This window comes from Bacteroidota bacterium (assembly GCA_016722565.1).
Taxonomy (GTDB): Bacteria; Bacteroidota; Bacteroidia; order 2-12-FULL-35-15; family 2-12-FULL-35-15; genus 2-12-FULL-35-15.
On record JADKIU010000004.1, the window covers coordinates 288,358 to 346,028 of the forward strand.

The window sequence follows — 57,671 nt, forward strand, 5'->3', positions numbered from 1 at the left end:
AAATGATTTAGTGAAGTTGCATGATGGAACTAGACCCTACTGGCCAAGTTCTCCGAGTATTGGTTGGGGGCATAAAGAAAGTTTGTTAGAAGGAGATTCACATTACTGGGGCGTTTGGTGGGGAATGGAGCCTTTTGAAAATTATGAAAAAAAGGTAGGGCGTTTTGTTAGTGAATATGGGTTTCAAGGAATGCCTTCCATGAACACGATGTATAAGTATGGAGCGTTCAAAACTAAACAAAAAGGGTTGATTCATGAGGACGAATATGTTTCCGACTTTTATGGACATAGAATAGATTCGACAATTTTTAAAGCTCACCAGAAACATCCTTCCGGTTATCAAACAATTGCCGAATACATGAAACGCAGTTACAAGGTGCCGCATAAACTCGAAGATTATATTTATGTTTCACAAGTCCTTCAGGCAGAAGGAATGAGAATAGCCATAGAAGCACACCGCAGGGCAAAACCTTATTGCATGGGAACATTGTATTGGCAGATGAACGATTGTTGGCCAGTGACATCCTGGAGTTCTTTGGATTATTATAATAATTGGAAAGCATCTTTTTATCACGTAAAGCGTTCCTATAAAGATGTGATTATTTCTGTGGAAGAAAAACAAGACAGCTGTAATATTTTTGTTGTTTCAGATCTTACAAAAAATGAAAATGGAGAATTGACCATGGAGTTGTTCGATCTGAAAGGCAAGCTGCTCTTTTCAAAAACCACTCACGGAGTTATTACTGCAAATTCTTCCGTAGTTTTTTGCCGTTTTGATAAATCGCTAATCAAAAATTACAATATCAATGATCTAGTGTTGAAATGCAGTTTGAAAAGTACAGATAATTATATTTCTGATGCTTATTGTACACATTATTTTACTTCAGTTAAAAACCTCAACCTGCAAAAACCAAACATCTCTGTCACTTTTGATTATTGTGAACAAGTGCAATGTTTTACATTGGAAACAGATGTAGTTGCAAAAAATGTTTTTAATTTCATTGAGGGAGAATCTGTAAATTTGAGTGATAATTATTTTGACCTGCTCCCGGGTGAACGAAAAAACATTTATTTGCCAAGAATGAGTGGAGTTAAAAATTTTAAAAAGAAGATTGTTGTTAAATCTTTGATTGATACTTATTAGTATGAAGAAAATTATTCTGCCATTTTTATTCCTGTTTATTCAGAGCGTAGCTCAGGAACCTATCTATACACAATACGTAGACCCGATGATTGGAACAAGCGCTCATGGTCATACATTTCCGGGTGCAACTGTTCCATTTGGAATGGTGCAACTTTCTCCAGATACCCGCATTGATGGAAGTTGGGATGGCTGCAGCGGATATCATTATAGCGATTCCATTATTTATGGATTTTCACATACCCATTTGAGCGGGACAGGATGCAGTGATTATGGTGATATCATGTTGATGCCAATGATGGGCGTTCCAAGTTTTGATAACAAACTATATTCCTCGAAATTTTCTCATAAAAATGAAAAATCGACCGCTGGTGCTTATTCAGTAAAATTAGAGGATGATAACATTGATGTGGAATTGACGGCAACAACCCGGGTGGGTTTTCATAAGTATACGTTTAATAAAGATGGAGATGCGAGTATCATTTTAGATTTGCTTCACCGCGATAAGATGTTAGAAGGATTTATTAAAGTGATTGACAATACTACAGTTGAAGGAATGAGGAGAAGTGAAGCATGGGCGAAAAGTCAATTAGTGTTTTACCGAATTTCATTTTCAAAACCTTTTGATAGTAAACAAGTTATTAGCGGTGACAATTATGATTTAAATGCAAATTTTAATTTTAAAGTAAAAAAGGAGAATCTATTTTAGTTAAAGTCGCTATTTCACCTGTTAGTACCGAAGGTGCAAAAAAGAACATGGAAACGGAGCTCATGGGTTGGGATTTTGAAAAGACGAAAAAAGAAGCACAAGCATCTTGGAACAAAGAATTAAGTAAAATTGAAGTAACATCAACGGATAAAGACAAATTAAAAATATTTTACACCGCATTGTATCACACCATGATTCAACCAAACGTTGCTATGGATGTGGATGGTATGTATCGAGGGAGAGATAATAAAACGCATAAAGCCGAAGGGTTTACGTATTATTCTGTATTCTCTTTGTGGGATACTTTCCGAGCAGCACATCCTTTGTATACCATTATTGATCAAAAACGAACAGCTGATTTTATTAATACCTTTTTAGCACAGTATGAACAAGGAGGTCGATTGCCGGTATGGGAACTTGCCAGCAACGAAACCGATTGTATGATTGGTTATCATTCGGTAAGTGTGATTGCGGATGCGATGGTGAAGGGGATTAAAGGATTTGATTATGAAAAAGCATTTGAAGCAAGTAAACATAGTGCGATGTTGGATCATTTAGGTTTAAAAGCGTATAAACAGAATGGATTTATTGCAATGGAAGATGAACATGAAAGTGTTTCCAAAACATTGGAATATGCCTATGACGATTGGTGCATAGCTCAGATGGCTTTGGTATTGAATAAGGAGGTGGATTATCAATACTTTGTGAAACGTTCGCAAAATTGGAAAAATGTATTTGACACAGAAACCGGGTTCATGCGTCCTAAAAAGAATGGCGGGTGGTTAACGCCTTTTGAGCCTCGAGAAGTGAACAATAATTTTACGGAAGGGAATTCTTGGCAATATTCATTTTTTGTTCCTCAGGATGTTAATGGATTGATTGATATGATGGGTGGGTCAGATAAATTTGAAAAAAAGTTGGATGAATTATTTTCAACTGTCAGCCAAACAACGGGTAGAGAGCAAGCCGATATAACAGGATTAGTTGGTCAGTATGCACATGGGAATGAACCCAGTCATCACATGGCATATTTATACAATTATCTAAAGGTGCCTTCTAAGGCGGAAAATAGAATTCACCAACTATTGCTAGAATTTTACAAATCTGCTCCAGATGGCTTAATTGGGAATGAGGATTGTGGACAAATGAGTGCTTGGTATGTTATGAGTTCAATGGGTATTTATCAAGTCACCCCAGGGTCAATAAAATTTCAAATTGGTGCACCTTTGTTTGATTCAGTACAAATTAATTTAGAAAATGGGAATCATTATTTTATTACTGCTAAAAATCTATCAAACAAAAATTATTTTGTTCAATCCCTAACATCAAAAGGAATTTTATTGCCCAAAGGGGATATTTTTTCTTCCATAATGGATGGTCATAATTTAGAATTTGTGATGGGTGAAAAGGCAAATGATATGTGGATAGAAAAAGCGTCACCTCGTTTTTATTCGCCTCCAACACACTACGAAAAAATTGTTCCAAGCCCAACTATTAAAGCAAATTCTCGAGTATTTGATGATAAAATGAATGTTGAAATTAATTCTAGTTATAAGGTTTATTATGCGCTTTTACCTGATGAAAAATCACCTTTACGATTTCAGCTCTATGATAAAACATTTCCAATAACAGAATTACAAATTATTTATGCCTTTGCTGACGGTGGAACTTCAAAAAGCGATACCATTTCAGGTAGTTTCTTCAAACGTCCGAATCATTGGAAAATAGACATTCATTCGAAATACAATCCGCAATACACAGCTGGTGGTGACGAAGGAATAATAGATGGTTTGCGTGGAGATGTAAATTGGAGAAAAGGGGAATGGCAAGGCTATCAAGCACAAGACTTTGAATGTGTTATAGATTTGGGTCAAAACAAAAAGCTTAGTTCTTTTGAAGCCGGATTCTTGCAGGATTCCAGATCTTGGATTTTAATGCCTGTTAAAGTCGAGTTTTATGCTTCTTCAGATAATAAAACGTTTGTTTTAATCGGCTCGGAAACACATACTATTGATCCGAAAGACGAGGTAAATCAAATTAAACAGTTTGTTTTGTCCAATCAAAATGTAAAAGCGCGCTATATTAAGTTGAAAGCCTATAATTTCGGGAAACTCCCTGTATGGCATATGGGTGCCGGTGGTGATGCTTTTATCTTCGTGGATGAAATAACCATCAAATAAATTCCCACTTCATTAAACCTTTTCAATAGGTTGTTGTTAAAATAATAGTTAACATTGTAAACTATTAGCAATTTTAACTATTTTTGCAACATGTCGGAACAATTGAATCAATGTATGCCCCTTGGAAAGTACATGGGGGTGCTTACTAAAATTTATTTTGGAGCGCTCAGCAAAAAACTCGAGCATTTGGGTGTGGATCGACATTTCTCTACACTTATTGCTATTGATAAAACAAAAGAAAAATGTACGCAACAATATTTGTCGGATTTACTCAATTTCGACAAAGTGTCCATGGTGCGTATGTTGGATTATTTAGTTGATAAGAAAATGATAGTTCGCACTGTTAATCCGAATGATCGAAGGGAACATATTATTGCTCTAACTCCAAAAGCAATAAAAATTATGCCTGAAATACACAAAGGAATTGCCGAAATGAATGCGATTGCTTTTAAAGGTGTGAACAAGAGTGATCGTGAAATATTTTATTCCTGCCTGACTACAATCTTAAAAAATATTGAATATCTTCCTGCGAATGAGGTGGATATAAAACTCAAAAAAAAGAAATAAAATGAGAATCAAAAATCTTATTATAATCGTGTTGATTGTTGGTGTTTTACTGACAGTAAAATTTTATGTTTTCCTTCTAACTCTTCGAACACGAAGTTCAAAAGGAGGGAGAAAGAAGGAGGAGGAGGACCCAGTAATGTTTCTGCAATAGTCATCAAACCCGAAATGCTGAGTAATGAAGTATATGCGTCCGGAACAATCATGGCCAACGAAGAAGTGGAGCTGCGTCCTGAACTTTCCGGTAAAATAACACAATTGAATTTTACAGAAGGAACAAAAGTGACCAAAGGGCAATTGTTAGTGAAAATAAACGATGCCGATCTTCAAGCAACATTTTAAAAAGTTGCAATTGCAGCATAAGTTGGCAGAAGAAAAATTGAATCGCCAAAAACAGTTGCTTGCCATAAATGGAATTAGTCAAGAAGAATTTGATATCCAACAAAATCAATACGATGTGATAAAAGCAGAAATGGACGTGGCGACTGCACAGATTGCAAAAACAGAAATTCGTGCTCCGTTTGATGGTGTTGTGGGTTTGAAGAGCGTCAGTGAAGGTGCTTATGTTTCTCCTACAACAATTATTGCTAGTATTCAACAAATCAATCCAGCAAAAATTGATTTTTCTGTTTCGGAAAGATATGCTTCTGTTGTAAAAAAAAGGAGATAAGATTATCGTTCACAATAGAAGGAAATAATGAGCAATTAACGGCTCAGGTATTCGCTTTGGAACCTAAAATTGATTTGGCTACCCGCACACTGCATGTTAGAGCAATTTGTTCGAATGCAAAAGGTGAAATTTATCCAGGTGCTTTTGCTCGCGTTCAATTGGCCTTGAACGGCATTGATTCTGCAATGATGGTTCCTACAGAAGCGGTTATTCCTGATTTGAAAGGAAAGAAAGTATATCGAATAAAAAATGGTACTGCGGAAGTGGTAAAAGTGATTACTGGTTTGCGTACCGATCAGAAAATACAAATTACTGAAGGGTTATCAATTGGTGATACCGTTATTGTAAGGGGAATCATGTCGTTGAGACCTGGCGCAGCAGTTAAAGTAACCGAATTAAAATAGGAGTAGGAATGAATATTTCATCAATTAGTATTAACAGACCTGTACTTGCAATTGTGATGTCCATCATCATTGTTTTGTTTGGCGGTATTGGCTACAGTTATTTAGGGGTGCGTGAATATCCTTCTATCGATCCTCCGATTATTACTGTTAAAACCAATTATGCCGGAGCGAATGCAGATGTTATTGAATCACAAATTACCGAGCCGCTCGAAAAAGTATTGAATGGTATCGAAGGAGTGAGAACCATCTCTTCCGCCAGCAACCAAGGTTCTAGCACCATTACTGTAGAGTTTAATTTGGAATCCAATATCGAAGCTGCTGCAAATGATGTGCGCGATAAAGTATCTCAAGCGGTACGTCAGTTGCCGCAAGATATTGATGGCTTGCCAACGGTTACCAAATCGGATGCGAATTCAGATGCTATTTTATCGATGACCATTCAAAGTGATTCCATCAATCAATTAGAGTTAAGTGCCTTTGTGGAGAATGTGGTTGCAGAACGTTTGCAAACAATTCCCGGTGTTAGTACGGTTCAAATCTGGGGACAAAAAAGATATGCCATGCGGATGTGGATGAATCCGGATAAATTGGCGGCTTATGGTTTAACACCGTTGGATGTAAAGCAGGCCCTCGACAAAGAAAATGTAGAATTACCTTCCGGAAAAGTTGCAGGGAATACAACTGAGTTAACAGTAAAAACACTTGGAAAATTAAAAGATGAAGAGCTTTTAATAATATGATTATCCGTTCGGATGGCAATCAGGTGATACGTTTTAAAGATATTGGCTATGCTGTACTTGGTCCCAGAAAATGAAGAAACAATTTTGCGACAATCAGGTGTTCCAATGATTGGATTAGGCGTTGTTCCTCAGCCAGGTGCAAACTATATTGCTATTGCTGATGAATTTTATAAACGTTTGGATCAGATTAAAAAAGATTTGCCAAGAGTTTTTCAAATTGGTATCGCCCTGGACAATACTAAATTTGTAAAGCGTTCGATTCTCGAAGTAAAAGAAACATTGTTGATTGCGATTGTTCTCGTTATCTTAATTATCTATTTATTCTTCAGAGATTGGTTAGTTGCCTTCCGTCCACTCATTGATATTCCTGTATCGTTGATTGGTGCCTTTTTTATTATGTATCTGATGGATTATTCCATTAACGTGTTAACATTACTTGCTATTGTTCTAGCAACAGGACTTGTTGTGGATGATGGAATTGTTGTGACCGAAAATATTTATAAAAAATAGAAGGTGGAATGAATCCGGTTGAAGCTGCGCATAAAGGTTCAAAAGAAATTTTTTTTGCAGTTATTTCTACGTCCATTACGTTGGCTGCAGTGTTTATGCCGGTGATATTTTTAGAAGGATTTGTTGGACGATTGTTTAGGGAATTTGGTGTTGTCATTGCCGGAGCCGTTTTGATATCTGCATTTGTATCCCTCACTCTTACGCCCATGTTAAATGCATACATGGTTCGTAAAAAACCGAAGAAGAGTAAGTTTTATGAAATGACAGAACCATTTTTTGAAAAAATGGTAAGCAGTTATGATAATTCTCTTGGACGTTTTATGAAAAAGCGATGGATTGCATGGATTATTATTGCAGGTAGTTTTGGTATTATTTATACAGTAGGTAGTGAAGTGCAATCTGAATTAGCACCCTTGGAAGATCGCAGTTGGTTCCGTGTTTCTATAACCGCCCCAGAAGGTGCTTCTTATGAATATACGGATGCCTATGTTCAAAAATTTTCTGATTTTATCAATGATTCTATTCAGGAAAAAAGAATTTGCTTAACAGTCACTGCTCCCGGTTTCAGTGGTTCGGGTGCTGTTAATACCGGTTTTGTGCGACTGGCCTTAACAGAGCCGAATGAACGAAAGCGAACCCAGCAGCAAATTGCCGATTATATTACTAAATCAACAAAAGCATTCCCGGAAGCAAAAGCATTTGTGATTCAAGAACAAACCATTTCTTCAGGAGGATCCAGAGGAGGTTTGCCTGTTCAATTTGTTTTACAAGCACCAAATTTTCAAAAGTTGAAAGAAAAACTGCCGTTGTTTTTGGAAGAAGCCAATAAGAGTAAAGTTTTTCAAACCGTGGATGTAAATTTAAAATTCAATAAGCCGGAGTTAAACATTACAATTGATCGGGAAAAAGCAAAAACGATGGGAATCTCTGTAAGTGATATTGCTCAAACGTTACAGTTGGCGTTGAGCGGACAACGCTTCAGTTATTTCAATATGGATGGGAAACAATATCAGGTAATCGGGCAGTTTGAAAGAGCAAAACGTGATGATCCATTGGATTTGAAATCGATGTATGCAAGAAATGCAAAAGGTGAAATGATTCAGTTGGATAATGTTGTGACAATTGTCGAGCAAAGCAGTCCGCCTCAGTTATATCATTACAACCGTTACCAATCTGCAACCGTATCTGCAGGATTAGCTCCCGGAAAAACAATTGGTGATGGAATAAACGAGATGGAATCAATCTCAAAAAAAATATTGGACGATTCTTTTTCTACTTCATTAACTGGTCCTTCACGTGATTTTTCAGAAAGTTCATCCAATGTTATGTTTGCATTTATTCTTGCATTAATAATTATTTATTTGGTTTTGGCGGCTCAGTTCGAAAGTTTTATTGACCCATTAACCATTATGATTACTGTTCCTTTGGCTTTGTGTGGTGCATTGTTGTCCCTTTGGTATTTTAATGAAACGTTAAATATATTTAGTCAAATCGGAATTATTATGTTGATTGGATTGGTGACGAAAAATGGAATCTTAATTGTTGAATTTGCGAATCAATTGAAAGAACAAGGTCGTTCGGTAAAAGAGGCCATTCAGGAAGCTGCAGCGGCTCGTTTACGTCCAATTCTTATGACAAGTATTGCCACTGCATTGGGAGCAATGCCAATTGCTTTGTCGCTAGGTGCAGGAGCAAAAAGTCGAACCGCCATGGGAATTGTTATTGTAGGCGGAATTTTATTTTCATTGGTCTTAACCTTATATGTAATTCCTGCTATTTATTCATATTTTTCAAAAGAACATAAACATGCAAAAAAGTAAATATCTCCTCTTTGTATTTAGTTTTTTTAGTTGATGACGATTTTTGGGCAAGAACAATTAACATTGGAACAGGCAATTTATATTGGCTTGAAAAATAATTATGAAATCAATATTGTAAGAAACAATGCAGTAATTGCTTCCAATGAAAATACCTTGGGCAATAAAGGTCGATCTGCAAGCATCTACCGGCTTAGCGAATAACGCAACGAAGCAAGAGTTTTCCAGTGGTTTGGTTGTTGATAAGAGTGGTGTACAATCCAATAACATCAATGCTGGTGTTTATTTAACATGGACCATCTTTGATGGATTTAAAATGTTTGCTTCGCACAAACGTTTAAATGAATTGGAGTCGATGGGGCTTTTGTCATCAAAAATTCTGATTGAAAATACGTTATCGCAAATTATTGTTACCTATTATAATGTTGTTCGACAAAAGCAACTGATTAAAGGGTTGCAAGAGAATATAAAAATCTCAGAAATACGTTACGAAATTGCTCAAACGAAATTAAATATTGGCTCAGGGTCTAAATTGGATGTGTTGCAGGCGAAAGTAGACATGAATGCACAGTTATCTAATTTATACAAACAACAAACAACGTTGGCAGAGTTAAAAGTATATTTAAATCAAATATTTGCAAGAAATGCAGAGTTGGAATTTGATGTAACAGAGGAAATTCCTGTTGAATTTAAATTGAAATACGAAGAGTTAAAAATGAAATGCACAGAACAATACTGATATTCTTTTTGCACAACGGAATGTTGCATTGTCTAATCAATTACTAAAAGAAACAAAATCACAATTACTTCCAAAGCTAAACTTCAATGCCAATTATTTATTCTCTCGCTCCGAAAATCAAGCTGGCTTTTCATTGTTAAATCAGAATCTTGGGCTAAATTTAGGCGTAACAGCTACTTGGAATATTTTTAATGGATTCAACACGAACAATCAAATAAAAAATGCTAAGCTGAGGATGGAAAATGCGGATTATGAATACAGAACAGCAAAACTACAGGTGGAGCATCGGTTGTTTGTTCAATTTCGAAAATATCAAGAGGACCAAAAATTGTTGGCATTAGAGTCTGAAAATGTGATGTTGGTAAAAGAAGCTGTAACAATTGCACTGGAACGTTTTCGAATTGGTTCAAGTAATGCATTGGAATTGAAAGAAATTCAAAAAAGCTATGATGATGCGCTTACACGATTATCAGATGCGATGTACAATGCAAAGGTGTCAGAAACCAACTTGATGAAGTTGAATGGGAAACTTATAAAATAGTTTTGTTAAATCGACTCTTTTCTTATCCTTTTTGATTAATTCGCATAATTCATTATCTTGTTGTCCTAAACAGCAAATAATTGAAAAAAAGCTACTCCCTCTTTTTTTATCTTTTTCTGCTTCTTTTTGAGCCTATTTTTGCTCAAAATCAAAAGGAAATTGATTCTCTCGAAATAGTCATACCGACTATTAAAGACGATTCAGCAAAGTTGGATGCCATCAATGATTATTGTCGTTATATCGTTGATATTAATCCACATAAATCCATTGATTATGCCAAGAAAGCTTTGCAATTGGCAACCGAAAAAGAATTTCCACTTTACCAAGCAGTTGCAAATATTAATATAGGCAATGGCTATTATAATCTGGCCGATTATAAAACGTGCTTGGATTATTACATTAAGGGTTTAGCAATTCAAGAACGAATTAAGAATAAAAAAGGAATATTGTCATGTTCTGGTGCTATTGGAAATGTTTATATCGGTTTAGGTAAGCCGGATGAAGCATTGAAATATTTTCAAAGAGCCTTAAAGATAGCCTATGAAACGGGTAATAAAAATGGAATTGCCTCCTGCTTGATTTCTATTGGAACCATTTATAGTGATAAAAAAGAGCATAAAAAGTCGTTGGATTATTATTTTGAATCGCTCGAACTGTTTCAGCAAGTTAACAATGAAGATGCTATTGCCACTAACTTGAACAACATTGCCGACTCCTATCTTGAATTAAAAGATTATCCGAAGTCGCTTATCTACATTATAAAAGCAAAAGAGTTATATGAAAAAATCGGTAATGTATATGGACAATCATTAGTGCTCAATAATATTGGTGATTATTATAGTAAAATTGGAAATGAAGAAAAAGCGCTTGAATATTATAAATTAGGTTTAGAAAAGGGCAAGTTGATTACAGCCAATGATCATATTATTCAATCTTATAAAGGGATTTCAAAGTCGTATAAAAAATCGGGCGACTATAAGCAAGCCTTAATTTATCATGAGCTTTTCCAAGAACTGAACGATTCCATCTATAATGTAGAAAGTAGCAACCAGATTGCAGAGATGCAAGCCCGTTTTGATTCAGAAAGAGATGCTCAGGAAATCGCCATTTTAACAAAGGATAAGAAAATTCAAGAGGATGAATTAAATCGTCAGTCGTTGATAACTCGTTCAATTATTGGATTAGGAGGGTTATTGTTGGTGCTAACAATTGTTTTAATCCGTGGAAATAGTCAAAAGAAAAAAGCCAATAAAGAGTTGGATCAAAAAAATCAGAAAATTGAATTGGCTTACAATATTATTGAGGATCAACACAAAGATATTAAGGATAGTATTAATTATGCGAAAAGAATTCAGGAGGCGATTCTCCCACCTGATGCCATTATTAAACAATTGCTTCCTCAATCTTTTATTTTGTATATGCCCAAAGATGTTGTGAGCGGAGATTTTTATTGGGTGGAATCCTGGGGTGGAAAAGTATTCTTTGCTGCCGTTGATTGCACCGGACATGGCGTTCAGGGCCTTAATGAGGTATTGTTGGCTATAATCTTTAGGGAAGTCTGTCAATGAATTTGGTTTATCTCGTTCTAGTCTGGTGCTCAATTCTTTAAGCAAAGATTGGAAAACATTGCGACAAACAGGAAGTGATTCGGAAGTAAAAGATGGAATGGATCTAGCGGTTTGTGCACTCGATCCTAAAACATTAATGCTGGAATATGCCGGAGCATTCAATCCGCTATATATTGTTCGTGATGGTAAAATCATGGAAACCCCTTCTGATAAGATACCTATCGGTAGCTATTTGAATGGCGACTTTAAAAATTATACCAATCATGAAATCCAATTACAAAAAGGGGATACCATTTATATTTTTACGGATGGGTATGCCGATCAATTTGGTGGCGAAAAGGGAAAAAAATTTAAATATAAGTCGTTGCAGCAGTTGTTGCTCTCATTTGAAGGTAAACCAATGGAAGAGCAAAAAAATACACTTCAAACAACGATACAAACCTGGAAAGGAAATTTGGAGCAGGTTGATGATATCTTAGTTATAGGAGTAAGAGTGTAAATTCTATTTTTTCATTTTAATACGGTCGTATTCCTCCTGATTTACCGTTTTATCTCTGTAATCATTGGCTTTCAATTTACCAAATCGATAGTTGAGTGCCAATACAAAGTAATGGGTTTGCTCACGTGATATATAATTTACATCATAGCCCTCCACATTACTCGAACCTCTGTTGTAGGCGGTAGTTAAAATATCGTTGGCAATCACTCGGAGTGTTAGTTTGTCTTTGAAAAATGTTTTCTTAATATTTGCCGATAAATTATAAAAGGGTTCGAATGTAAAGATGCCATCCACGCCTGCTGATGTATATTCAAAGGTCACTTCTAATGAAAAGAATTTCTTTACCCGAAACTCATCATACAAATACATGTAGAACATTGGTTTTGAATTATTGATGACACTCCCGCCACTGTTATAGGAGAATGAATTTACCAAGTATCCGAAATAATTATAAGTGGTCCACCAACTTAACTCGTATGGAATCGTAATTCCGGCTGAATAGGTTTCAGAAAAATTTAAATTTTTTGTTGTTGCAATAAATGCATCGCTACCATCATTTAATTTATCTACCACTAAATTCATTGCACCATTTGTACGGGAATAGCTAAATGTTAAGGACGCTTCCTTCATGTAAATGAGTGATGCTTCAACCGAATGTGTGTAAGCAGGCAAGAGGTAAGGATTCCCTCTAAAAGAAGATAACGAATCAATATAATTTATAAATGGATCCATATCTTGGAAACTCGGTCGGTTGATTCTGCTGGAATAAGTAATGCTCGTGTTTAGATCTTTTGTAAAGTCATAGCCAAAGTATGCGCTTGGGAATAAATTGACGTATTCTCGATCAATCACTTGTGTGTTCGTGGTTTTAGAAAATCCTTCCGACTTTGTGTATTCTGCTCTAAGGCCTATCCGTGCACTTACCTTGTTTTTACTATAACGCAGTTGGGTATATCCTGCGAGGATGTTTTCATTGTAATTGAATCCATTTACATAGCTGGTGTCAGAGATCCATTCACCTGAGGAAGAATAATTTTCAAAATTGATTTTACTGTTATTGGTAATGTAGGAATCCTTTAAACCGGTTTCTAATTTCCATTTTTTATTGAAAGATTTATTCAAATCCATTTGTCCGGTAAAAATTTGGATATTATTTAAACCCGTACTTCTTTTCATTTGAATGTTTGGGTAAATTCCGGTTGAGAGCTGTTGCGTAATATCATCTAGGCTTTTAGAGATGAAATTTCCGTATTGTGCTGTAGCAGAGAATTCACTATTCAGAGAATCTAATTTTTTTGTGAAATTGATGTTGGCGGTATTATTTATTGTTAGTGGTTTCTGGGTGGTGTTTGTTTGAATTGCCAATTCAGGGATGTCATTTTTATAGATGTCATTGATATTGCTGATTTTATTTTTATTTTGGGAGTAAAAGCCATTGTATTGAATGCTAATTGACTTTGCAGAGTCGATATGATAGGTGATTCCGGCTCTGTAGTTATTTGAATTTGTTTGATTGTTAATGGTTTCAATTTTGTTTTTCATAACTGTAAAAGTGCTGTCGTTACTTTTGATAGAACGAAAGTATTCATCGGAACTCCAGTCTTTTCCATGAGGGAATCCGTAGCTGATAAATGTAGACCACTTTTTACGTTTGTAATTGAAGCGCAAACCTGAATAAGTAAATAGATTTTTGCCATAAAGGGTGTTGTGTATCAAGTTTCCGTTGTATCCTTCCAGGTTATTCTTTTTTGTAATAATATTAATGACAGCCTTCCCGCTGGCATCATATTTAGCGGATGGATTGGAAATAATTTCAATCTCTTTTATTTCAGTAGATGAAATTGTTTTTAAAATGTCAGCAGATGCAATGAGTTGACCATCCAAATAAATGATTGCATTTCCTTTTCCAAAAACAGCAACATTATCATTATTGTCAATCATAACGGTGGGCGATTTTTTTAATACATCCAGTATGGTTCCCGCATTGCTCAATACCGAGTTTTCAACATTTACCTTAACTCTTTCACCATCACGCTCAAAGAGTGGCAGCTTGGATACTACTTCCACTTCTTTAAGATTTGTATTCGTTTTTAGTTGAACGACTCCAATATCAATGAGTGTATCTGTTTCATTTTTGTTAATGGATTGGAAATAGTCTTCAAATCCCAAGGAAGTAATTTTGAGAAGGGTTGTGCTTTCTGAAATGCCTGTTATTTTAAATTGTCCGGATAGAAATACATCCCCTTTAATAATGGAGGAATCCTTAACCGAAAGAAGGATGATGTTCCCAAGTTCAATTGGTTGTTGGTTAGCGTCTGTTACCGTTCCCTGTATAGAAAAGTTTTGCGCGAGGCTGAACTGGAAGCTGAAACACACTAAAAGTGTGAGAAATTTAAGTTTAGTCATACAGTCCTATAACGGTGTGATTTTAAAAAGATACAGCAAATGACAATTATTTCTCAATCACCACAAAATTAAATTTGATTTTTGCTTCCGTTTCGATGCTTTTACCGAGTTCGTATGATTCATCTTCATCATTTTCATCCGATTGATGCAACCAGATTACTTGTACAGCATTTCCTGAAGCATGTAATTGAGCAATCTTTTTTACAATGGTGGTAAGGTATTTAACTGAAACAGAATGGAAATAATCAACGTTGACTTCTAAAACCGTAGTGATATGTGGATTTTGGAGGTATTTTGCCAGCCATTCATTGATTGGCTTATAAAAATCAAATGCATCAGAAGAATAGGATCGTCCTCCGATAAATAATTTTCCTGTTTTTGAATTAAAATTAATCTCAGGCGTTTTTTCTGTGCCGATTACAATAAGCTGTTCCATCCTGTAAAGATAACGATGGCAATTAATAAAAACAATAGTTTATTGTTTTTTGGTATTCAAGGGTTCGGAGCTATGGAGGTTTCTAGAGGTTTTATTTTGATAGGATAATTTTTCTACGAGTAATTCCACTTTTTAAAAAGATTTCTATCAGATAGGAGCCAGATGAAAAGCCCACTAAATCTACTTCGAAATCTGTCGAATCGATTTCGTTTTTGGAATAAACGATGCGTCCTGTATTATCCATCAAAACAATGGATTGAATGATCTCACCTGTAGTATTTCGGATAATGAATTTGTCAACTGTAGGATTTGGAAAAGCAAGTAACTCGTTGTTCTTCTTTTCTGATTCCTCTATTCCAACACCCGAAGGGCAGCTGACAATAAATTGTCCCATCATGCCATCGTCTTCATGTGGAAGCATGTGGCAATGGTACATATAGGTTGCCATTGAATCACAAAATGTTTCAAATTTGGTAATAAATTTCACCGTTTGCATAGCCGGAACCAATACCACATCTTTTCTTCCAAGCATATTTGCCGGAGGTGCAGCTCCATTTATTTCAGTAATATAAAATTGCACGTCATGAATATGAAACGGGTGTGCAATCGGTGATTGGTTGTTTAATGTCCATACTTCAATGTTGTTTAACGGAATAGTGTAGTTAACGGTATTCATATCAAAGCTCGTACTGTTAATTAAAAAGGGGCCTTGAATTGCCGTTGGCCCCATGGTGGTTGATGTGAATGTAAGCGTTTTAAATGCTACAGCACTTGCTGTTGGCCATGGACTATTGGCGATTAATGTACTTGGGATAGTTGTAATGGGTGCTGCTGTTTGTGCAATTACGTTAATCGTCATCAGTTGAAAATCATTCCCGTTCAATACATTTGTGGCGTATCCCGGAATGATTTGTCCGGGTCCCATTCCCGGCTGTAATGCCCCGTAAGTAGCGTTAGGTAGTTCAGATGCGAAACTCAAAATATCAATACTTTGTCCTTCTTTTCCAATTAAATCTACAAGTATTTCTGCTCTTTCACCCGGAGCTAAGCGAAGTCGGGTTAATAAAACAGGTGCATCTAATAATCCTCCATCGGTTGTGATTTGATAAAATGGTAAGTCACCTTCCAGTCCGATGTTGTAAACTCGTTCGGAAGAAGCATTTAAAATTCTGAAACGAACAATTTGAGCGGGGGTGGGCAGGTAAGCATCAAGTGTCCCATTCACGAGCATCACACTATCATAAGCATTATCAATTTCAATTTCTTTGGTTGGACCAAAACATTTTGATTGAAGTACAAGTGGGAAATCATCCACCGCATATCTTCTCGGAAGGTTTAATGCGGCCTCCAATGTATCGCGAACGATAATCATTCCTGCCGCTCCAAGTGTTGCGTGTGCATTTGTCATCATGTGTAAATGTGGATGGTACCAAAATGTTGCTGCATGGTCTCGTACCTTAAACATCGGATTCCAAGTGGATGCAGGAGGAATAACGATGTGCGGGCCGCCATCATTCATTGCAGAAACATGTAAACCATGCCAGTGAATCGTAGTAGTATCCATTAGTTGGTTGTTTACTTGAATACTGATGGAGTCCCCTTGGTTGAGCAAAAGCGTAGGGCCAAGATAATTGGCATTTATCCCGTATGTATTTGTTGTAAAGCCTGTATAAAAGACTTTAGATGTATCGTAGATATTCAAATTGAAATTTGTTCCGGACAATGTATCTGGTATTGCTAAAAGGTTTTGTGCGGTACCTAATTTTGCAGTTAATGCAAGCACGATTAAAATATGAATGATTTTTTTCATTTTGATTGAAGTTAACAAAGTAGAATGATGGTCAAAGATAAGTTGGCATCGGGCTTATTTCTGCAACATTTGTTACACAAATGAAAGTTAGAATGAGTATAGGTAAGAACTAAAAAAGCCTCTCATCTCTGAGAGGCTTCTTGTACCCGGGATCGGACTTGAACCGATACGTCCGCAATGGACACAGGATTTTAAGTCCTGCGTGTCTACCAATTCCACCACCTGGGCATTCTGCGTGGCTACCATCCCGATAGCTATCGGGACCACCATCTGGACACTCTACTGAGCATAGCACTCAGTACTCTAAAAAAATACCCTCTCAATCAACTAAGGAGAGGGTTTCCTTTGGAGCGAAAGACGGGGTTCGAACCCGCGACCTCGACCTTGGCAAGGTCGCGCTCTACCAACTGAGCTACTTTCGCATGTTATTTCAATCTATAATCCATAAAAAACGAGCTTTTCTGGATAAAACCCCAATTTCTTGGATTGGGATTGCAAAAGTAAGTATTTTTTTAATTCTGCAAAATATTTCCACTAAAATCAATCGATTTTAATTTTAAAGAGTTTATAGGCCAAATGCTCATAAAACGTATATTTATGGTGAAATTTTGAAGTTATGGCAAAAATGAACAAAGTAATGGCAGGATATCATATGTTAATGATTCTGTCGCAGGTAGACGGTGATTTTGATACCGCTGAGGGTAAAGTTATTGTGAAATACTTAAAAGATGCGTTTCCGTTCCGTGTTGATTTGGATAGTGAAATGGCAGTTTTAAGTGCATTGCCCAAGGAAGACTACTTTATGCATTTTAATAACGCCATGAACGATTTCTATGAAGATTCTATTCCTCAAGAACGTGTTGATTTTTTGAATTTTGCCGTGAAAATGGTAAAAGCCGATAAAAAAATTACTGCTGAAGAAAATAAATACCTGAAAGAATTATTTTTTGCCTGGGAATCAGAGTACGAAGGAGCTTAGTGAAATGCTGATTTATAAGTTGGAGTTATAATCTTTTTAATATAAATAGTTCTCCATTCATCATTTAATTTATCCCCCAATCATCTTTTTTATTTCGTTTAACTTCATCAATGCTTCTACTGGAGTTAATGTATTAATATCCGTTTTTTGAAGTTCGTCTTTGATGTTTTCTAAAACAGGATCATTGAGTTGGAAAAAACTCAATTGCATCTTTTCATTTGTTGGTGGTGGACTTTGGATTGTAGACTGAAAACCCTCTTGCTTCTTGGTTCTTGGTTCTTGTTTTTTATTTCCGCTTTCTCGCTGGCTCTCTAGTCCGGCAAGTACTTCATTCGCTCTGTCCAATACCTTTTTCGGCATCCCGGCCATTTTTGCTACATGTATACCAAAGCTATGTTCACTTCCTCCGGCAACCAACTTGCGCATGAATAAAATTTTATTCCCTATTTCTTTCACAGAAACATTGTAGTTTTTTATGCGAGGAAAGGTATTCGTCATCTCATTTAACTCGTGATAATGGGTTGCAAACAATGTTTTTGCTTTCGCTGTTGGATTTTCGTGAATAAATTCTGCAATTGCCCAAGCAATGGAAATGCCATCGTAGGTAGAGGTTCCTCTGCCAATTTCATCGAGTAGGATTAAACTCTTATTGGATAAATTATTTAAGATGCTTGCCGTTTCATTCATCTCCACCATAAACGTTGATTCACCGGATGAAATATTGTCCGATGCACCAACCCGGGTAAATATTTTATCTACCAAACCTAAATTCGCATGTTTGGCAGGAACAAAACTGCCCATTTGTGCCATCAAAACAATTAATGCCGTTTGACGCAACAATGCGGATTTACCACTCATATTTGGACCCGTAATCATAATTAATTGTTGAGTCGTATTGTCGAGGTAAACATCATTGGTAATATATTCTTCACCAATAGGTAATTGTTTTTCTATTACGGGATGACGACCATCTTTGATGTCTAATACATCATTTTCGAAAATATGTGGACGCACATAATTGTTTTTTTGAGCAATGTTTGCAAACGAGAGCAAGCAATCAATACGAGCAATCAATGAGGCATTTAATTGGATAATGGAAATGTAATCCATTAACTCAATTACTAAATCGTTGAAGAGTTTTAATTCAAGTGCTTGGATTTTTTCTTCAGCCCCTAATATTTTTTCTTCATAAATTTTTAATTCCGGTGTGATGTAGCGCTCCGCTCCGGTTAGTGTTTGCTTTCGCATCCAATCTCCGGGTACTTTATCTTTATGGGTATTGGTTACTTCTAAATAATAGCCGTACACATTGTTGAAGCCTACTTTTAATGAAGTAATTCCCGTCTTCTCACTTTCACGTTGTTGAATTTGTAATAAAAAATCTTTTCCCGAGCCCGAAATGTTTCGCAATTCATCCAACTCCGCATTTACGCCCTCTGCAATCACATTCCCTTTTGCAATTAAATAGGGTGGGTCGCTGGTAATTTCTTTTTCAATTCGATCTACTACATTTTTGCAGGCATTTAATTGTCCTGCAATTTTTTCTAAAGAGGTGTTTCCTGATTTGCTGCAAATGCTTTTAATTGGCTCAATTGCAGCAAGTGCTCGTTTTAATTGTACTACTTCTTTTGGTGAAATGCGTGCGGTTGCAACTTTTGAAATGATGCGTTCGATATCTCCGATTAATTCGATTTGTGCAATGATTTGTTCGCTTACCTCACTGGTCGATAAAAAATAATCCACCACATCCAATCGTTCTTCAATAGGTGCTTTATCTTTTAGAGGTAATGCCAGCCAACGTTTCAACATACGCGAACCCATCGGTGAAATGGTCGCATCAATCACATCAATCAAAGTGGTTGCATTGTAATTGTGGGAGCCAAACAATTCTAAATTTCGAACCGTGAATCGATCCAGCCACACATATTTTTCTTCTTCAATGCGTGAAATGGTAGAAATGTGTTTTACTTTATCATGCGCTGTATCTGCCAGATAGTGCATGGCTGCTCCGGCTGCAGCAATTCCTTCGGTGAGTTCTTCAATCCCAAACCCTTTCAATGATTTGGTGCCAAAATGTTTTAATAATGCTTCGGTTCCAAATTCATGTGTAAAAGCCCAATCATCTAATCCATAATTGTAAAATTTATCACCGAACGTTTCCAGAAATAATTTTTTCTTGTTTTTTTGAAAGAGAACTTCTGTTGGTTTAAATGTTTGTAGTAGTTTGTCGATATAATCCAAATTACCCTGTGCAACAAGAAACTCACCGGTAGAAACATCTAAAAAGGAAACACCGGATACTTTTTCTGTCATGTATACACTGGCCAAAAAATTATTGTTTTTATGATCCAGCACTTTGTCGTTGTAAGAAACGCCTGGAGTAACTAATTCGGTTACGCCACGTTTTACAATCGTTTTGGTCATTTTTGGATCTTCCAGCTGATCACAAATCGCCACACGTTGTCCGGCTCTCACCAATTTGGGTAAATAGGTATCCAATGAATGATGCGGAAATCCTGCTAACTCAATGAAGGAGGCATATCCATTGGCGCGTTTGGTGAGTACAATTCCTAATATGTTGGCAGCTTTTATTGCATCACTTCCAAATGTTTCATAAAAATCACCCACACGAAACAATAATAATGCATCCGGATATTTCGCCTTGATGGTATTGTATTGTTTCATGAGCGGAGTTTCCTCTGCCGTTTTTCCTTCTTTTACACTAGTCGCTTTCTTTGCCATTTTTGTAAAAATACAAAACCTATACACACCCCAAATACAAAGTTTTTAACAGGTTTTAAGCATTCTTTTTATAGCTTTGTTATCAAGATGACTGCCAATACAGCCTTTTCTGTTTTTAGAGAAAAATATGCGTCCGATATTCGCTTTTGGATCGTGCTATTTTTTATTGTTCGATTGTTTGGAATTACGGATCCGCCTTTGGAAATAGCACATAACTGGCGACAAGTGACAGGAGATATGGTCGCTAGAAATTTCTACGAATTGGATTCCAATATTTTATATCCGCGTTTAGATATTGGTGGAGAAAAAACGGGCATCACCGGAACAGAATTTTCGGTTCTAAACTACCTCTTGTATTTACTATCCCTTGTTTTTGGTTTTCACGATTGGTTTGGCAGATTAATCAATCTTTTTGTTTCTTCTCTTGGGGTTCTATATTTCTATAAGTTATTGAAATTTAAATTTGATGAAAGATTCTCTTTCACAGCATCCTTCATCCTTTTAACATCCATGTGGTTTATGTTTTCTCGCAAAACGATGCCGGATACATTTAGCACCTCGCTGGTAATTATTGCACTTTATTTTGCGTTCGATTTTTTCAAAACTTCTAAATTTAAAAGTGCTATTTTTTATTTTCTATTGGTTACGTTGGGTGTACTCAGTAAAATACCTGCCATTTATCTGTTAATGATTTTATGTTTTCCCATTTTTGACAAGGATGTTTTATTGAAGAATAAATTGTGGATTTCCTTTTTCACCGGATTAATGCTTGTTCCAGTGTATTGGTGGTATTTTTTGTGGGTTCCATATTTGGTTCAGGAGTTTGGTTTTGAACATTATTATATGGGAACTTCTTTTTCAAACGGGTTTCATGAAATCGCTTCAAACATTCAACCCACGTTGGAGAAATTTTATTTCGATGTATTTAAGTTCATTGGCTTTGCTGTTTTCCTCATCGGTTTTGTTCTTTCAATTATTAAAAAGGAAAAATCGATTTTGCTGATATCCGGATTGTGCAGCTTGGCTTTTGCCGTATTTATGCTGAAAGCAGGAAGCAATTTTTATCATCACAGCTATTACATCGTTCCTTTTGTTCCAATTATGTGTTTGTTTGTAGCCTATGCAATTGGTTTTGTTAAAAATAAAACAGTGTATTTGCTTATAATATCAATCATTGTTGTGGAGAGCATTGCCAATCAACAGCACGATTTTTTCATTAAAAAATCAGAAGTGTATAAATTGTCATTAGAAACGATTGCGAATAGCGTTTCACAGCCAACGGATTTGATTGCTATTAATGGTGGAAAGAACCCACAATTGATGTATTTTACGCATCGTAAAGGGTGGACATTGGAGTCAGAACAACTAAAATCAGAAATATACCTGATTGATATTGTAAACAAAGGTTGTAAATATTTGTTTTTGGATAAGCATTCTGCATCCATTGGTGATGTCGGTATTAAAATAATGTATTCTAAGGTTTTCGAAAATGAAGATTTTATTGTACTTTCACTAAGGAAATAAAAAAATGAGAAAGTTATCCAATCAAGAACTTGAGCGTAAGTCGGTAGAAGAATTTAAGAGTTCCTCTAAAACGCCTGTTATTATTGTACTTGATAATGTTCGCAGTTTGAACAACGTGGGTTCGGTATTTCGTACAGCGGATGCTTTTTTGGTTGAAGCAGTATATTTATGCGGAATCACGGGTACACCTCCAAATAAAGAAATTCAAAAAACGGCTTTGGGTGCTACTGAAAGTGTATCCTGGAAGTATTTTAAAACAACCTTGGATGCTGTTCAAGAATTGAATGATAATAAATACATTGTGTATGCCATAGAGCAGGCAGAATCAGCCATTATGCTCAATAACTTTCTACCCAGCAAAAAGCAAAAAATTGCAATTATCTTTGGGAATGAGGTAAAGGGGGTTGATCAAGAAGTGATTGATGCTAGCACAGATGTAATTGAAATTCCCCAGTTAGGCACCAAGCACTCGTTAAATATTTCCGTGAGTGTTGGGGTAGTGATGTGGGATCTTTTCCTCAAATTAGGAAGATAAACAACTACTACTTTTTCTTAGGTGGCGTCTTTTTTGAGTTCAAACTTGTATCTTTTTGAGCTTCCTGTAAAGAATAATATTTCTTATACATCTTTTTCAATTCTACATTCACCTTATTCGTATAACTTACATCGTATTGGAAGGTGCCCAAACTGGGACTATACGTAATTTTTGCGATTGGCGCATTAAGAACGGTTACATCCAATCCTGCTATCTCTTCAAAAATATCTACATCACAGCTGAAACTAAATATGTCCCGATCCTTGGCAGGGACATGGGTGTTAATAGCAATTGATTTGGCAACAAATCCTTTTTTGAAAATTTGTATCCGGACGTTTTTGTCTAAAGGGATTTTTATGGTGCATTTCCCTTTTTTGTTTGTCCAGGTCTTGGTCATAGGAACATCGGTACCAAATACAGTAATCAATACACTATCCAGTGGAAGGGACTCCGTTTCTTTTTCCTGGCCTTTGGATTGGCGAACAGTTGCTTTTAATTCGAGGTAATAATCATTTGATTTAGCGGAATCAATCTTTTCTTTAGGCGTCTTCGCGATAGGTTTTTTTGCTGCATTCGGATTTGTTTTTTCCTGCGAAAAGCAGGTTGAAACAAATGAAAGAAGTAAAATAGGAACAATTAAAATGAAACCAATCTTTTTCATAATCGTAATTTTTACACTATTTAGGAGTATTAACTTGTACAAACATAAAACAAATACCGTTCCGTTTAACAGGACAGCCATAAAACAAAACGTCCCACCCTTTTTTGGGGTAGGACGCTTAAAAAAAGGACAAAAATTAGTTGATTAATGCTTTGAATTCAGCATTTTCTCTGAATTTGATAAACTCTGCATCATCTTTCGCCATTTGTTTGAATGAAGCATCTTTTTGGATTGCTACTTTCAAGTTGCTAACTAAAACGTCTGCTTTGTTTTGACGAGCACCAGCTACTGCTTTTAAGTAGAAAGACAATGCTGCATCTTTATCGTTTGCAGAGTTGTCAATTGTTGACATCGCACCATCAGTGTTTCCGTTTAACAATTTAGCTAAAGCTGCATTGAAAGAGTTTTCAGAACCAAAGTTACTTACAGCTGCAGGATAGTTACCATTTTGAATTTCAACAATTCCCATGTTGTAAGCTACTTCTGGACCAGCAGAACCTGCTTGTTTGTACAATTCCATAGCTGCTTTACGATCACCTTTCCAACGAGCAACAATACCTAAGTTGTTTTTGATAATAGGGTTGTTAGCGGATAAACCATCTGCTTTTTTGAAAGAAGCTTCTGCATCATTCAATTTATTTTGCATCAAGTAAATCATACCTACGTTGTTAGATGTTCTCCAGTCAGATGCATATTTTGCTTCTGCTTTTTTGTAGATATCTAATTTTGTATTTAAATCAGTTGTTAATGTAGCAGCGTAAAGAATTTCTTCTACTGATAAACTATCCGGTGCAGAAGCAGCTAATTTAGAAATTTGCTCATCTGTACGGCTTTTCACATCCACATTTAAAGTAAGAACTGATCTACGTAATTTTGGTAAAATACTTTCAGCAACTTCAGTATATGTTTTTGATAAATTTTTGATTTCTTTTTCACGTGTTTCTCCGTCAGGATACATTGTTAATACACGTAAGATTAATTCTTTGTCAGCGATAGAAGATGCTTCCATTGCTTTTTTGAATCCATCCCAATCCTCAGCAGTTGTTACTTTGTTGTAGAATACTTCTTTAGAAGCAGTATCAACTTTTGATTTTTTATCTTTAAACATTGCCATCATCGACTTAGTCGCTTCTTTAGCACGATTTTCAGCTAATTCACCGTTGCGTGATAATTCACCATCCGGAGAAGCATAAGCAGATACGTTCATGTTTTTGAAGATTACATTAGGGTTTTTTGTTGCACCCATCACATATTCTTTGAATGTTTTCATTTCAGCACTTGTCATTTCTGAACCACGCACCTGAGATTGGTTGATGGTAAAGAAAATGTTTGTTGTTTCTGAATGAGGAACAATTTTTTGGAAATTATCTTTTCCAATAATTGCTTTATCATCTGCTTTTACTAATAAAGGCGTAACGATTGTTCCGTCAGCTACTTTTTTAGCAGGCAAATCTTTAACTTTTTTCTTTACTTGACCAGCAGCTCTAAGTTCCAATGTAGCAACTTTCATTTCCGGCATATACGCGATTTTCTCAGAAGTGTAAGAGAAACTTCCTCCTGTTTTGTTCGCGATTTTTTGTCCTTGAACACCTTCTACTTTTTCACCAATCAAAACAACCGGTTTTAAAGCTTTTTCGCCACCGTTGTATTTAATTACAGGGATTGTTGTTACTGTAGCCTTTTTAGGGAATACTTTTGCAGGATAAGTACCTGTAATACTTACAGTCATACTGTCACCATGCATTTCCATTGGATCAGGGGTTACTTTATAGGTAATTTTATCGGCATTTTTCACCAATTTACCTAATCCCGAACAAGACGTCAAAGCAACTGCCGTAGCAACAGCTAAACCTAGAGTTTGTAAAGATTGATTTTTCATTTTATTGATTTTAGTTCAGATTTTAGATTGATTCGCTTTTGTTGTAATTGTACTATAAGGTGCAAAAATAATTAAATTTTTAAATAATGAAAGTTTTTAAGCAATTATATCCGCATAAAATCACGATTTATTCACGTTCTTCCAATTTTAGATGGGTTATTCCTAAGGGGTAATCTTGTTCTATTGCTTGCACCACCCGTTTGTAATCCCTGCTATTGTTGGCATAATCCAATTTGTTGATATCCATAATCAGGATTCTTTGCTCCGGAAGTTGCTTTAGGAACTCGAAATACCCTGTTTGTATCTTTATTAAATAGTCGTCAGTGATATTTTGCTCATAAATTCGGCCTCTTTTTTTGATATTTTGCTGTAATCGGTCAATATCGTGGTATAAATACACTAAAATGTCGGGTTTTGGCAGTGAATCATGAATAATATGAAAAAGTTTGGTGTACAAACCAAATTCATCTTCTTTTAAATTCGATTTTGCAAAAATCAGTGATTTCACAAAATAATAATCAGCAATGATTCCGTTTTTGAAAATATCTTGATTCGAAAGTTCTTTTTTCAGTTGATGGTATCGTTCTGCTAAAAAAGAAAGTTCCAATGGAAATGCATGTTTCTCCGGCTCCGCATAAAATTTTGGCAAAAAGGGGTTTTCTGCAAATTGTTCCAATATCAATTGGGCATTTTTTTCTTCTGCCATCTTTGTGGCAAGTGTTGTTTTGCCGGCCCCAATATTGCCTTCTATGACGATAAAATTATATGATGATTTAGGATTCAGGATTAGAAAATTTAGGATTTAAGTTTGACTTCTAATTCATCAACACACCCATTCAAAAGTTGCTTTATTGTTTTCTTTAGTAATGGATGAACAAAATTACTCGCGATTTCATTCATCGGAATCAATACAAATTTTCGCTCTTGAATAAACGGATGTGGAACTTTTAATTCCGGTAAATCAATGATATGATCAGCGTAAAATAAAATATCAATATCGATGGTGCGCTCTTGCCACTTATCATTGGTGCGCTTTCTTCCCAATTGTTCTTCTGTTTCTAAAACAATTTTCAATAAATCAATGGCTGAAAAGGAAGTAGTGATTTCAATCGCTTGGTTATAAAATTCAGGTTGATTTTCATTTCCCCAAGCTGCTGTAATATAAATGCTTGATTTTTTAGCAGTCGAGCTTAATTTTTTCTCCAGTAAATGGATGGCCTGTTGCAAGTTTTCCTCCTTGTTACCTAAGTTTCCGCCCAAAAGTAAATAGCATGTATTCATTGTTGTCAAATATAGAAACTAAATGCTATCATCCGAATGTATCGAAATATAATTTTTTCCATCGCGTGATTTTATTACATTTGTTATACAAATACAATTCATTTTAAAATTATAAAAAATTAAAACCATGAGTAAAAAAATACTAGTTACACTTTCTCTTTTTATGGTTGCATTCTTTTCTGTTCATGCACAAACGTTGCCGGGGACTTATACCGCAACCAATGTTGTTACAGGAATTACATATGCTTCCGATTTTGATTGGATGCCCGATGGCCGTTATGTCGCTACACAAAAAGGCGGAACCGTATTCCCTGCAACAAGTGCCTTGATTCGCATTTTTAGTGCAGCTGGTGTTTCGTTGGGAACCTATTATGATTTAACAGATTCTGTTGATGCTGATTTCGAGCGAGGTTTGTTGGGCATTGCTGTGGATCCAAATTTTGCTACCAACGGTTATGTTTATGCCTACTACAATTATCGTAACCCTGCTCAAACGAAATTGCAAATGCGCGTGGTGCGTTTTACCACTGTAGGGAATGTTGGAACAAATCCTACGATTATTCTAAACATTCAATATGCTACTTCTTCCGGAACATTTGGTGGAAATCACTTTGGTGGAATTATTCGTTTCCGCCCATCACAACCGGATAAATTGTATATCCAAACAGGAGATTTGGCTTATCAGCAAACAAATCCAACTTTAAATTATGCAAATAAATTAACGAATCCCTACGGTAAAATTTTGAGAATCAATTCCGATGGAACCATTCCAACGGATAATCCTTTTTACGATGATGGAAATCCCGCAACTGGGAATGATGATCGTATCTGGTCGTATGCACACCGTAACATGTATGGAATGTGTTTTAGTCCTGTAACTGATTCAATGTACTCCAGCGAAAATGGATTGAATGCTTGGGATGAATTTAATATCATTCACAAAGGTGGAAATTATGGATGGGCGAATTGTGAAGGTGATTTTATTAATAGCTCAACAACAACTCCTTGTGCTTTGGTTGGTGATGTTGTGCCCATGGAAACTTGGGGAACACCATTGCCTGCAGTAACAGGATGTTTATATTATTCAGGAACTGTAATGCCGGAGTTCAATAACCACATGTTGGTTTCTGATAACGATTATGGTAGAGTATATGATTGTACCTTAGGAAATGCTCCTGCATACGATATCATTACAACACGTTCAACATGGTTTGATAATACACCTTCCGGTACTGGTGGTGGATTGTTGGCAATGAAGCAAGGTGCTGAAGGTTGTATCTATATTTTAAGAGGTGGTTACACTCCTTCCGGTGGTGGCTATATTATGCGCGTTTGTCCAACAGGTTTAAGTGTTGGTTCAAATGTTTCTACAGGTAATTCAATCGGACAAAATTATCCGAATCCAACTACCGGTGCTTCTCAAATTGATTTTACAGTTGCTGAAGCAGCTTTTGTTTCTATCGAATTATTTGATGTAACCGGACGAAGCGTAAAAACAATTTTTAATTCAGAAGTACAATCCGGTAAACATACTGTTGATGTAACTGGAATGGAGAATTTTTCTAACGGAAGCTATTTCTATAAAATGGTTGTGAAACAAAACAACAAAATTGTACATGCTGAAACAAAAAGAATGTTAATTGTGAAATAATATTTGCGATAACGAAAATAAAAAGCTCTCGATGTTTCGAGAGCTTTTTTTATTTAACATTTCCCGGCTAGGCGCAGTTGCGAATTTGAAAAGCAAAACTGTCTTTACCGATAACTTTATTAAATGTACTGAACTACATTGCAAATACAACAACAATTTGCGCGAAGCGCACCTTTGAAAATTGTATTTGCATCTTGCACAAACTCCGCATAGCTTGTAGGTGATGTTATTAGCTGAACGCCACACACAGTTTTATTTTTCGTCTTTAAAGGGGGCTAAAAACACTTTCTGAAACTCACCTTCATAAATGTCAACCATTTCAAATGTTGGCTCATAATCTTGAATTAAGTTGTTTACCGTTTTATGAAAATATTCTTTAATACCTAAACCGTTAATTAATTGAATATGTCGTTCGAACTCAGATGCACAACGAATGTGATACGGAAATTTTTCTAGTAGTTGGAGGCTAAGATTGTTAACTCCGAAATAGTCAATTACGAAACCTTTTACTTTGTCAAGAAGAATGTGATTGATGTTTAAATACCAGTCTTCAAGAGTTAATACGAGAGGATAGAAATTCATAGTCTCATCATATTTAAGAGTCGGGTATTGGTTATTTTTATATTCTAAATAAGTCTTATACAATTGACCTATGAACTCCGCCATTTTTTTTAGGTCACGTTCTAAACTTTCAGTTATTTCAAGCGATGATTTGGAATCCAGTCGCATTCTTTTGGTTTTACATTCAATAAACAAAACCGAATCTTTATCTGTAATTATCCAATCAGCGGTTCCTTTCTCTGGCTTTCCATATTTTTCTTCTGCGATTATTTTAAGGGTAGGATTATTACAACTTTTCTTAAGCACTTCGCCAACATAATTTTGAAAAGAATTACCAAAGGCATTATCAAATCCTTTTTCGTTAAATATCCAATAATAGATTCCGCTTGTAATTTGCCAATAGATGAAAAGAGGAATTATAGAGAAATGACTTAAAAATATCTTTATCATTTCAGCGGTTAATGCTTTGGCACTTGAAGTAAATGGCAAAGCAGTCCTGAAATTTGAGCCAATCCAAGTAAAAAGAAAAAAGCCCACAAGGAATAACTGCTGTGTTGTAAGATTGAACTTGTTCGAAATAATGTCAGAAAGAGTTTTGTCTGAATATATCTGGTAGTAACGGAAAATCGTCTCTCGGTCATACCCGACTTGCCATTTGAATTGTCTATGCGCAAGTCGGTTAAATTCGAGAATAATGTTGTCAACGGTGTTGTATTTATTACTTATTGTTTCTTCAAGTGTCCCCCGAAGATAGTTTACTGTACTTGCAAAATGTTTGAATTGTTTTAGAGAATATTTTGTTGGTGCAAAGTCACAATTTAAAATAATTTCTTTTTCTAAAAGTTCCAATTCATGATCAAAAAGCCCTCTATACTTACGAGCAAATTTATCAGGTTCGTAAGGATTAAATTGTAAGGGTTTTTCAATGTCACTTGGGAATTCTTTATCAAACGTATAGTTCCTTGAATAGCCCCAAATTAAGTATAGACTATCAATAACATTGAATTGAGCAAGTTTGTTTCTGAAAGGTCTGTATGTTTCGAATAAACCATCGTCTCGATTCTCCACTTTGTCTCTTTATTATTGTAAGTATTATGTTCTGGCGGTTTGCTTATAACGGTTGCGGGCTTGGCGAAGGTGGCGATTTTCACCACAAATGTTGATGCGGAGAACCAAACTTTGATTAACCACAAATGTGTCTGCGGAGCACTGAACCGCCACTTTTGCCAAACCCGTGTTATGCCCAGTGGCTATTTTATTTTTTGATTAAGTAATTGTTCAAAGTCCACCATAAGGTCTCGTGATATTGATATTTCAACGTCCCCACCTGTCACAGCGCCACCAGTTCCAAAGCCCATTCCAGAGCTGGTTTGATTTACAGTTAAATGTCCGTTGAGTTCTGTTTTCTCTAATGATTTTAAATCTCTTATTAAACTGTTGTCTCTCATTCCAAGTGGTATCTTGAGTATTGTCCCCTTCGCCATTGTCTTGCATTGCGCTATGACTTGGTTTATCTGTGCATTATTTACACTAATTGAAGTGAAAAGTTTTACAAGATTGTCTCCAAGTGTATATTGCTTTTCAAATGCTATAATATTTTGTGCTAAAGCGTCAAAGTCTGTTTTCAATGCACCTTTACCGCCAACCGCTGTCTGAATGCTTTTTAAAACCAATTCAAGTTGAGAAGAACTGTCGGCTTGAATTGCACTTAAATTTATCAATGGCATAGGAAGTGTCCCTGGTGTAATTCCACTATGACAAACAGGAATTGTCGGTATTTCTGGTCCACCATTCTTAACGCTAACTGAATTTCTAATCCAAACAGCTCCCAACTCAAAGTTTATCCAGTTTCGTTTTACAGAAATAGGACTAATTAAATAAATTGCTCCAACACAGTTAGTCAAACCGTCTTCAATTCTTTTTAGAAAATTTGCTCCAGCAGGAATTGTCTTACCGTCCGAAGAAACAAAAACTTCAACAAAGCCGCTAAACTCGTCTTCAATTGCTTTCTGAATTGTCTGCGCAAGGACTGTCTCCTCGTGAATGTGTGATAGAAAAATTAATGCTGCCATATTTATGTTTGTTTATTGTTTGTTTCGTGTAGTCCTACCATTGGGCATAACGGTTTGCCGCCTTGCGTTGGCGGATTTTCGAAGCGAAATCATGTCGCCAAGAAGAATTAAATTTAAGAAAAATAATTAACATTTTTACTCATCTGCCCGCTAATGCAAGACGGCTGTTAGCAGTAGTGTTAAAGTCTAGTTAGCACGTCCAGTCTTTCTTTAAGCCTGATCACAAATATATCATCTTCTTTTTCTTTTGTTAAAATTAATTGATTCAGATAGTCTTCATTACTTTTTTCAGTATTAGTAAGCGCCAGATAAGAAGAGCACCTTACGTGCCAATTTCGACTATTATTTAAGTCAAAAATAGGTTTTAGGTCTAATGTAGTTGGTTTATATATTTCCTCTAGCCTATTCAAAATGAATACTTTTGTGAAATTGTCTTTTTCTGTATTTAACGCACTAATTAATCTTTTTGTGTCTTTTTCACTAAAAGTATTTCTGAGTATGTGTCCAATAACAAAATATATGGATTGTCTTACTGAGTCATCACTATTGTTTTCGAGGGAAATATACAGGTCACTTAAATAATTCAAGTCCTTTAATTCTCTAGCTTCATTAAAGGCATGTGAGGAAATTGTCTTTTCGCTTTCATATAGACCATTCACTTTGACTTCTCCTGGTAGATAGGAGTCGTTTTGCATTCGGTCTATTAAGTCAATAATATAATTTGTCATAACATTACTGCTAACGTTTTCAGGCTACACGCAGTGCGGAATAAATAACCACAAAACTGTCTTGAGCGAAAACCTTCATTAAATGTACTGAACTAAATGGCAAATGCAAAAAATATTCTGCCACTAAAAAAAAGCATTTGCATCTTGCACAAACTCCGCTTTGCGTGTAGCCTGTGTTACCAGCTGTTCTTTCGATCGTGGATGTCTAGCGTGGAATTCTTCCTTCTACCACGGGTTGGCCCGTTGCAAGAAATTTATTAGTTGTACGCACAAATTCAAAAACACAATTTTCTCTGGAAAACATTACGCTTTTTAGTGTTGCGAAGTCTCCCTTTGTTCTTGGGAGTTCAATGCATTTAATTAATTGTCTGTTTTTAGTAAATGCCAAAATATTTAGGTCTTCGCGATACTGTCCAGCTTTTTTTGCAGCGGTCAGGTTTATTTGCGTTTCAAGTTCTAATCTTTCAATACTCCAATAAGTCGGTATAATAATTAAGGTGTCCCATTCAAAATTTGTCAAGGTGTCTACCCGGAAAGTAACCGAAGAATCGCGAATTGCTTGTTTTGTCAGCTGGTCGAACTTGCTTTCTAATAGACTGTCTGATGTCAATTCAATTTGATTGGCTGTCTGGGACTCGTTGACACTATTGTTAGATTTTTCGTCAACGGTGTTTGAACAGGTCGTCAACGAGAGAGAAATTGATAGAAGGAAAAGTAGTCTCATATTATTCTAAATGTTTCTTAGTTGAATTGCTGGTAACGTTTTGCAGCTACCCGAAGGGCGGGACTTTTACCACAAAGCTTGATTTGAAAAACTAATGTTTGATTGACCACAAAACTGTCTTTGGAACACGAAACCCCGCCTTTTGGGTAGGTGCTGTTATATGTGCTTCTTTTTCTCTCGTCATTTGTCGTCTTTATATTCTATTGTAAAACTTATTGGTAAAACCATTTTCATTTCAATAGGCAGTCCAAATCTTGTTCCTGGAACAAAGGTCAACAATTTTACAACTCTTATTGCTTCTTCGTCTGTTGAAGTCGTTATACCTTTTTTAATCTCAATGTCTTTTACGTTACCAAGTGTGTCAACCGTGAACCCTACATAAACTTTTCCTGTCACACATTCACCTGTCTTTGGGTATCTTAAATTTTCTTGGATAAATTTTTTCAGTCCAATGTCGCCACCGTCTTTGAATGTTGGTGGACTGTCTGGGTCAGCAAAAATTACTTCGTCATTGTCAAAGTGTTTTCTTTTGGCATATTGCTCAATTTCTGTAATCTCGTCTTGGAAATAAGAAGTTGTCCGTAAGCAGTTGTAAGTCCAAAAGGTGTTTTTTGCCTTTGGAAATTTAAAGTCATTGTTTACTTGTCCGAAGTAAGTTTCATTTTCTCCATAAACAATATATTTTTTACCTATTTCAAATCTTATTCCGCAGTCGCCACCACCAAGTCCTGTGTAAATTGTCAAGGTGTCTTTGGTTATTTTGCCTTTGTAAATATCTTGAACTAAAAAGTCGTAACGAGCAATAGTCATTTTACTCATAGGCGAGTTTCTCATTGTCGTGTCGTTTGGGAACATTTTAAGAATTGTAGAGTCGGTCAGCGTAACAATTTGTTTGTTTAAAATTGTTCCGACAACTACTGCGTCTGCGTGTTTTACTTCTTCTTGAACTGTCCTTTGTCCAATGCAAGAACAGGCGAGAAGTCGTCCCGAAATACTAGTCAAAAGTATAAATGTCAATATGGTTACTGTCGTTTTCATAGCATTACGCATAACGTTTTGCAGCTTGGCGAAGTGGCGGATTTAGAAGCACTTACTTTCAATTTAGCACTAATGTTCATTTGAAAACCAAATGTTCAATTTAGCACTGAACCCGCCATTTTGCCAAACTGCTGTTGTGCGTTCGGCTTTTATTCTGATTTGTTTAATGTCCAAATTATGGCTTTTTCTTTTGTTGCTCTAAAAATAGTATTATGCTTTTCTTTTGGTTCTGGTGAATATTTCCATATAATATTAGGTAAATTTTCATCTTTTAATATATCAGCCATTTTACCCACCGTCTCAAAAATATCTTCTGCACCTGAACCTGCAAACCAAATTCTTTTTTTGTTTGGTGAAAATTTGTTTAAATGCTCCTTGGCAGTTTTTATAAGATACTTGTCATTCCACCAAAGTGAAGGGTCAAACGCAATATAATTATCAAACATATCGGGTGAAAGAAAAAAAGTCTCTACTACAAACAAGCCTGACAATGATTCTCCTATTAAACTTTTTTCAGAAGTTGTTCTATATCGTTTACTAATTTCAGGAAATAGTTCTTCTTTAATAAAAGCTCTAAATTTTTCAGAACCGCCTACTATTGTTGCGATTTCTTTATCTTTTGCTACTTGTGTTGGACCTGTTAAATCTCTTCTTCGTTGTGTGTTCGCAATGCCAACTAATATAATTGGTGGAATTTTTTTAGTCTTAATTAGTTCCGCAAGTGTATTCGCAATATGAGGGAAATCTTCTTCAATAATTCCTCCGTCAGCCATATACATTACTGGTAAAGAATCTGTACTTGATTTATACTCTGGTGGTGTCCAAACATTAATATTTCTTGTTTCTCCAACTTGTTTTGATTCTATTGTAAATTCATCGTGAACAGGGATTGGGTCGTTGTATTTTTGTGCATTTGAACAACTTGTAAGTGTTACAAGTATAAAAAGTAAGTTGTAATAAATTATTTTCATATGTTCTGTTTTTGTCTGTTTATGTTTTTGTACACTGTCGTTTTAAGCTGACGCACAACTTAAATATATCCGCCATCACATGGCGGTAACATCCATACCGTTAGATATATAACCGCCATAACGTGGCGAATATTTATCTCCCTACAACCAACTTTATCAGTCGCTTTCCAGTATTGCTTTGGATTTTACAAATGTAAATTCCTGCACTTAGTTTTGATGTATTGATATTTATTTTTTGATTGCCTTTTTGCATGTCTTCATTGGCAATTTCCATCACTTTTTTTCCGGTGATGTCCAACAAGGAAACCATTACTTGTGAACTTTCTCTTAAAGTAAATATAAGTGTGGAGTTTTGATTGGATGGATTCGGAAACAATTGTGTGTTTTGAATGCTGTTTACAGCTTCTTCAATTCCTGTAGTGTTGTTGGGTGTAATGAATACGCGATACACTGTATCGTTGGCACTGCTGCTTCCAAAGTTTCCTTCCTGCGCACGGATTCCTCCGTAAATGTAGCCGGCTAAAATTTTTGTGTTTGGCAAATCGCGGATGCGAATCACTTCATTTGCATAACTGGAAACATGTTTGGTGGGAACAAATTTTGCATTCGACCCTAACAATGCCGGAAGATTATTAGGCATAAGACATTCTTCGTAAATGCCAATGGAGCTGCACGATAAGGTGCTGATATCGTCAACAAATGGCACATCTGTATCACGTGTTAAGATACTCGTGGTATCATTGAAATTATGCAAACTGATGCCACCAAAAAAGGTCGTATACATTTTTTGTGTAACAGAATCATAAATGGGCATCAATGCACACGTATACTGATTCATAATTTGTTCATACGTGTATACACTCGTTGCTGCGGTGTTTAAACGAATAGGCTCACGAAAAGGTAAGTTGGAATCTTTACGAAATACTCCACCATAAATGCCAATACCAAAAGTGTTGTCGGGATTGATGATTGGTGCGCTGTTTAAATCTCTTCGATGGTAATTGAGTGTATCCAGTTGGTAGCTGAAACCACTTAAGCTAATGGTTGTGCCATCATCGGTGATGTTAAATTTTTTGATGCGATCACTATAAGTTTGAGTAAACAATGGAGTAGGGGATCGGAGTAACGGCCTCCGAAATTATGTCCCATAATTAAGTAATAATCATTTCCTATTTTTCCCAACTCTCCACCACAGATCGATAAATTGGTGTCTGCTACTTGTCGAATAGTCGGTGCAATGGGTTGTGCATTGATAACGGCATCAATCATATTGTCGACATGAATGGCTGTGAGTTTTGGAAAACTCACAAACATACTTGCAACACTATCATATCCGTAACCGCCTATCATGTATAAATAGTTTCCATCCTGAATGTACTGCATGTTGGTGGAGCGCATTGGGTCGGCAATGGATTGAGGTAATTGATTTAAGTCGGCTGAATAAAATAACCACGTAGCAGTATCAATAACTACTACAGCATCGTTTTTGTATTCAGCTGGAAAACCGCCACTGCTGTTTAGTCCATGCAATCCATTGGTGCGTCCGCCAATAATCAACCATTTGTCGCCCGATTGTGCAAATGCAAACGAGTGCAATGCGGGCAAGGGTGCTGCAATCACTGGTTCAATTTGAATGGTGTAGGGTGGTAATGGCCCAAACTGAGCGGAAAGGGTGGGTGTAAATAGAATCGTGAAAACTGCTAAAAATACTAATTTTGATAGACGCATGATTTGATATTTATTGAAATGTAAATATAACAACAATTTCTTTTATTTCCTTCTCAAAACTCCTCATCCCCTTTGATTAAAAACGTTAAATTCGTACTGTAAATCTTACATCCCGATAGTTATCGGGATTAAATTTTTCAATTTGTAGTTTTCATGACCACTGAAGAAATAGCACACGCCCTTAAAATAACAGCTCAGCTAATGGAGTTGCACGAGGAAAATCCGTTCAAGATTAAATCCATCGCCAATGCTGCCTATAAATTAGATAAAACCGATATCGATTTGCAAGGAAAATCGTTGGAGGAGCTGGAGAAAATCGAAGGCATTGGCAAAGGAATTGCAGCAAAAATAAATGAATTGCAATTAACCGGGAATTTAAAAGAGCTTTCGGAAATGGTTGCAAAAACGCCTGTTGGTGTAATTGAAATGTTAAGAATAAAAGGGATTGGCCCCAAAAAAGTCGGACAACTTTGGCGGGAATTGGAAATTGAAAGTGTGGGTGAATTGCTTTATGCTTGTAATGAAAATAGACTAGTAACCCTCAAAGGCTTTGGTGCAAAAACACAAGCTGCTGTTAAAACGCAGATTGAATTTTTTAAATCCAATATTGGTAAGTTTCATTATGCTTCGGTTGAAAAATTTGCAATGGATTTGGTTGAATTTTTAAAGAAAAAATACAAAACCGAATTTGTTTCTTTAACAGGTGCAATGCGAAGAAAATGCGATATCATTGAAAAAGTAGAGATTTTAATAGCTGCGGATGCAGTTTTTTCAGCTGGAGAAATAGAAAATTCAAAAGAGGTAACGGTTGAATTGATTAAATGTTCAGAAAATGAATTTTATGCGAAATTGTTCGAGACCACTGCAACGCAAGAACATTTAAAACAATTAAGAAATCCTAAATCGAACATCCTTCATCCTAAATCTGAAATAGCGATTTATCAAGCCTACGATTTGCAATACATTGAGCCTGAATTACGCGAAGGACTGAATGAAATTGAACTAGCCAAAGAAAATAAAATTCCGAGATTAATTGAGTTGTCTGATTTGAAAGGCATTCTTCACAATCACAGCACATACAGCGATGGAATGAATACATTGAAAGAGATGGCGGAATATTGCAAAGAATTGGGTTATGAATACCTCGGTATTTGCGATCACTCTCAATCTGCTTTTTATGCCGAAGGATTGAAGCCGGATCGAGTTTTTGAACAACATGCAGAAATTGAAAAACTCAATAAACAGTTGGCGCCCTTTAAAATTTTTAAAGGGATTGAAAGTGATATTTTAAATGATGGTTCACTGGATTATTCTGAAGATGTATTAAAATCATTTGATTTTATTGTTGCTTCCGTTCATTCCAATTTGAAAATGACAGAAGAAAAAGCAACGGCTCGTTTGTTGAAAGCTATTGAAAATCCATATACCACGATACTCGGACATCCTACAGGGAGATTGCTGTTGTCGCGACCGGGCTACCCAATCGATCATAAAAAAATTATTGATGCTTGTGCTGCCAATGGTGTAATCATCGAATTGAATGCACATCCGTATCGTTTGGATATCGATTGGCGCTGGATTCCATATTGTTTGGAAAAAGGAGTTAAGATTTCGATTAATCCAGATGCACATGAAAAATCCGGTTATCACGATATGTATTATGGAACCTGTGTTGCTCGCAAAGGGATGTTGACGAAAGAAATGTGTTTTAATGCTCTTTCGCTGAATGAAATGGAAACATATTTTACTAAAAGAAAAAGTTAATCGTAACTATAATGTCATCTCGACCGAAGTGGAGAGATCTTGCAAATGGCAAAGTGAATTAGATTTCTCGGCTATACTCGAAATGACAAGCAATAGTATAATAATTTCAAAATGCCTATATTAAACAGTATTGCTTCTTGGTGGATGAAAAAACGAATGCATCAGATTGAACTGTTCATGAAATATCCTGATGATGTTCAAAATGAATGGCTGGTGAAGTTAACACAGTCGGCAAAGGATACAGAATGGGGTAAAAAGCATGACTATAAAAACATATTCAATGCCGAGCAATTTAAAAAGAATGTTCCGCTACAGGATTATGATTCTCTAAAACCATTTATTGATAGAGTGCGCAGAGGAGAACAAAATGTTTTATGGCATTCGGATATAAAATGGTTTGCAAAGTCATCAGGTACAACCAATGATAAAAGTAAATTTATTCCTGTGAGTGAAGAATCCTTATATGATTGCCATTATAACGGTGGTCGTGATATGATTGCAATTCATTGTGCATTAAATCCGGAGACGCAACTATTTACAGGAAAAAATTTGGCCTTAGCAGGGAGTTTGGTAACAGATCATTTTGGAAATTACGAATCTCAAAATGGGGATTTGTCGGCAATTGTGATCAATAACTTACCACGTTGGTGGGAGTTTTTTCGCGCCCCCGATATGGACATCGCATTGATGGATAAATGGGATGAAAAATTGGAACGCATTGCAAAGGCAACGATGAATGAAAATATCGTGAGCTTGGCAGGAGTGCCCTCCTGGATGCTCCTTATCATGAAACGTGTGTTGGAAGAAAGTGGTAAAAAATCCATTGCAGAAGTCTGGCCAAATTTGGAAGTGTATTTTCATGGCGGTGTGAAATTTAGTCCGTATCGCGAACAATTTAAAACCGTTTTTAATAAACCGGATTTGAATTATTTGGAGTTATACAATGCAACAGAAGGCTTTTTTGGAATACAAGATCAGCGTAATTCAGAAGAGTTGTTGTTGATGTTGGATTATGGTATCTATTACGAATTTATTCCTGTCGATGCTTCTCAAACAAATAAAACAATTTCATTGGATGAAGTGCAGTTGGATGTGAATTATGAAATGATTATTTCTACAACGGCCGGATTGTGGCGCTATCGCTTAGGAGATACCATCAAGTTTACATCTTTGTATCCTTTTCGTTTTAAGATAACGGGTAGAACAAAGCATTTTATGAACGCATTTGGTGAAGAAATAATTGTGGATAATGCCGACAAAGCACTGGCGATTGCTTGTGAAAAAACAGGGGCTCAAATTGCTGAATATACTGCTGCACCTGTTTATATGAAAGAAAATGAAACAGGAGCACATGAATGGTTAGTGGAATTTGATGTGCCACCAGCTAGTATCGAATACTTTACTGAAGTATTGGACAATGCATTGAAGTCAATCAATTCGGATTACGAAGCAAAACGATATCAGAATTTAGCTTTGAAACAACCGCTTGTTAGATTATTGCCTCAAGGTACATTTTATAAATGGTTGTACTCCAAAAATAAGTTAGGTGGTCAGCATAAAGTGCCTCGGTTGAGCAATGATCGGAAGTATGTGGAAGAGATTCTTAAAATGGCAGAATAATTGTTACCTTAGAGCTTCGATGAGAATCATTCTGTATATATTACTATTTATTTCTACTACGGTCTTTTCGCAAGACAAGTATTCACACATCAAAACCATCGAAACAGAATCCGACTTTTTTACCACCGATAATCAAAGCAATGTGTATGCGGTGAAAGCAAATGAGTTAACGAAATATTCTAAAGAAGGGAAATTACTTTATAAATACAGCAACAAAAATTATGGGAACATCACTTTTGTTGATGCTTCTAACATGATGCGTATTCTGATTTTTTATAAGGAATTTCTTCAGGTCGTGTATTTAGATAATACGTTAAGTGCAAATGGAGAAACCGTAAGTTTTGATAAAATCGGTTATCAGCAAACGCAACTGGTTTGTTCATCGCACAATAATTGTATGTGGATTTATGATCAGCAAAATTTTTCATTGATCCGCTTGGGTCGTAATTTGGAACAAATTCAGCAAACCAACAATTTAAATGCACTTCAAAATGATACACTGCAACCAAACTCAATTTTGGAATACGACAATCGCGTGTATCTGAATAATCCCAAGTCGGGAGTTTTAATTTTTGATATTTATGGTACCTATTATAAAACCATTCCAATAAAAAACGCCATTCAGTTTCAACCGATTGGTGATTGGGTGTATTATAGAGAAAATAAAAAGGTGAAGGCGTATAATATCAAAACCACAGAAGAAAAAGAATTTGAAATGCCTATCGTTGATTTCAAGAGTTTTCGTTTAGAAATGGGCGTTTTACTCCTGCAAAGTGATAAATCCATTGCGCTTTTCTCTTCAGAATAGTATCCCGTAAAATCCTTCAATTATCCCCCATTTTTCTACCTAAAAAACTTATCCACAATTTTCATTTTTTTTCTTGCACAGCATTTTAGTTTTCGTATTTTCGTTATCGGTTTTAAAGATTATTTAAATTATTTTATTCTACTCATATGCATATAGCAATCGCAGGAAATATTGGTGCCGGCAAAACAACGCTTACTACACTTTTAGCAAAACACTATAAATGGCAACCTCATTTTGAGGATGCAGACGATAATCCTTATTTAAATGATTTTTATGATGAGATGCAACGTTGGTCGTTTAACCTTCAAGTGTATTTCTTAAATTCTCGTTTCGGACAAGTACAACAAATTCGTAACAGCGGAAAAACGGTTATTCAGGATAGAACCATTTATGAAGATGCGTACATCTTTGCGCCCAATTTACATGCAATGGGCTTGATGACCACTCGCGATTTTGAAAATTATTTTGCACTATTCAAATTGATGGAGTCGTTTATTTCTCCTCCTGATTTATTGATTTATCTGCGTGCCTCCGTTCCTACTTTGGTCAACCAAATTCAGAAACGCGGGCGCGATTATGAAAATGCCATTCGTTTGGATTATTTAAAACGTTTAAATGAACGTTACGAGGCGTTTATTACTTCCTATGAACAAGAACATCCTGGAGCGAAATTGTTGATTATTGATGTCGACAATAATAATTTTAATGAAAGTGCTGAAGACCTTGGAATCATCATCAATAAAATTGATGCTGAGATTAATGGGTTGTTTTAAAATTAATGTGAGATGGAAAATGTGAGATGGAAGATGTATCGCTTCCATTTACCATTTTACATCATCCGTTTTCCATCCCGAAAAGTTTATTATACCTCATCCGAATAAACACTCTTCACTCTGTCTCGTAAATTATAAGCCGAACTCATTACCTCTCCGTAAGCACCTGCTGTGCGCAAAGCAATGATGTCGCCTCTGAAAGTTTCCGGTAGATTTACAGCTTTCCCAAAACAATCAGAGCTTTCGCAGATTGGACCAACAACATCGTACTTTAGTTGTTGGTTGTTAGTTGCTGATTGTTGGTCTTTAGAAAGATTTTCAATTTTATGATACGCTTGATAAAGTGCAGGCCGCATCAACTCCGTCATTCCGGCATCCAAAATCGCGAAATTGGTGTTCACCCCTTTTTTAATGTAAAGCACTTTCGAAATCAATGTGCCGCATTGAGCAACAACAGCTCTTCCCAATTCAAAATGAACTTTTTGTCCGGGACGTAATTCTAAAAAGTCGTTGTACAATTTAAAATAAGCAGCAAAATCTACAAAACGATTTTTGTCCGGTTCGTGATAATCTACGCCCCAGCCACCGCCAACATTAATGTTTTCGATGGTGATTTTATGACTAACAAACCACGATTGGATTTCGTTTACTCGAATACACAAGGTTTTGAAGGAGGTGATATCCGTAATTTGTGAACCGATGTGAAAATGCAATCCAATCAGTTTTAAATTTTTAAATTCTTTTAAGGCAGCAATCACGCTATCAAGTTCCCATAAGTTAATTCCGAATTTGTTTTCCTCTAAGCCGGTTGTGATGTATTTATGGGTGTTTGCATTTACATTCGGATTGATGCGCAATGCAATGTTGGCAATCGTTCCTTTTGCGTTTGCTAATTCATTAATGACTTCCATTTCTTGTAAACTTTCACAGTTGAAACAAAAAATGTTGTGGTCTAATGCAATGTTTATTTCTGCATCACTTTTTCCAACGCCTGCAAATACTATGTGTTTGGGGTCAAATTTGCATTCAATGGCTTTTTTTATTTCATTTCCGCTCACACAATCAGCCCCTAATCCATAGGAACGAATAATGTCTAAGATTTTATTGTTTGCATTTGCTTTGGTGGCATAATGAACAATAAAACCATATTTATCACTTTCCTTTTTTAATAATTCGAGTGTTTGTTTTAACACATTTACATCGTAATAGTAAAATGGAGTTGGAATGCTTTTGAATTTAGTTACAATATCTGGTTTGAACATTTTTTTCTTTTTTTCTCCCTCTCCTTTTTCAAGTAGAGGGTAGGGGTGAGGTTCTAGAACAATCCTTTGTTTAAAGCAATAAGAGTGTCTTTTTTCAATTTCGAATCAACCAAAATGGAGACGTTGTTTTCACTTCCTCCATAAGAAATCATTCGTATCGGAATGTTTTTTAAAGCATCAAAAATGCGAAGTGCATAACCTTGTTTTTCTGCAGCAAAACTTCCTACAATACAAACAATGGTTAAATCAGTATCCACTTTTACAGAACAAAATGTCGCTAGCTCTTGGAGAATGGCTTCTAAGTTCTTGGTATTGTCGATGGTCAATGATACAGCAACCTCTGAGGTGGTGATCATATCAATCGGTGTTTTGTAGCGTTCGAAAATTTCAAATACGGCACGTAAAAAACCATAGGCCAATAACATTCGTCCGGATTTAATATTGATAGCGGTAATTCCATCTTTAGCAGCAACTGCTTTAATACTATCTCCGGTTGTTTTAGAGCTGATAACCGTTCCTTTGGCATCGGGTTGCATGGTGTTTAATAAACGAACCGGTATGTTCTTCGTTTGGGCGGGAAGAATACAAGTCGGATGTAATATTTTAGCTCCAAAATAAGCCAACTCGGCTGCTTCATCAAAAGATAGTTCTGCAATCGGGTGGGTTTTGTCCACCACCCTCGGGTCGTTGTTGTGCATTCCATCAATGTCAGTCCAGATTTGAATTTCTTCCGATTGAATGGCCGCTCCAATAATGGTTGCGGTGTAATCGCTGCCGCCTCGTTTCAAATTATCAATTTCCCCAAATGCATTGCGACAGATATAACCTTGGGTAATGAATAAGGCCGCCTTTGGATGTTTTTGGAGTTCCGGTTTGATATTGGTTTCAATGTAATTCATGTCCGGCTCTTCATTTTCATCAATACGCATGAAATTGAGTGCAGGAAGTAACACCGAGTCAATTTTTATTTCTTCCAAATAGAAATGAAAAAGAGCTGTTGAAAGCAATTCGCCTTGCGCTAAAATAGCGCGCTCTTCATTAATGGTGAACATATCCATGGTGAATGCGCGCAAATAAGCGAAATGTGAATCGAGCAATTCGTTCCCTTTTTTTAGGGCCGATTCGGTGGAATAGAGTTGGTTGACAACATCTCTGTACTTCTTTTCTAAGGAGTCAATCAATGTTTTTGCTGTATCGTTTTCCTTTGCATAAAGGGTGTTTGCAATTTCAACTAAATTGTTGGTGGTTCCGCTCATAGCAGATAAAACCACAATTTTCGGTGCATTGTCGTTAATTAACTTTGCCAATGCATGCATCCGTTCTGCTGAACCGACTGATGTTCCGCCAAATTTTAAAATTTTCATAACAAATTGAAGGTTGTATAAGGGTAGCAAATTTAGAATAATTTAACAAACCACCTGAACTTACTAAGAATCGATTGTTAAATAATTTGTATCTTAGCATCCATAATTCATCCCCGCCATACTATATAAATAGTATTTTTGCAATCACATTATGTTTACACTATTAAAAAAGGAAATTCGCAGTTTTTTAAGTTCATTCATTGGCTATATCGCCATTGGTGTATTTCTATTGCTGATTAGCTTGTTCATGTGGTGGATTAAATCGGATGCAAATTCAAGCAGTAATTTGAATGTGCTCGATAGTGGCTATGCCAGCATCGATTCGTTATTTATTATAGCACCTTGGGTTTTTCTCTTCCTGATTCCAGCCATTACGATGCGCTCGTTTGCCGATGAGAAAAAAGCGGGGACAATCGAATTATTATTAACCCGTCCGCTAACTGATTTGCAAATCATATTAGCGAAATATTTTGCTGGATTTATTTTAGTCCTTTTTTCCTTAGTGCCAACCTTAATCTACTATTATTCTGTCCACCGCTTGGGCAGTCCAGTCGGAAACATCGATACAGGTGGAATGTGGGGTTCTTACATTGGATTATTATTCTTAGGTGCTGCTTTTGTATCCATCGGAATATTTGCTTCGGCAATTACAGATAATCAGGTTGTTTCCTTTATTCTGGCCTTATTTCTTTGTTTTTTCATTTATACAGGATTCGATTTTATCAGTTCGTTTTCCCTTTTCGGAAAAATTGATAACATCATATTAGCATTGGGAATCAACAATCATTACATGTCGATGAGTCGTGGAGTGGTGGATACCCGTGATGTAATTTATTTTGTGAGTTTAATAGCTGTTTTTATTTTAGGTACACGAACAGTTCTGGAAAGTCGTAAGTGGTGATCAACGAATTACAAATTAGATACTAAAAATACGAATAACGAATAAAGCGAATATTGAAGGTGAGTAAAACAAGAAATAAAAAACGAGATTTATTTTCATTGGGTTTAGCAATCGCATTCTTGCTGATGCTGAACTATGTGGGTTCGTTTGTGTTTCATCGTTTCGATCTTACCAGCGAAAAGCGATATACCTTATCAGATGCCACCAAAGAATTGCTTAAAAACTTGGATGATGTGGTGTTTGTGAAAGTGTACTTGGAAGGAGATTTTCCTGCAGGATTCAAGCGCTTAAGAAACGAAACAAAAGAAATGTTGGATGAATTCAGAGCCTATTCAGATAATAATATCGAATATGAGTTTATCAATCCATCGGATAATCCAGATAAGAAACAACAAAACGAATTCTATAAACAGCTTTATGAAAAGGGATTGCAACCAACCAATCTGGAAGTAAAGGATGATAACGGAACCTCTCAAAAAATTATTTTTCCTGCAGCAATCGTTACTTATAAAACAAATGAAATTCCTTGGCAATTGCTAAAAACGCAGATGGGGCGTTCTCCGGAAGCGCAATTAAACAATTCAATTCAGTCGCTGGAGTATGAATTTGCAAGTTGTATCCGAAATTTAAGTGTGTTAACACGCCCGCAAATTGGTTTCATTGAAGGACATGATGAGTGGGATACCACCTATGTGCAAGATATAGCAGATGAATTAAGCGAATTTTATTCTGTGAAACGACTTGCCATCAACGAGCAATTGAAGGCATTGGATAATATGTCGGCTATTATTATTGCAAAACCGGATTCATCATTTAGTGACAAAGATAAATTCATCATCGACCAATTTATCATGAAAGGAGGAAAAGTACTTTGGTTAATCGACCCAATGTATACAAGTCCGGATAGTTTACGATTGAATGGCGGAACACTTTCTGTTCCTTACGCATTGCGATTGGATGATATGTTGTTTAAGTATGGTGTGCGCATCAACCAGGATTTGATTGCCGATGTGCAATCCTCCGTTATTCCGGTAAATGTTGCAATGCGCGGACAACAAGCAGATATACAAATGAAGCCATGGGTTTTTTCTCCATTGATTTTATCTACCAGCAACCATCCGATTGTAAAGAATTTAGATGTTATTAAAATGGATTTTGTTTCCAGTATGGATACGGTGCAATCAAAAGGAATCACAAAAACAATCTTATTGCAATCGTCAAAATACTCTAAAGCAATTCTTTCTCCTGTGCGTGTTGATTTGCGTTTGGTGAATATGCCGATTGAGGAAAAGCGATTTAATAACCCATATCGAAATGTAGCTGTTTTGTTAGAAGGGAAATTTGAATCGGTATTTAAAAATCATTTAAATCCGATGATTGCGAAAGACAGTGCAATAGGGTTTAAGCCGGATGGCGTGGAATCAAAAATGATTGTAATCTCTGATGGGGATGTGATTCGAAACGATATCGATTATCGTTCTCAAAAGAAACTACCATTAGGATATGATAAGTACACGAATCAAACCTATGGTAACAAAAATTTCATTTTGAATTGTGTGAACTATTTGTGTGATGATTCAGGTTTGATCGGTGTGCGCGCTCGTGAACTTACCTTGCGTTTGTTGGATAAGAAAAAATTGAAAAATGATCGATTGAAATGGCAGGTGATAAATAGTGGTGTTCCATTGTTGTTACTGGTCTTATTCGGAATCATCTATAATATTAGACGTAAACGTAAATACTCATCCTGATGCCTAAAAAGAAAAAAATAGCTATCGCCTTACTGATGGTAATGATGTCTTCCCTTACTTTTTGGTTTGTTATTAAAAACAAAACAGGAACGATAAGTGCGGAGATGAAAAATTTTGCAGTAAAAGATACGGCTTCCATTGATAAGATTTTTTTGGCCGATAAAAATGGTCGCAACCTGACCTTGGAAAGAGGGAAAGATGGCATTTGGAAAGTGAATGGGAAGTATTTCGTTCGTATGGATGCTTTAGAAACGTTGATGAAAACATTTGCTCGAATTGACGTGAAAGAACCTGTTGGCAAAAAGGCGCAAGATAATGTGATGAAACGATTGGCAGCAAAAGCAGTGAAGTGTGAGATTTATCAGCATGGAGAACTTACCAAAGCCTATTATGTAGGTTCGGAAACGCAAGATAAAACCGGTACAGAAATGATAATGATTGATATCAGTACCATGAAGGCAATGGAACGTCCCTTTATTACCTATATTCCTGGTTTTGAAGGATATTTAACCACTCGCTATTTTACTGAAGAAAGAGGGTGGCGTGATCGTACTGTTTATAAGTACAACCCGAATGATATAAAATCAATACGAATGGAAGTTCCTTATAACCCAACATTTGGTTACGAATTAACGGTGAAAGGAAATAACGATTATGAAATAAAAATGTTGTCGGATAATCAGCTTGTTCCGGATGTTGATCCATTAGCCGTTAAACAGTATTTGTCCTATTTTCAAATCTTAACTTTTGAAAGTTTTGAGGTGGATTTAAAACAACCACAAATCGATTCTGTTTTAAAATCTCAACCCATTAATATTTTAACAGTTACTGATAAAGATGGGAAACAAAACAAAGTGAAATTTTATGCACGTGCACCCAAAACAGAAGAGGTGGATAGAAATGGGAAGCCTGTTAAATTTGATCAGGAGCGAATGGATGCTTTGTTGGATAATGGAATCGATTTTGTAATGGTTCAGTTTTTTATGTTTGGTAAAGTAATGCCATCCGTTGATTATTTTGAAAAAAGGAAGACCACAAGGGCCTAAGCCGGCAGAGAAGCCAAAGGCCTAGTTTTTATTAACCGAAAAAATATAAAGTCCCTGTAAATAGGGACTTTTTTTGTTAAAAAGTCGGTAGAAATTAAAATTTTAAAGGCACATTTTTTTTGTTTTAATCTATATATTTGCTTATTCAGAAATTGAAAAACTATTAAACTAGCCAGATATGAAATTCATCGTTTCCAGTACGTCATTACTAAAACAATTACAAGCAATCAGCGGTGTGCTGAATTCAAATAATGCATTGCCGATTTTAGATAATTTTTTATTCGAAATTGAAAAAGGACAATTGAAGATTTCTGCTTCTGATTTAGAAACAACAATGACGACTTCCATCAGTATCGAATCGAAAGATTCAGGAAGTATTGCTGTTCCGGCTAAATTGTTGTTGGATACCTTAAAAACCTTTGCTGATCAGCCGTTGACTTTCTCTATCGATGATAAAAAATATGGTATTGAAATCATCTCCGATTATGGTAAATATAAATTAACTGGTCACAATGGGGAAGAATTCCCTAAACTTCCTGCATTGGAATCTGGTTCTTCTTTGGATTTAGATGCGAGTGTATTGGCAGCAGCAATCAATAAAACAATTTTTGCAACTGGTAACGATGAATTACGTCCGGTAATGTCAGGCGTGTTTTGTCAGTTAGCAACCGATAGCATCACCTTTGTTGCTACAGATGCTCATAAGTTGGTGCGTTACCGCAGAACGGATGCAAAAGCAAAAACAGCTGCATCTTTCATTATTCCTAAAAAACCATTGAACTTGTTGAAGAATACTTTGGCGAGTGTTAGCGGAAATGTGAAAATTGAATACAATAACACCAATGCATTTTTCTCTTTTGAAAACACCAATTTAATTTGTCGCTTAATTGATGGGAAATATCCAAACTATGAAGCCGTTATTCCAAAAGAAAATCCAAATAAATTGACAGTTGATCGTGTTTCTTTCTTGAGCTCTATCAAACGCGTTTCTATTTTCTCAAATAAAACCACGCACCAAGTGCGTTTAAAAATTGCAGGAAGTGAATTGAGTATTTCTGCTGAAGATCTTGATTTTGCAAATGAAGCAAGTGAACGTTTAACCTGCCAGTATGGTGGTGAGGATATGGAAATTGGATTCAACTCAAAATTCTTAGCAGAGATGTTAAGCAATATGGGTTGTGAAAATGTTAACTTAGAAATGAGTGCACCTAACCGTGCAGGGATTTTATTGCCAACAGAAAAGGACAATGCAGGAGAAGATGTATTGATGTTGGTAATGCCTGTAATGTTAAATAGTTAAGTATATTTACAAATTACGAATAATAAAAGCCATTTCAATTTATTGAAATGGCATTTTTGTTTCTACTTGTGTTTTTAATATTTATATGCGGTCATCTATGTAATCTGTGGTGAAAATATCTTAAATTTGAATATGAAAAAACTACTACTCTCCATCTTCACCTTTGTTGCAACATTCGCAACTGCTCAAACAACAGTAATTGACAGCATTATTTCCGGTGGAATTTATCGTAATTATAGAATTTATATCCCCGCAGCCTATACAGGAACGACCCCACGTCCAATGGTGTTCGATTTACACGGCTATACGTCCAGTGCAATTGCTGAACAAGCCTATTCCAATTTTATGCCCATTGCTGATACAGCAAATGTAATTTTTGTTTACCCAAATGGTACACGAGATGGCAGTGGACAACCATTTTGGAATGCCGGATTTGGCGTAGCGATGGATGATATCGGATTTATTTCAAACTTAATTGATACCTTATTGATACAATACAATATTGATGCGAATTGTGTGTATTCCTGCGGGATGAGTAATGGTGGATATATGAGTCATACATTGGCTTGTGAGTTGAATTCTAAAATTGCTGCCGTTGCTTCTGTTACCGGAAGTATGTCAACGCTACAGCTTGCTACTTGTACACCGAATCGCCCTGTGCCGGTCATGCAAATTTCAGGTGATGCGGACGGAACGGTTGTTTATACCGGCAGTGCAGGTTCTATGGGAATTGATGCCTTGGTCGATTATTGGGTAACAAACAATAATTGTACTTCTACTCCTGTTTTTACGAATGTGCCCAATACGAGTTTAACGGATGGATGTACCGCAGAACATTATGTTTATAATGGAGGCGACTTGGGTTCTACGGTTGAGAAATATAAAATTATTGGTGGCGGTCATACATGGCCGGGTTCTCCTTTTACAATTGGGGTTACCAATCAAGATTTTAAAGCATCTGAAAAAATTTGGTTGTTTTTTAGAAAATATAAATTGAACCAATTTGTTGGAATGAATGAATTGAAAGGTACTGAGCAGTTTAACCTTTTCCCAAATCCCGCTACAAATACTGTTACGATTGAAGGAGACAATATTTCTTCAATATTAATTTACGATGTAAATGGGAAACTGATTTTAGAATCAACACAAAAACAAATAGATGTTTCTGCTTTAGCAAAAGGAGTTTATTCAGTGGTTGTGATTTCTGACAAAAATAGAAGCGTAAAAAAATTGGTGAAGATGTAATTACAACATCTTCACAATTTCATCACTCATAGGGTTTACAGCGGAAGAATAATATTTCACCAATTCTCCGTTTTCATTTATTAAGTATTTGCAAAAGTTCCATTTCGGAGCTTCTGTATTCCAGCCGTTTTGTTTTTCATCTGTTAACCAGCTGTAGAGTTCATTATTTGTTACATCTACTTTTTCAAAAAGTTGAAAGGTTACGCCAAAGTTTTTTCTACAGAAAGCGCCTATTTCACTATTCGTTCCGGGTTCTTGTCCACCAAAATTATTGGCTGGAAATCCTAAGATGGTTATTTTGTTACCATGTGTTTCATGAAGCTGTTGTAATTCATCATACTGAGGTGTATAACCACATTCGGAAGCGGTGTTGACAATTAAAACCTTTTTGCCTTTGTAAGTAGAAAAATCAATTTCTTTTCCTTCAATGGATTTTAATTTGAAATCATAAAACGATTTTGCATTTGCATTCATCTTGGTGTTTTTGGGTCTTGTTGAAACTCCTTTTGGTGATAATAATTTAAGCAAGAGGTATTTTAATTTTTTCATAAAATGTAGTTGTTGTATCACACATAACACAGATTGTTGCGGATTGTTTAATAAATGTCTTCATAGATTATCTGTGTTAACCCATGTAATCTGTGTTGATCTATTCCACAATCCTTAACTTTGCAAATTTGATTAATAATTGTTTCTGTCCGATTCCATCAAAAAAGATGGTGGCTTTGTTGTTTGGGAAATCGCCATCCATGCTCACCACTTTCCCACTTCCAAAGCGATCGTGTTGTACTTGCATTCCCACTTGGAGTCCACGTAAACTCTCCGTATCAAAATCGCTGGTGTTTTTTGAAGCGCTGTTCACCTTTACCAGCTTTTTATTAATAACAGGGCGTTGTACAAATGTTTCTTTCGGTTTTCCGGTGGTCTGTAGTTTTGGTTTTGTCGAATACTCTTCATCTCCAAACATACGGCCGTTATTCTCAGCAGGCAATTGAATGTATTTTGAATCCAGTTCCTCAATGAATCGGCTTGGTTCACTGTAAATTAAATTTCCCCATCGGTAACGTGAGGTTGAGTAGGTTAGGGTTACACGTTTTTCAGCTCGGGTAATGGCAACATAAAACAATCTGCGTTCTTCTTCTAAATCTGCTCTGTCTGTGAGTGACATTTGTGATGGGAATAAATTTTCTTCTAACCCAACAATGTATACATATGGAAATTCCAAACCTTTGGCAGCATGGATGGTCATTAATACAACTTTGTTTTTATCTTCTTCTGTCTCATTTTTTTTGTCCGCATCCGTCATTAATGCGATATCCTGCATAAAGATGTTTAACGTTGAATTTGGCTTAAGTTCCGGTTGTGTTTCATCGTTCAGCGAAGTTTCTGAAAACAGCAAGCCTCGCTCAAGTTCTTGGTTTTTGATGGTTGCTTCTTGATTCTTTTCTCTTTCTTCTTGATTTTCTTTTTCGGTTTCGTCCATCACAATTTCAAGCTCTGTTTCGGTAAATTCCTTCATCCCGTTTAACAATTCCTGAATGTTTTCATGACGACTAACACCTTCCGGAGATTTATCTGCGTATAAGTCTTTTAAAATTCCGGAATGGATAGCAATGTGCTGACCTAAGTCGTATGCATTTTGCGTTTTCAATTGTGCAGAAAAGCTTTTAATCATGCTGGCAAATTCATCCACTTTTGTTTTTGAGCCAGCATTTAAACCGATATCAAATTCGTTAATGTTTTCGATTACTTTCCATAAGCTAATGTTATGGTCGTTGGCAGCAACAATGATTTTATCAAGGGTGGTATCACCAATACCACGAGCAGGATAATTGATGATGCGTTTTAAGGCTTCTTCATCATTATTGTTAATGGTTAATCGGTAGTAGGCCAATAAATCTTTTATTTCTTTTCGCTGATAAAATGATAAACCTCCATAAATGCGATAGGCAATATTTTGTCTACGCAAGGCTTCCTCCATCGCTCTCGATTGGGCATTGGTCCGATATAAAATTGCAAAGTCGCGATTGTGAGCTTGTTCATTCATTTTCGTTTCGAAAATGGAATTGGCAACAAAATTTCCTTCTGAATTGTCGCTTTCTGTTCTTACAACTTTGATGATATCCCCTTCATGATTGTCTGTGAAGACATTCTTTTTCAGCTGATCTTTGTTTTTTGCAATTACTGAGTTTGCAGCACCAACAATATTTTTTGTTGAACGATAGTTTTGTTCGAGTTTAAAGATGCGTAGTTCGGGATAATCTTTTTCGAAGTTTAAAATGTTTTGTATGGTTGCACCACGAAACGCATAGATACTTTGTGCATCATCGCCCACCACGCAGATGTTTCGGAATGCGGCAGCTAGTTGTTTTACAATTAAGTATTGTGAAAAATTGGTATCCTGATACTCATCCACCAAGATATACTTGAATTTATGTTGGTATTTATGAAGAATAGCGGGAAAATCACGTAATAAAACATTGGTATTAAACAACAAGTCATCAAAATCCATTGCTCCTGCTTTAAAACAGCGGTTACGATAAATTTCATAAATAATTCCCATTTTAGGCTTGGCTGCCTGGCGATCTTCCTCTTGTATTTGAGGATTATTCAAATAGGATTGAGCCGAAATTAAATTGTTTTTTGCAGATGAAATTCGGGATAAAACGCTGCCCGGTTTGTAAATTTTATCATCCAAGCCTTGCTCTTTTAAAATCGTCTTTATCAGACTTTTCGCATCATCGGTATCGTAGATGGTAAAATTGGTGGGATAGCCTATTTTTTCGGCTTCGCTACGCAACATTCTAGCAAAAACAGAGTGAAAAGTACCCATCCAAATGTTCTTTGCTTCTGAATGCCCTACAATTTTGGCAATACGCTCTTTCATTTCCTTGGCAGCCTTATTGGTAAAGGTGAGTGCCAGAACATTAAAAGGATCTACTCCTTTTTGCAGTAAATGAGCAATTCGGTATGTTAAAACACGTGTTTTCCCGGAACCGGCTCCGGCAATAATCATTTCCGGCCCTTCGGTACACTCAACTGCCTCTCTTTGAACCGGATTCAGTTCATCTAAATACGTTTTTGACATAAATTGCAAAATTTTGCCCAAAAATAAGCTAAAAAATAAGCTAAAAAGCAGATTTTAGGGGGTGTTGAAAAGTAATCCGTAATATTTTTTAAGCCGATGCAACTTTTAAGCGAAAATTGACATCTCAGGTATAGAATTTGTAAAATATTTTTTGGAAATCAATATAATTAGTAAATTAGTCGGATATTAAAAACAAAACTATTAAGAAAATGAAAAAATTGATCTATTCGCTTGTAATTACATTATTAATGGGATTATCGGTAAACACTTTTGCTCAAAAAGCTCCAATTGCAACAATGGCTTATTTGAATGTAAAAACGTCTAAAAAAGTGGTAGATGAAAATACTGCGATTGTTACATTTCAGTTGAATAACATCTCAGATGCAACAATTATGCAAAAATACAAGAACTCATTCGCTAAATTTCAACGAGTAAAAGAAGTAAATGCTACTTTGCAAAAAGGAAATATGGCTTCTTATTCAATTAAAATGGATAAAGCTGGTACATTAGAAACATTACAAAAAATGTTTACCACCGCTCGTATTGAGTCTGTAAATGTTGATGGAACCGTTGTTCCAACAAAAGATCTTGCGAAGTACAAGCAAAATAAAGCAAAAAAATAAACTAATTTTTAATACAGATAAAATGGGTATTACAGAAGTGTAATTCCCATTTTGTTTTTTTTACCCATTCATATTGTGGTCGAACCAGCGAACAAACAATTGCATTTTATTATTGGCATCGGCCGTTCAGGAACCACTATTCTGAATAAGATTTTAAATTCTCATCCTTTTATTCATAGTTTGCCGGAAGCAAATTTTCTTCTTTTTTTTCTGAACGATTACAAGCACGTAACCCGTTTTACAAAAGAGAACATTGAGTTAATGTTTCAACAAATTAAAATCTTTTCATTGTCGCATCCACTTGTAGGATGGGAGTTGGATTTCGATGCTGCCAAACAAAAATTAATTGATCTCGTTTCCACGAAAGAGGTTTCATATGCAACACTTTGTAAAACCATTTATTCCGAGATTAAGGTAACCGGAAAAGATAAATCGGATGCAATCATGCTGATTGATAAAAACCCGGCATTTACATTGTCTGTTAAGCAACTTGAGAAACATTTTCCCGAAGCAAAATTTATTTTATTGGTGAGAGATTATCGTGCAAACGTTTTGTCACGTAAACAAAACGCATATTTAAAATCTCCTCGAGTACCTTATAATGCTACCCGTTGGAGAGTGTTTAATGTGATTGCTTACAGGTTTTATAAACAGCATCCGAATAAAGTGCTGCTGTTGCGGTACGAAGATTTGGTGAGCGATTATGATGCTTCCATGAAAAAAGTGTTTGCATTTTTAAACGTGAAAGAAGAAGACATGAAGGAAACGGATTTGTCGAAGGTAGATGTTGCTAAAATGGAAATTGCGGAAGAGCATAAAAAGTACTTTAAAAAGAAGTACGATGATTTAAGTAAACCCATCAATACAAGTAGGGTGAATGCTTGGCAAACAGAATTGAGTAAAGAGGAAATTGTTGAGTGTGATGCTATTTGTGCCGGTTTTGCAAAGGTATACGGCTATGAAGAATTTGCTCCGGTTTCGTTTTTTAAAAAGGTGAGCATTCTCTTTAAATATTTATTTATAATTATCCCTTCTTATTTAGATATAAAAAAAGATCAGCTACTTTATCATGTTTCTGCAAAAATGAAAATGAATGCATTGATTAAACGACATGAAAGTTTAGGTTTTATTAAATCCGATTCCTCGAAGGAGAAGGCCTGAAAGCCACAGGGAGCCTGTATTTTATTTTAATGAGAATTCCCCAAACGGACGTTTTTAAATAACAGTAACGATAGTAAAGTTTGTTTGAGAGCGAAGGAGCTTGTGTAGGAAGGTGCTTCTCATAACCAAATCGAGCTGCTAGTTTTTCACAAGCATAATCCAAGAGCGAAATTTCATCTGCATTTAATTCATTAACAAAGGCATTGACACGTTCTGTGTTGACTTTTTTATCGAGATTTGAATGCATTCGCTGAATTTTTTCATTCTTCTCTTTTGAAATATTCTCTACGGCATGTTTTTTCATTTCTTTTGAAAGCTCTTGAAAATTGAGCATCTCATCTGAATAAGCTACACCTAGATAGGTGCAAAGCGATTTTAAGGACTCGGTAGGTTGTCCTGCCAAATCTTCATATCTGATTAAATGAAAGGGAATATTGTTTTTTGCTAAACTTAAAAAAATTCGTTCGTAATAGTAATTCCAATCGGCAGCAAGCTTATGAATCGGTACGTTTTGGTCTGAATATTTTCTTCTTGAAATGATGTTGTCGCGGTAATCTCTCACAATGATGATGTATTTCGATTGCGGGAAGATTTCATTCAAAACATCAATGTGTAAGGAATAAGAAGGGTTTTTGTCAATCACCCACTGAACATTTGATTTGTTTTTCTGTGAAAACGGATAATTCAAATAGGCCAATTTACACACATTTGCAAAACTTTTGTCGGTAGCGTGTTCGATGTCTGTTTTGAGCTCAGGAAGCGGTTTCCAGATGCTGATGACCCTGTTGAAATTTTGATTAAATAAATCAATAAAAGAGTCAACTACTGCTGGGTCATTAAAATTCTTTTTGATGAAAGGACTATAAGAGTGAATGACAAATTCGTTCTCAGGGCTTGCTATAATTTCAGGATTGGAATTGAGCATATTGGTGAGTAAAGTCGTCCCAGAACGTCCCATGCCAACAATAAAGGCAATTTTGGGTGAAAAAGAATGAGGATTTACTTCGGTCATTTATCTGTCAATTCTAGTGAAATAGCATCTACAATATACAAAGTAAAAGTAACAATAATTCGTTTATTTAGGTATTTTTAAGATATTTGTATAACTCGCAATCAACCATAAAAAATGACGCTTATTGATAAATATTTTCCACTGATTCCAGGGACTTCAGAAAAATCTATGGCTATTTTTGCGACTCATCGATTGCGTGCATTTTTTGTGGCAATGGTCCAGTTTGCTTTAATTCTTTTTGTCGTTACGCGCTATCATTTTGAAAAATCATCCGGAATTATCGATTATGCTCCTTTGTATTTCTTGTGTTTGTTGTTTATAGTTTTATTCCTATTCGATTTCGACCGGCATTTCTATTTCTAAGTTGTTTAGCACTTGTCTATTTTGCTTTTGGATTATTGGCAGGAACATTTTTTATTTTCATCGGTCTCGGATTGATTTTCATTTGTCACCTTCCTATTTCTTTTAAATACCGTGCTGCGCTGATTTTATCAATTGCAATCGTACTGGCTTTGTTTCGAACGGAATTTATTTATTTGCCTTGGATGACAATGACAGCCATGTACATGGCACCTTTGTTTATGTTTCGTCTCATCATCTATTTGTATGAAATAAAAAACGGATTGGTACCTGCTAATAAGTGGCAAAGCATCAGCTATTTTTTTATGTTTCCAAATGTTTTTTTTCTGTTTTTTCCAATCGTAGATTATAAAACCTACATCAATACACATCTTAATGTTGCCGAAAAGGAAATTTGGCAAAAAGGAATTCGTTGGATGTTGAGAGGTTTGATACACATGATGTGCTATCGTTTTATCTGCTTTAGTTTTTTAATTGGCCCTATTGAAGTTGTTGATTTGCCAACCTTGATGCAATACATGGTGGTGAATTATGCCCTCATCATTCGCTTGTCCGGGGTCTTTCATTTTATGATTGGCCTGTTGTGTATGTTTGGATTTAATCTCCCACAAATATTTGACAATTATTTTACTGCTACAAGCTTTGTTGATTTGTGGAGGAGAATAAATATTTACTGGAGAAATTTCGTTCTCAAAATCTTTTTTTATCCGATTATGTTTCGGTATAAGAAAATATTGAAAAAAAACTTGTTGGCTTTTACCATGATGACCGTGTTTTTTATTACATGGTTGATGCATAGCTATCAGCTTTTTTGGATAACCGGAGTTGTTTCCGTTAGATCCATTGATGTTATTTTTTGGATGGTGATTGGTACATGTATTACCACAAATTCTGTGATTATAGAAAAGCGAACACTTTCGGAAAATACCATTGTAAAACCAAGATCGGATTTGTGGAAATTCAGTATGAATATTCTTAGAATGATTGGGATGTATTTATTCATGTCTATTATGTGGTCGCTTTGGAATTCCAGCTCTTTGGAAGATTGGTTTTTTATTGTTTCAAAAGGTAAATTAGCTGACGTTAAACAAATATTGGTAATTGTTTCAATCCTTTGCGGAGTGATTGTTTTAGGTGTTGTTGTTCAGTATGTTTTAAAAAACAAGAATGTTAAAAAATGGATCACTGCAAAGCCCCATGAAACGTTGGTGCTAACTGCGTCTTCACTTTTGTTGTTAACACTGTTTTCATTCACTGAGGTTCGCGCTCACCTTCCCGTGTTTATGCAAGGTTTGTATGAAAACATAACAGATGGTTCGCCCAATAAGTTGGAGAAAACAAATGCCGAAGCTGGATATTATGATAAGCTGATTGAAGGTGATGAGGGAAATACAATTGGAATTGGGGGTAAATCATTAAGAAAAATGGTGACCAAAAATCCCTATACCAATGCTTATTTTATTACCGAAAGTATTGTAAGAAGACGAATGAAACCGAATCTGCATATTGAAGGATTGGATCATAATTTTAATAGCAATAGCTTTGGTTTACGTGATAAAAATTACAGTCATGATAAGCCTGCAAATACTAAACGGTTGGCTTTGTTAGGAGGTTCTTATCAGATGGGTTCTGGAGTTGATAATGATAAAGTGTTTGAAACCATTGCTGAAGAGCGTATGAATAAAGAAATGGTCGACAGCATCAACCAACACTATGAGATTTTTAATTTTGCAGCCGGTGGATATTATCTTTTGCAACAAGTCGAAATTGTGAATACACGCGTTT

46 protein-coding genes, 2 tRNA genes and 2 pseudogenes (2 of these 50 only partly in view) are annotated in these 57,671 nt (G+C 35.9%); 27 read left to right on the forward strand and 23 right to left on the reverse strand.

Annotated elements, in window-relative coordinates; translation table 11 throughout:
- From IPP64_14320 to IPP64_14370, 11 genes and pseudogenes are all read left to right on the forward strand, one after another.
- On the forward strand, positions 1 to 1,144 hold the final stretch of the coding sequence (locus tag IPP64_14320) for a glycoside hydrolase family 2 protein (GenBank protein ID MBL0330558.1). The gene continues 1,466 nt to the left of window position 1, outside the view; only the last 1,144 of its 2,610 coding nucleotides appear in the window; the start codon falls outside the window, past its left edge; the stop codon is at positions 1,142 to 1,144.
- Between the two features lies 1 nt (position 1,145).
- Positions 1,146 to 4,030 (forward strand): annotated as a pseudogene (locus IPP64_14325) (GH92 family glycosyl hydrolase).
- 90 nt (positions 4,031 to 4,120) lie between these two features.
- Positions 4,121 to 4,597, forward strand: a complete 477-nt coding sequence (locus IPP64_14330; GenBank protein MBL0330559.1) for a winged helix-turn-helix transcriptional regulator — start codon at positions 4,121 to 4,123, stop codon at positions 4,595 to 4,597.
- Between the two features lie 165 nt (positions 4,598 to 4,762).
- Positions 4,763 to 4,936 (forward strand): biotin/lipoyl-binding protein, encoded by a 174-nt coding sequence (locus IPP64_14335; protein ID MBL0330560.1) that lies wholly within the window; start codon positions 4,763 to 4,765, stop codon positions 4,934 to 4,936.
- Positions 4,937 to 4,946: 10 nt separating this feature from the next.
- The gene (locus IPP64_14340) at positions 4,947 to 5,264 is read left to right on the forward strand and encodes an HlyD family efflux transporter periplasmic adaptor subunit (GenBank protein ID MBL0330561.1); all 318 of its coding nucleotides are present in this window, start codon (positions 4,947 to 4,949) and stop codon (positions 5,262 to 5,264) included.
- Positions 5,234 to 5,668, forward strand: coding sequence for an efflux RND transporter periplasmic adaptor subunit (locus IPP64_14345; GenBank protein MBL0330562.1), 435 nt, complete (start codon positions 5,234 to 5,236; stop codon positions 5,666 to 5,668). The genes IPP64_14340 and IPP64_14345 overlap by 31 nt, the downstream gene beginning before the upstream one ends.
- 8 nt (positions 5,669 to 5,676) lie before the next feature.
- Positions 5,677 to 8,738: pseudogene (locus IPP64_14350) on the forward strand (efflux RND transporter permease subunit).
- Between the two features lie 142 nt (positions 8,739 to 8,880).
- Positions 8,881 to 9,474 carry a TolC family protein gene (locus tag IPP64_14355; protein MBL0330563.1) on the forward strand — a complete coding sequence of 198 codons (594 nt, stop codon included), beginning with the start codon at positions 8,881 to 8,883 and terminating at the stop codon, positions 9,472 to 9,474.
- Between the two features lies 1 nt (position 9,475).
- Positions 9,476 to 10,015 carry a TolC family protein gene (locus IPP64_14360; protein MBL0330564.1) on the forward strand — a complete coding sequence of 180 codons (540 nt, stop codon included), beginning with the start codon at positions 9,476 to 9,478 and terminating at the stop codon, positions 10,013 to 10,015.
- Positions 10,016 to 10,095: 80 nt separating this feature from the next.
- Positions 10,096 to 11,583, forward strand: coding sequence for a tetratricopeptide repeat protein (locus IPP64_14365; GenBank protein MBL0330565.1), 1,488 nt, complete (start codon positions 10,096 to 10,098; stop codon positions 11,581 to 11,583).
- 25 nt (positions 11,584 to 11,608) lie between these two features.
- Entirely contained in the window at positions 11,609 to 12,082 is a 474-nt protein-coding gene (locus IPP64_14370) for a SpoIIE family protein phosphatase (protein ID MBL0330566.1), read from the forward strand.
- A gap of 3 nt (positions 12,083 to 12,085) precedes the next feature.
- On the opposite strand, the gene IPP64_14375 is transcribed toward IPP64_14370, so the two are convergent.
- The 5 genes from IPP64_14375 to IPP64_14395 all read right to left on the reverse strand — a co-directional run bounded on the left by IPP64_14375 (position 12,086) and on the right by IPP64_14395 (position 17,156).
- Positions 12,086 to 14,488, reverse strand: a complete 2,403-nt coding sequence (locus IPP64_14375) for a TonB-dependent receptor family protein (GenBank protein MBL0330567.1) — start codon at positions 14,486 to 14,488, stop codon at positions 12,086 to 12,088.
- 46 nt (positions 14,489 to 14,534) lie between these two features.
- Positions 14,535 to 14,924 carry a DUF1987 domain-containing protein gene (locus IPP64_14380; GenBank protein ID MBL0330568.1) on the reverse strand — a complete coding sequence of 130 codons (390 nt, stop codon included), beginning with the start codon at positions 14,922 to 14,924 and terminating at the stop codon, positions 14,535 to 14,537.
- A 91-nt stretch (positions 14,925 to 15,015) separates the two neighbouring features.
- Positions 15,016 to 16,734: a multicopper oxidase domain-containing protein gene (locus IPP64_14385; GenBank protein MBL0330569.1), complete on the reverse strand. Its 1,719-nt coding sequence runs from the start codon at positions 16,732 to 16,734 to the stop codon at positions 15,016 to 15,018.
- 143 nt (positions 16,735 to 16,877) lie between these two features.
- Positions 16,878 to 16,962 (reverse strand) — tRNA-Leu (locus tag IPP64_14390).
- A gap of 118 nt (positions 16,963 to 17,080) precedes the next feature.
- Positions 17,081 to 17,156, reverse strand: a tRNA-Gly gene (locus tag IPP64_14395).
- 194 nt (positions 17,157 to 17,350) lie between these two features.
- Between IPP64_14395 and IPP64_14400 the strand changes: the two genes are divergently transcribed.
- Entirely contained in the window at positions 17,351 to 17,713 is a 363-nt protein-coding gene (locus IPP64_14400) for a TerB family tellurite resistance protein (GenBank protein ID MBL0330570.1), read from the forward strand.
- 69 nt (positions 17,714 to 17,782) lie between these two features.
- Here IPP64_14400 and mutS read toward each other — a convergent pair whose 3' ends face one another.
- Positions 17,783 to 20,398: a DNA mismatch repair protein MutS gene (gene mutS / locus IPP64_14405; protein MBL0330571.1), complete on the reverse strand. Its 2,616-nt coding sequence runs from the start codon at positions 20,396 to 20,398 to the stop codon at positions 17,783 to 17,785.
- 144 nt (positions 20,399 to 20,542) lie between these two features.
- Here mutS and IPP64_14410 point away from each other — a divergent pair, with 144 nt between their 5' ends.
- Both IPP64_14410 and IPP64_14415 read left to right on the forward strand, forming a co-directional pair.
- Positions 20,543 to 21,979, forward strand: a complete 1,437-nt coding sequence (locus IPP64_14410) for a glycosyltransferase family 39 protein (GenBank protein MBL0330572.1) — start codon at positions 20,543 to 20,545, stop codon at positions 21,977 to 21,979.
- 4 nt (positions 21,980 to 21,983) lie between these two features.
- Entirely contained in the window at positions 21,984 to 22,514 is a 531-nt protein-coding gene (locus tag IPP64_14415; GenBank protein ID MBL0330573.1) for an RNA methyltransferase, read from the forward strand.
- A 7-nt stretch (positions 22,515 to 22,521) separates the two neighbouring features.
- Here the strand turns inward: IPP64_14415 and IPP64_14420 are convergent, their stop codons facing one another.
- The 4 genes from IPP64_14420 to folK all read right to left on the reverse strand — a co-directional run bounded on the left by IPP64_14420 (position 22,522) and on the right by folK (position 26,335).
- On the reverse strand, positions 22,522 to 23,175 hold the full coding sequence (locus tag IPP64_14420; protein ID MBL0330574.1) for a hypothetical protein: 654 nt from the start codon (positions 23,173 to 23,175) through the stop codon (positions 22,522 to 22,524).
- Between the two features lie 136 nt (positions 23,176 to 23,311).
- A complete protein-coding gene (locus IPP64_14425) occupies positions 23,312 to 25,054 on the reverse strand; it encodes a hypothetical protein (GenBank protein MBL0330575.1) in 1,743 nt (580 codons plus the stop codon).
- Positions 25,055 to 25,181: 127 nt separating this feature from the next.
- Positions 25,182 to 25,838 (reverse strand): deoxynucleoside kinase, encoded by a 657-nt coding sequence (locus IPP64_14430; GenBank protein ID MBL0330576.1) that lies wholly within the window; start codon positions 25,836 to 25,838, stop codon positions 25,182 to 25,184.
- Between the two features lie 11 nt (positions 25,839 to 25,849).
- The gene (folK, locus tag IPP64_14435) at positions 25,850 to 26,335 is read right to left on the reverse strand and encodes a 2-amino-4-hydroxy-6-hydroxymethyldihydropteridine diphosphokinase (GenBank protein MBL0330577.1); all 486 of its coding nucleotides are present in this window, start codon (positions 26,333 to 26,335) and stop codon (positions 25,850 to 25,852) included.
- Between the two features lie 127 nt (positions 26,336 to 26,462).
- Between folK and IPP64_14440 the strand changes: the two genes are divergently transcribed.
- Positions 26,463 to 27,986, forward strand: a complete 1,524-nt coding sequence (locus IPP64_14440) for a PQQ-dependent sugar dehydrogenase (protein MBL0330578.1) — start codon at positions 26,463 to 26,465, stop codon at positions 27,984 to 27,986.
- 252 nt (positions 27,987 to 28,238) lie between these two features.
- On the opposite strand, the gene IPP64_14445 is transcribed toward IPP64_14440, so the two are convergent.
- The 8 genes from IPP64_14445 to IPP64_14480 form a co-directional block, all read right to left on the reverse strand.
- The gene (locus IPP64_14445; GenBank protein ID MBL0330579.1) at positions 28,239 to 29,615 is read right to left on the reverse strand and encodes a hypothetical protein; all 1,377 of its coding nucleotides are present in this window, start codon (positions 29,613 to 29,615) and stop codon (positions 28,239 to 28,241) included.
- Between the two features lie 182 nt (positions 29,616 to 29,797).
- Positions 29,798 to 30,619, reverse strand: a complete 822-nt coding sequence (locus IPP64_14450; GenBank protein ID MBL0330580.1) for a toll/interleukin-1 receptor domain-containing protein — start codon at positions 30,617 to 30,619, stop codon at positions 29,798 to 29,800.
- A gap of 179 nt (positions 30,620 to 30,798) precedes the next feature.
- The gene (locus IPP64_14455; protein MBL0330581.1) at positions 30,799 to 31,347 is read right to left on the reverse strand and encodes a hypothetical protein; all 549 of its coding nucleotides are present in this window, start codon (positions 31,345 to 31,347) and stop codon (positions 30,799 to 30,801) included.
- 205 nt (positions 31,348 to 31,552) lie between these two features.
- A complete protein-coding gene (locus tag IPP64_14460; protein MBL0330582.1) occupies positions 31,553 to 31,957 on the reverse strand; it encodes a hypothetical protein in 405 nt (134 codons plus the stop codon).
- 294 nt (positions 31,958 to 32,251) lie between these two features.
- Positions 32,252 to 33,109, reverse strand: a complete 858-nt coding sequence (locus tag IPP64_14465) for a TonB family protein (protein ID MBL0330583.1) — start codon at positions 33,107 to 33,109, stop codon at positions 32,252 to 32,254.
- A gap of 149 nt (positions 33,110 to 33,258) precedes the next feature.
- The gene (locus IPP64_14470) at positions 33,259 to 34,080 is read right to left on the reverse strand and encodes an alpha/beta hydrolase (GenBank protein ID MBL0330584.1); all 822 of its coding nucleotides are present in this window, start codon (positions 34,078 to 34,080) and stop codon (positions 33,259 to 33,261) included.
- Positions 34,081 to 34,213: 133 nt separating this feature from the next.
- Positions 34,214 to 35,185: a T9SS type A sorting domain-containing protein gene (locus IPP64_14475; GenBank protein MBL0330585.1), complete on the reverse strand. Its 972-nt coding sequence runs from the start codon at positions 35,183 to 35,185 to the stop codon at positions 34,214 to 34,216.
- Positions 35,113 to 35,808, reverse strand: coding sequence for a hypothetical protein (locus tag IPP64_14480; protein MBL0330586.1), 696 nt, complete (start codon positions 35,806 to 35,808; stop codon positions 35,113 to 35,115). Before IPP64_14480 ends, IPP64_14475 begins: the two co-directional genes overlap by 73 nt.
- Before the next feature lie 153 nt (positions 35,809 to 35,961).
- On the opposite strand from IPP64_14480, the gene IPP64_14485 reads away from it, so the two are divergent.
- From IPP64_14485 to IPP64_14500, 4 genes are all read left to right on the forward strand, one after another.
- Positions 35,962 to 37,572 (forward strand): PHP domain-containing protein, encoded by a 1,611-nt coding sequence (locus IPP64_14485; protein MBL0330587.1) that lies wholly within the window; start codon positions 35,962 to 35,964, stop codon positions 37,570 to 37,572.
- 111 nt (positions 37,573 to 37,683) lie between these two features.
- Positions 37,684 to 39,192 (forward strand): GH3 auxin-responsive promoter family protein, encoded by a 1,509-nt coding sequence (locus IPP64_14490; protein ID MBL0330588.1) that lies wholly within the window; start codon positions 37,684 to 37,686, stop codon positions 39,190 to 39,192.
- Between the two features lie 19 nt (positions 39,193 to 39,211).
- Positions 39,212 to 40,000, forward strand: coding sequence for a hypothetical protein (locus IPP64_14495; GenBank protein ID MBL0330589.1), 789 nt, complete (start codon positions 39,212 to 39,214; stop codon positions 39,998 to 40,000).
- Positions 40,001 to 40,146: 146 nt separating this feature from the next.
- Positions 40,147 to 40,773 carry a deoxynucleoside kinase gene (locus IPP64_14500; GenBank protein MBL0330590.1) on the forward strand — a complete coding sequence of 209 codons (627 nt, stop codon included), beginning with the start codon at positions 40,147 to 40,149 and terminating at the stop codon, positions 40,771 to 40,773.
- Positions 40,774 to 40,862: 89 nt separating this feature from the next.
- Here the strand turns inward: IPP64_14500 and lysA are convergent, their stop codons facing one another.
- Positions 40,863 to 42,035 (reverse strand): diaminopimelate decarboxylase, encoded by a 1,173-nt coding sequence (gene lysA, locus IPP64_14505; protein ID MBL0330591.1) that lies wholly within the window; start codon positions 42,033 to 42,035, stop codon positions 40,863 to 40,865.
- 53 nt (positions 42,036 to 42,088) lie between these two features.
- Complete coding sequence (locus IPP64_14510; GenBank protein MBL0330592.1) at positions 42,089 to 43,399, reverse strand: aspartate kinase; 1,311 nt, start codon at positions 43,397 to 43,399, stop codon at positions 42,089 to 42,091.
- 151 nt (positions 43,400 to 43,550) lie between these two features.
- On the opposite strand from IPP64_14510, the gene gldF reads away from it, so the two are divergent.
- From gldF to IPP64_14535, 5 genes are all read left to right on the forward strand, one after another.
- Positions 43,551 to 44,300, forward strand: coding sequence for a gliding motility-associated ABC transporter permease subunit GldF (gene gldF / locus IPP64_14515; protein ID MBL0330593.1), 750 nt, complete (start codon positions 43,551 to 43,553; stop codon positions 44,298 to 44,300).
- Positions 44,301 to 44,359: 59 nt separating this feature from the next.
- Positions 44,360 to 46,051 carry a gliding motility-associated ABC transporter substrate-binding protein GldG gene (gene gldG, locus IPP64_14520; GenBank protein MBL0330594.1) on the forward strand — a complete coding sequence of 564 codons (1,692 nt, stop codon included), beginning with the start codon at positions 44,360 to 44,362 and terminating at the stop codon, positions 46,049 to 46,051.
- Positions 46,051 to 47,097: a hypothetical protein gene (locus IPP64_14525; protein MBL0330595.1), complete on the forward strand. Its 1,047-nt coding sequence runs from the start codon at positions 46,051 to 46,053 to the stop codon at positions 47,095 to 47,097. Before gldG ends, IPP64_14525 begins: the two co-directional genes overlap by 1 nt.
- 178 nt (positions 47,098 to 47,275) lie before the next feature.
- Positions 47,276 to 48,397: a DNA polymerase III subunit beta gene (gene dnaN, locus IPP64_14530; GenBank protein MBL0330596.1), complete on the forward strand. Its 1,122-nt coding sequence runs from the start codon at positions 47,276 to 47,278 to the stop codon at positions 48,395 to 48,397.
- Positions 48,398 to 48,529: 132 nt separating this feature from the next.
- Entirely contained in the window at positions 48,530 to 49,642 is a 1,113-nt protein-coding gene (locus tag IPP64_14535; protein MBL0330597.1) for a T9SS type A sorting domain-containing protein, read from the forward strand.
- On the opposite strand, the gene IPP64_14540 is transcribed toward IPP64_14535, so the two are convergent.
- A complete protein-coding gene (locus IPP64_14540) occupies positions 49,643 to 50,191 on the reverse strand; it encodes a glutathione peroxidase (GenBank protein ID MBL0330598.1) in 549 nt (182 codons plus the stop codon).
- Positions 50,192 to 50,291: 100 nt separating this feature from the next.
- Complete coding sequence (locus IPP64_14545; GenBank protein ID MBL0330599.1) at positions 50,292 to 52,730, reverse strand: UvrD-helicase domain-containing protein; 2,439 nt, start codon at positions 52,728 to 52,730, stop codon at positions 50,292 to 50,294.
- 209 nt (positions 52,731 to 52,939) lie between these two features.
- Between IPP64_14545 and IPP64_14550 the strand changes: the two genes are divergently transcribed.
- Together IPP64_14550 and IPP64_14555 are read left to right on the forward strand one after the other, a co-directional pair.
- The gene (locus IPP64_14550; protein ID MBL0330600.1) at positions 52,940 to 53,353 is read left to right on the forward strand and encodes a hypothetical protein; all 414 of its coding nucleotides are present in this window, start codon (positions 52,940 to 52,942) and stop codon (positions 53,351 to 53,353) included.
- 75 nt (positions 53,354 to 53,428) lie between these two features.
- On the forward strand, positions 53,429 to 54,514 hold the full coding sequence (locus IPP64_14555) for a sulfotransferase (GenBank protein ID MBL0330601.1): 1,086 nt from the start codon (positions 53,429 to 53,431) through the stop codon (positions 54,512 to 54,514).
- Here IPP64_14555 and IPP64_14560 read toward each other — a convergent pair.
- On the reverse strand, positions 54,483 to 55,526 hold the full coding sequence (locus tag IPP64_14560; protein MBL0330602.1) for a sulfotransferase: 1,044 nt from the start codon (positions 55,524 to 55,526) through the stop codon (positions 54,483 to 54,485). The genes IPP64_14555 and IPP64_14560 overlap by 32 nt on opposite strands.
- A 398-nt stretch (positions 55,527 to 55,924) precedes the next feature.
- Between IPP64_14560 and IPP64_14565 the strand changes: the two genes are divergently transcribed.
- Positions 55,925 to 57,671, forward strand: the 5' portion of a protein-coding gene (locus IPP64_14565; protein ID MBL0330603.1) for a hypothetical protein. It continues 512 nt past the right edge of the window; only the first 1,747 of its 2,259 coding nucleotides appear in the window; it begins with the start codon at positions 55,925 to 55,927; its stop codon lies off the right edge, out of view.

Bases quoted from the DNA above. Each gene is read 5' to 3' on its own strand.
- IPP64_14415 (MBL0330573.1), top strand. From the start codon at position 21,984: ATGAGAAAGTTATCCAATCAAGAACTTGAGCGTAAGTCGGTAGAAGAA.
- IPP64_14375 (MBL0330567.1), bottom strand. From the start codon at position 14,488: ATGACTAAACTTAAATTTCTCACACTTTTAGTGTGTTTCAGCTTCCAG.
- IPP64_14550 (MBL0330600.1), top strand. From the start codon at position 52,940: ATGAAAAAATTGATCTATTCGCTTGTAATTACATTATTAATGGGATTA.
- IPP64_14525 (MBL0330595.1), top strand. From the start codon at position 46,051: ATGCCTAAAAAGAAAAAAATAGCTATCGCCTTACTGATGGTAATGATG.
- IPP64_14385 (MBL0330569.1), bottom strand. From the start codon at position 16,734: ATGAAAAAAATCATTCATATTTTAATCGTGCTTGCATTAACTGCAAAA.
- IPP64_14440 (MBL0330578.1), top strand. From the start codon at position 26,463: ATGAGTAAAAAAATACTAGTTACACTTTCTCTTTTTATGGTTGCATTC.
- IPP64_14490 (MBL0330588.1), top strand. From the start codon at position 37,684: ATGCCTATATTAAACAGTATTGCTTCTTGGTGGATGAAAAAACGAATG.
- IPP64_14510 (MBL0330592.1), bottom strand. From the start codon at position 43,399: ATGAAAATTTTAAAATTTGGCGGAACATCAGTCGGTTCAGCAGAACGG.
- IPP64_14455 (MBL0330581.1), bottom strand. From the start codon at position 31,347: ATGACAAATTATATTATTGACTTAATAGACCGAATGCAAAACGACTCC.
- IPP64_14410 (MBL0330572.1), top strand. From the start codon at position 20,543: ATGACTGCCAATACAGCCTTTTCTGTTTTTAGAGAAAAATATGCGTCC.
- IPP64_14400 (MBL0330570.1), top strand. From the start codon at position 17,351: ATGGCAAAAATGAACAAAGTAATGGCAGGATATCATATGTTAATGATT.
- IPP64_14465 (MBL0330583.1), bottom strand. From the start codon at position 33,109: ATGAAAACGACAGTAACCATATTGACATTTATACTTTTGACTAGTATT.
- IPP64_14535 (MBL0330597.1), top strand. From the start codon at position 48,530: ATGAAAAAACTACTACTCTCCATCTTCACCTTTGTTGCAACATTCGCA.
- IPP64_14470 (MBL0330584.1), bottom strand. From the start codon at position 34,080: ATGAAAATAATTTATTACAACTTACTTTTTATACTTGTAACACTTACA.
- mutS (MBL0330571.1), bottom strand. From the start codon at position 20,398: ATGAAACAATACAATACCATCAAGGCGAAATATCCGGATGCATTATTA.
- gldF (MBL0330593.1), top strand. From the start codon at position 43,551: ATGTTTACACTATTAAAAAAGGAAATTCGCAGTTTTTTAAGTTCATTC.
- lysA (MBL0330591.1), bottom strand. From the start codon at position 42,035: ATGTTCAAACCAGATATTGTAACTAAATTCAAAAGCATTCCAACTCCA.
- IPP64_14355 (MBL0330563.1), top strand. From the start codon at position 8,881: ATGAAAATACCTTGGGCAATAAAGGTCGATCTGCAAGCATCTACCGGC.
- IPP64_14425 (MBL0330575.1), bottom strand. From the start codon at position 25,054: ATGAAAAATCAATCTTTACAAACTCTAGGTTTAGCTGTTGCTACGGCA.
- IPP64_14450 (MBL0330580.1), bottom strand. From the start codon at position 30,619: ATGGCAGCATTAATTTTTCTATCACACATTCACGAGGAGACAGTCCTT.
- IPP64_14500 (MBL0330590.1), top strand. From the start codon at position 40,147: ATGCATATAGCAATCGCAGGAAATATTGGTGCCGGCAAAACAACGCTT.
- IPP64_14380 (MBL0330568.1), bottom strand. From the start codon at position 14,924: ATGGAACAGCTTATTGTAATCGGCACAGAAAAAACGCCTGAGATTAAT.
- IPP64_14480 (MBL0330586.1), bottom strand. From the start codon at position 35,808: ATGCGTCTATCAAAATTAGTATTTTTAGCAGTTTTCACGATTCTATTT.
- folK (MBL0330577.1), bottom strand. From the start codon at position 26,335: ATGAATACATGCTATTTACTTTTGGGCGGAAACTTAGGTAACAAGGAG.
- IPP64_14420 (MBL0330574.1), bottom strand. From the start codon at position 23,175: ATGAAAAAGATTGGTTTCATTTTAATTGTTCCTATTTTACTTCTTTCA.
- IPP64_14540 (MBL0330598.1), bottom strand. From the start codon at position 50,191: ATGAAAAAATTAAAATACCTCTTGCTTAAATTATTATCACCAAAAGGA.
- IPP64_14545 (MBL0330599.1), bottom strand. From the start codon at position 52,730: ATGTCAAAAACGTATTTAGATGAACTGAATCCGGTTCAAAGAGAGGCA.
- IPP64_14485 (MBL0330587.1), top strand. From the start codon at position 35,962: ATGACCACTGAAGAAATAGCACACGCCCTTAAAATAACAGCTCAGCTA.
- IPP64_14330 (MBL0330559.1), top strand. From the start codon at position 4,121: ATGTCGGAACAATTGAATCAATGTATGCCCCTTGGAAAGTACATGGGG.
- dnaN (MBL0330596.1), top strand. From the start codon at position 47,276: ATGAAATTCATCGTTTCCAGTACGTCATTACTAAAACAATTACAAGCA.
- IPP64_14495 (MBL0330589.1), top strand. From the start codon at position 39,212: ATGAGAATCATTCTGTATATATTACTATTTATTTCTACTACGGTCTTT.
- IPP64_14560 (MBL0330602.1), bottom strand. From the start codon at position 55,526: ATGACCGAAGTAAATCCTCATTCTTTTTCACCCAAAATTGCCTTTATT.
- IPP64_14335 (MBL0330560.1), top strand. From the start codon at position 4,763: ATGCTGAGTAATGAAGTATATGCGTCCGGAACAATCATGGCCAACGAA.